The organism is Spiroplasma endosymbiont of Panorpa germanica (genome assembly GCF_964019765.1).
In the GTDB taxonomy this organism is placed as follows: domain Bacteria; phylum Bacillota_I; class Bacilli_A; order Mycoplasmatales; family Mycoplasmataceae; genus Spiroplasma_B.
Window position 1 is genome coordinate 980,413 of the sequence record NZ_OZ026461.1, and the last position, 57,671, is coordinate 1,038,083.

Consider the following 57,671-nt stretch of genomic DNA (forward strand, 5'->3'; position numbering starts at 1 on the left):
TTCCTAACTAAGCTATTAAAGTGGCTAATCAAAAAGTCTTCTTTGTTATCTAAAATATCGATATCTACATTACTTTTTTCCTGTTTTCCCTCTAATATAATTTCTTCGTGTGCAAGAGTTTCCTTGTTTAATTTATCTTTTTTCATATAAAAATATTATATGAACTTATCATATAATTCAAGATATTAGCGAAAATATATTTATAAAAAATCGTTTAATATTCATTTTTGGTCGGCGTAAATAAATTAAAATTTTAAGAAAGTTTCTGTATCCCCAAAATTACCATGTCTTTTATGGTTTCATTTACCAATGTCAAAATGAATGGCTTGAGTGTGACTCATATCTGGTGTGCCCCCATCAATTAGAGGTGTTCCAGAAGTTAAATTTCAACGCCCTTGGTTTATTAATACATCACTTTGATCATATAAAAATAAATATCCCTGATCATTTATTTTAAAGTAACTTGGCTCAAATACGAAATAGTATCCAGCAATATAATCACTAGCAGTTCAACCTTCTTTTTTAGTTTCTACGTTTACTTTTTCAAGAGTTTCTTCAAAGATCATATTAAATATTTCTTTGAAATTGTATTTCTCTCCTGGAACAAAGTCTTCTTCAAAACCGTTGGGTTTAGTTAGTTTAAAAATATCACCATAATCTTCTGTAGGAATATCACTTTGTTCTTTATTAAATCCAAACATTTCTTTTTCAAATAAAAGGTTGGCTCTTACATGTTGTTTAAATAAGTCCTTTGTATTAGAAAATGTTGTTAGTTGTCGATTAACAATAAATTGTTCTGGTAACTCTAATTCAATAGCGCTACCATATAAAGGTTTATAGGTAACTTTGATATTTTTAATATCTGTTCCAATGAATCCAATAGTTCGACGTTGGTTAGCAAGTTTTCCTTCATCAGTTGAATCCAGGTCAGTATCTAAATTAATGTTGTTATTGCTTACCTTTAATCTTAAAGTTTGACTTGTAAAGTCGTTTAAATAATTATCAAATAAAGTAAAGGCGTTGAGATGCTGTGATGAATCTGCATCCGTTTTTAAATAATTTAGTAAATTTTGGCTAGGTGATGTAAGCGCACTTTCATCTTCAGCTTGATCAACTGCTGCTTGTAAATATTCTTCATCCTTTGTGAAAGCGTCTTTCACTAATAGGGATCATTTTGAATAATTTCAAGTACCTCCAACAGATCCTACAGCTCTTGTTGGATCGATAAACCTTCTTCAGTCTCGACTACTTTCAAATTTGATATCACTACTATCAAAGATAAATTCCTCAGTACTGTCTAATTCCTCTAGGATGTCAGCTTTAATTTCACTATCAAAAATAGCGCTAAAATTTGATGAGTTCTTAATATTAGCAAAGGTCTCATCAAGGTTTGAGTTGTTACTTTCAAATTCATACCTATTAGAGTATTTATCAGATGTTATTTTTTCTTTGGTTATATCTGATAATTCATTAAAAGTATCTGAAACATCACGATCTGTAAAAATTGTCATTGATGAATCAAAGTAGACTGTTTGATACTCAACATCCTGGCGGGAGTTAAGATATTCTATTTTTGTTGAAAGTTTATAATTAATCGATAAAACTTTGTCTGAATCGTCTTGATCTGATTTTTGGATTAGTGTAACCTCTTCAAGATTTATCTTTCATGAAAAAGGGTTTCTACCATCATTTAAAATCGGTTTGTAATTGATATCTGAAACTATTTGTTTACTGGCTTCAGCTCTTAATTTATCATAGTTTGTTTCTCGAGTGAAAAAAGATTGTAAATTTGTGAATTCCTCAGAACTATTGCTAAGTTTAAGAGTATCCCCATTCTCTAGAGACACCAAGTCTCAAAGCGAATCAAAATCAATGTCCATGTTTTGTGCTTGGGTAGTATCTATAAAAAAGTATTCACCCAGATCATCACTCATTTGTTCTATAAAAATTAGTTCACATAACGACAAAAAATTACTGATTAGTTGGGTATAATCAAAATTATCTCTTAGATTTACTTTGCTTTTACAAGCCACCACGCTTAATGGTGCTGTAACAACAAGGCTGGTTGCCGCCAGCATACTTATTAATTTTTTCAAATTTATGGTCTCCTTTTTGTAATGTTTTTATTATATATAAGTTAACAATTAAATGCAAACTATTGGTGTTAATTATAAATAAGCTATTCTCTCTAAATGTTCATAAAATTTACTGTGAAAATAGACAAAAAAGTTTTATCTTAAAAAAACCTTATTTTTTCAATATTGATTATTCTTCTAAATCAAACTTCAAAGGGGTTTTTATACCGTCACCAAATTTCTTCACAGACATGTGAGATCATTCTCCAACAGAAAATCAACCTTGTCCAGAGAACCACTAGTTGCAAAACTTGTAGCAGGAGTTATGTAGTAATTTCTAATACCTTGAAAATTTATCAAATTAGTGTTTGAGCATAAGGAAACACAACCTTCTTTGTCAACCTTAAATTTTTTAACTGCATTGTTAAAAAGATAGCAACCTACCTATAGTAAATTAACTTACCAGGAATCCGATGTTGATGAAAATGTTCAATGTCAAATTAGTAGTTACTTGGATGCTTGTAGTGTTGAATTGAACCAATTAAACCCTATTGAACACCCCTTAAGATAATTACAAGTTTTATATTCATTATGATAATAAAATTAGCGATCATGGACCTCATTTTAGCATTGATAATAAAGTTTATTTTAAATTCTCCTTAAATGGGTCATACCCGTTAAAAATTTCCGACAGACATTGGGTCCCAATAAGATGATACGGAGCTTTTTTAGTTAATCTAACAATTAAAATTATCTAATAAAAAGAAGTATTTTCTAATAACTTAAAAAAGTTATTGTAAGGTTGAATTATTATTTTATTTTATATTTACGATTAAATCGTTGCTTCGGATTTATGGTATTTAAATGTTTTAGATCACAGCGCTATTTATGATTATTTATTATAAAAAATTCGGAAATTTATAAAAATATCATTTTTTTGGCTAACCGACATCATTAAAATCAGTACAAAAACATTACTTTCAAATTAATGTAATTGTTTAATCAAGATTGATAAAATAAGTAATCAAAAACCGGTAGTAAATGAAAGTCTTCGTTTTCAGATTAGTTGTATGATTTGAGTTGAAGTAGTCTAAACATCATTTTTCAATAATCCTAAAAAGATAGCTAAAAAAGATATTCATTAAATTGTTTAATAAATGCAATAAAAACCAGTTTAAAACAGGTTTTTATTTATGATGTTAATATATATTTATCAAATATTAAATTACAAAAGCACCAAATTAATAGTGCTTTTGTAATTTAATATTTTGTCTTTTTGAAAATCTTATTTTAGACATTTTATTTATTAATTAAGCTGGTACTTTATCGTAAAATGCCACTTTCGATAAACTGTAGTTTAATCAAGGTGTACTAACAGTATTATAACTCAATGATCATATGTCTACGTAAATAATTAGTTCAAGAGAACTGCTCAAAGTCATTGTCACATGAGCCCCCACCTCTTGCTTAGCTAATCCATTTTCAGTTCTTTCAAAAAAAATCTCGCGTTTTACACCTTCTTTCAGTGGTGACACTGCATATCTTAGACTCTCGTCGGTTCTAACTGAGCGGTCATTATCCATTAGGTGGGCATCAACCTTTTCACCTTCAAGCGCAAAACCTTCATATAATTTAAAAAAATCATCTAAATTATTGGCATATCCTTGCAGATCTTTGCTAGTATAAGTTTGGCGGTTAGTGTTTTCTCCATTTAATCCAGAAGAAACTCTTTGTTCAATATGAAAGGCAGCTCTAGTCGGGGTTGTTTGTCTACTTGATTCTTCATAATTTTTGATTTGATTATTATCTTTAGAATCTGTCTCGTGATTAATAATACTAATAGCCGGGGCTGTTGCTATGCTTAATATTCCTAATGTTTTTAAAAAATAATTCATGATTATCCCTTTCTTCATTTTTGTAACTTATAAGTTACAATTATATTTTACAACTTTTTTTGGAAAAATATCCAAATTTATGAAAAAAACAATATTTTTTTTTATAAATTAATCAATAAAGTTTATAGGTTCTGTTTTTTTATTTAAAATAGAGCATAAAAAAATTTTACAGGTATTTATTTAAATATAGGTAATTGTTTGATGATTTCACAGATATCTGGGATGTATGTCACACAGAATTTTTTCAATAAGTTTTAAATATTCACTGCTGTGATTAATTACATTAGATTAATGGGATCAAGGGTTATTTAGTGTTATTTTTTTAATATTTTAAAATGTTTGGGCGTAAAAGCTATTATCATGAAAAAAAACCATCAGGAACTATTTTGGCATATAAAAAGCCGACCATATTGGTCGGCATAAATAATTTTTAAGATAGTTATTATAAAATTAATAAATTATACTTATTTTTTTGAAAATGGGTTAATTGGAACTTCTTCATCATTTTTAATCCATTTTAAATTTTCAAAACTTTTTTACATCACCAAAATCATAGTGCTTCATGTGATCTAATTGACCAATTTGAAAGTAAAGCGATTCGTAATGTGAAACATCTGGGCCGCCGCCTTTAACGCTTGGTGTTCCCGAAGATAATACAAACCTTCCTTCATTTAGTAATTTGTCTCATTTATCATACAAAAACAAATATCCCTCATCATTTACTTTAAAATAATCTGGACGCGAAAAGAAAAAGTATCCCTTAATATAATCTCGAATTATTATCATATCTTTTTCAGATTCTTTGCTAACTTTTTCCATAGTTTCTTCAAAGATTAAATTAAATACTTCATTGAAATTATATTTATTACCCGGGATAAAATCTTCTTCAAACCCTTTGGGTTTAGTTAGTTCAAAAATGTTACCATAGTCCTCTGGGGCAATATCAATTTCTTCCTTGTTAAATCCAAACATTTCCTTTTCGAACAAAAGATTAGCTCTTATAAATTCTTTAAATAGGTCTTTAGTATTAGAAAATGTCGTCAACTGTCGATTAACAATAAATTGTTCTGGTAATTCTAATTCGATTGGATCACCCACTATTGGTTTATAAGTGGCTTTAATATTTTTTACATTTGTTCCAATAAAACCAATAGTTCGACGCTGATGAGAAAGTTTTTCTGGATCACTATAATCAAAACCAGTATCTAGATTAATTTTGTTGTATGACACTTTAAGCTTTAAAGTTCCATTAGGTCCTAAGCCTGTTAAATAATTATTATATAGCATAAAAGAATTAAGGTGCTGCGAGGATTCTTGGTCTGTTTCTAGATAGTTTAGCACATTTTGACTAGGTTTTGCCAACCGAGAAAATTCTTCTGCTTGATTGACTGCGGATTCCAAACCCTCTTCCCCTTTTGTGAAGGCAGCTCTTACTAATTCTGATCATTTTTTCGATTTTCAACTCGAAAGAGGCGATGATCCGCCATAATTGGTAAATTTTCTTCAATCTTCATGACTTTAAAATTCAATATGACTAGTATCAAAGGTAAATTTTTCAGATTGATCCAAATCTTTTATAATATCTTCTTTAATTTCTGAATCAAAAATTTCTTTAAATTTTGATAAGTCCTTGATATTGTCAAAGGTTTCATCAAGATCTGTGTTGTTACTCTCAAATTCATACCTATTAGAGTATTTATCAGATGTTATTTGATCTGCAGTTTTATTAGATAAATCTTTAAAAATAACCGATACATCAGGATTTGTAAAAATTGTTATTGATGAATTATATTTGACATCTTCATAAGCAGCTTCTTGGCGGGCATCACGATATTCTATACTTGTCGAAATTTTATATTCAATTAATAAAACTCGATCTTCATCTGTTTGTCCCTTTGATTTTTGAATTAATGTGACCTCATCAAGATTTATCTTTGATGAAAAAAGATTTTTACCATCATTTAAAATCGGTTTGTAATTAATGTTTGAAACTATCTGTTTATTTGCTTCAGCTTTTAATTTATCAAAATCAGTTTTTGATTGAAAAAAAGATTGTAAATTTTTAAATTCCTCAGAACTAGTGTCTATTGGGGGGTGGGGGCGATCCCGCTATCTGGTGATGCTAAGTTTCAAAGTGATTCAAAGTCAATTCCTTGTTCTTGTGCTTGGTCAGTATTTAAAAAATAAAATTCGCCTAAATCTTCACTCATTTGTTCTCTAAAAATTAGATTACACAAAGATAAAAAATCACTGATTAATTGGGTATAATCAAAATCATTATCTATTATTCTAAGAAGTTTATGAGAAAAATTTAAAAAATCTTATTAATAATTAATTAATAAAATGATAACTTTTTCGTAAGTAACCTTTGTGTTTTAATTATTAATTATTTTTTAATATTTTTAGCGTTTTTCTCACAAAAAGACAACCATGAACTATTTTCTCACAAAAAAGCCGACCATTTTTGGTCGGCTTTTTAAAACTAGTTCAAACTAATCAACTGTTTTAATTATAAATTAATCGTATATTTAGTCCATTTTAAATTTTCAATATCTTTTTCCATCGCCAGAAACATTATTATTCCGCATACTTCATTCACCAATTTCAAAATAAACTAATTGATTATGGGATGTAGTTGGCCCACCACCTTCAGTTAGTGGCGTTCCAGAAGTTAACATTCAATGTCCCGAATTTATTAATGTATCGTTTTTAGTATATAAAAATAAATATCCTTGATCGTTTATTTTAAAGTAACTTGGTTCAGGATTGAAATAGAATCTTTTAATATAATCGCTAGCAAATCAACCTTCTTTTTTAGTTTCTGCATTTGTTTTTTCAAGCGTTTCTTCAAAAATCATACTAAATACTTCGTCAAAATCATATTTTACATCAGGAATGAAATCCCCTTCAAACCCTTTAGGTTTAGTTAGTTCAAAAATATTACCATAGTCTTCTGGGGCAATATCGCTTTCTTCCTTATTGAATCCTAACATTTCTTTATCAAATAAAAGGTTAGCTCTTACGTGCTGTTTAAACAAACCCTTAGTATTAGAAAATGTTGTCAGCTGTCGATTGACAATAAATTGCTCTGGCAATTCTAATTCAATAGGTTGTCCCCCTATTGGTTTATAGGTGGCTTTAATATTTTTTATATTTGTTCCAATAAATCCAAGAGTTCGACGCTGATGAGAAAGTTTTTCTAGATCGCTATAATCAAAACCAGTATCTAGATTAATGTTGTTGGACGAAACCTTAAGCTTTAAAGTCCCATAAAGTCCCACGCCTGTTAAATAATTATCAAATAAGATAAAGGAATTAAGGTGCTGCGAGGATTCTTGGTCTGTTTCTAGATAATTTAGCAAATTTTGACTAGGTTTTGTCAACTTAGAAAATTCTTCTGCTTGATTAATCGCTTCTTCAAAGGCATCATTGTCCTTCGTGAAAGCATCTTTTACTGATAGCGATCATTCTGAATAGTTTCATATTTTACCATAATCTCTATTTGGGGAAATAAATCTTCTTCAATCTTCATGACTTTCAAATTCAATATTACTAGTATCGAAGCTAAATTCTCCGGGTTGTTTCAATTCATCGATAATATCTTTTTTAATTTCCGAATCAAAAACTTTACTGAATGTTGATAATTCATTAATATTTGCAAAGGTATCATAAAGATTTGAGTTATTACTCTCAAACTCATATCTATTAGAGTATTTATCAGATGTTATCTGTTTTTTGGCTTCATCAGATAAACCCCTAAAAATAGTCGACACGTCAGGATTTGTAAAAATTGTTATTGATGAATTATATTTGACATCTTCATAAGCAACTTCTTGGCGGGCATCACGATATTGTATACTTGTCGAAATTTTATATTCAATTAATAAAACTCGATCTTCATCTGTTTGTCCCTTTGATTTTTGAATTAATGTGACCTCATCAAGATTTATCTTTGATGAAAAAGGATTTTTACCATCATTTAAAATCGGTTTGTAATTAATGTTTGAAACTATCTGTTTATTTGCTTCAGCTTTTAATTTATCAAAATCAGTTTTTGATTGAAAAAAGATTGTAAATTTTTGAACTCCCCAGAGCTGGTGTCCAATCTATGTGTATCTCCATCCTGTGATGAAACTAAGTTTCAAAGTGGTTCAAAGTCAATTTCCATTTCTTGTACTTTTTCAATATCTAGAAAAAAGTATTCACCAAGGTCCTTACTCATTTGTTCACTAAAAATTAGTCTGGACAAGGCTAAAAAATCATTGATTAATTGGGTGTAGTCAAAATCATTTTTATCCTCTTTTTTGCTTTTACAAGCCACCACACTTAATGGCGCTGAAACTATTAGGCTAGTCGCTGCTAATATGCTCATTAACTTCTTCACTTCAATTGTCTCCTTTTATCTTATTTTTTAATTATATATAAATCTGCAATTAAATGCAAACTATAAGTGTTAGTAATAAATACGAATTTTTCTGAAAAAATAATAAAATTTATTGTAAATTAAATAAAAAAAATAAGACTTCTATTACAAAGACTTATTTTTATAGTGTTTATTATTCTTTTAAATTAAATTTCAAAGGAGTTTTTTGATCGTCTCCAAATTCCTTCACGGAAATGTGAGTTCATTCTCCGATATAAAAGGCAATCGAATCATTAGAACCATCAATTGCAAAACTTGTTATTGGCGTTCCATAATAGGTTCTTATCATCTGAGTTTCTATTAAAGAATTCCCTGAGTATATGAATACATAGCCTTGGGCATTTACCTTGAATTTTGTAGCTCTATTATAAAAATCAAAACTACTTAAATAATACTCTGGATGTCAATTTTCATCACCCTCACCCATTTTCGAATTCTTTAGATTTTTCAAAGATTCAGAATACATATTACTAAAAATTTCCCTAGTATCATAAAATTCATTCAGCTTTAAACTTTGATCAAAACTTTTAGGTTTAGTCAATTCAAAAATATCCCCTCAATCACTGGCAGACACACCGTTTTGCTCTTTATTAAATCCCAGAAACTCTCTATTAAAAAGTAAGTTAAATTTAATAAAATTGTCATATCAAATTTGGGTACTTTCAAAAGTAGTATATTGTCTATTTACTATAAATGCACTAGGAAAATCAAAATAAATCAGACCTTTGCTTGGGTGTTGGTAAACGATTTTAATGTTTTTAACTTTATTTCCAATTAAGGCAAATAATCTACGACTTTCTTCAGTTTCAACACTCTGGTCTAGTGCGATACCTTCTTTTTCGATGATGTTTTTAAAACCGCGTGATTCTTCATTATATATATCTCACAAATATGCAGTATTAAAATACCTTGCACTATCATCATAAAGTTCTAGAAAATCTTTAACTTTAGTATTTGGTACTGTAGGTATTAGGTCGTCATTATTTTTTGCCAAGTCATCTATAGCATCTCCGCCATCTATTAAAGCTCTTTAACTTTCTTAGATCACGCTGATTTATTTCACAAAGACCTTATTCCTGAATATCTACCTTTGCTTAATGCGGTTCAATTTAAACTTGATTCAAAATTTAACTCATCTGTGTTTAATGACCACTTACTTCCTAGTTCTGTAATATCTTGGCTAATATCGTTTTTAAGAATGCTTTCAAAATTTGATAACTTAGCTATGTTTTCTCTAACTCTTAAAAGGTTAGCGTCATTGTGAAATATTTTGTAACTTTTTGCGTATTTTTCAGAAACAATTGCTTTGCTGACTTGTTTTGATATCTTATTAACTTCATCTGCAAAATCTTTATCTTCAAAAAATGTCATTGAAGATTTATATGATAACTTTTGAGTTAATGGTTGAAAACTAGCATCTAAAATTTCTATATCAGTTGAAATTACATATTGTATTGCAAAAATTCTTTCCTTATCATTGCGTTCATTAATTTTATCAACAAGTGTTAATTCGGTTAAATTAATATCAGATTTACTAAATGGGTTTTTCCCGTCTTTTATTATGGGTTTATAATTAACATCTGATAAAATATCTTTATCAGCATTTTTCTTCAGTTTTGTTAAATTTGCATTTTGTTTCATGAAAGCATCAAAGATTTTAAATGTCTCTGAATCTTGCTTCACTTTATAACTACCTTCATCATCTTTGTTCTTTTCAAGTTCAGATCACAATGATTCTAGGTCGATTTCGCTATCAGTATTTTTAAAATCATCAAAACTCATTAAAAAATATTCTGAAAAATCTTCTTACATATTTTTTTCAAATATTTGTTGACATAATTCAACTAAATTATTAAGCAAAGTAGTGTAATCATATTCATCGTCAATTTTTGGAGGTTTTTTACCACACGCAGCAACACTTAAAGGTGCAGCAACAACAAGACTAGTTGCTGCTAAAATACTTATTAACTTCTTCACATTTCTGGTCGCTCTTTAATTGATATTTTTATTATATATTAAATAAAATTTGAATGCAAAATATTAGCATTAGTTATTAATAGATATTTTCTTAAAAAAACTAATTAAATTTACTTTAAAGGCACGGAAAACAAAATATAAGCTTTATCTTATAAATGCTTGTTTTAAGTACTTATAGCTATAAGTTTTATTATGTTTAAATTTATGTTGCTTATCAACCTAAATAATATAAGTTCAATTTGTTGGAATGTTTCAAGTAGATAATGCAGCAGACACAAGGTTGTTTTTAGAAGTTAATAAGATAAAATTATAGAAAGTTTTTTTGTTTCTAAAAAGCAGATCACAGTAAATGGGAAATTACATTAAAAAACCTCGCATTAAAATGCGAGGTTTTTTAATTATTTATACTTTTATCTTTTATTTATTTTTAACATAAATATTTGATTAGTCTTTCTCTACTTTAACGTTTGTTGCTTTTTTATAAATAGTTTCAATAGAATCTTTTTTAGGTATAAAAGACTTATTGTGCTTGGTTATCCCTTTTTCAATTATCACTAAGTGGTTAATGATTTCTTCTAGTTCATTTATCATGTGACTAGTGATTAAAATCCCCCACGCCTTCTCGGGCTAGTAGTTTTAGAATTTTGTGAAACTCAATTCTAGTTCCTACATCTAAGTTAGCCGTTGGTTCATCTAAAAATATGTAATCAGGTTGAGTTACTAAACATATTACTAGAAAAGCTCGTTTTTGCATTCCAGCACTTAGCTCAAAAAAAAGTTTTGTCTTTATACTCAATTAAATCAAATTTTTCTAAAAGCATTTCTAGTCGCTCTTGGGCTCCTTCCCCATTCATGCCACATAACTGTGCATCATAAATGGCGAATTTTGAAATCGAAATATCTTTTGGATAAACACTTTGGTCGGGGAAAAAACAAATTTTAGCTAAGTTATTATTTTGATTAATTGACTCATCATTTACTAAAACTTCACCAAAATATTTTTTGTATTCATTAAAAATACTTTTTAAAAGTGGTGACTTTCCTGAACCATTATCTCCAACCATTACTTTAACATTAATCATATAAATTCAAAGTTTAACAATGAATATTGGATATTGCATTCTATATAAAAATAATATTGGTTTAATATTTATAGTTGTACTTGGCTTATAAATTATCCTTGTTTGGTAAATTTTATATAAAGAATTTTGAAATGCTTTTCTACTTTTACCCAAATTGCATTTCAACAGTATCGTAGAGAACTTTTTTTCTTTACTAATAATTTTATTAAATAAAATTATAATAACATATAAAGATTGTGAATTATCAAAAGCGATCATTATATAATAATTAATTTAGTTACCACCTCTTTAACCACTTAATTGGTGTAAAAATTTTGTAATTTGAGCAGCATTTAAATATTTTTTCATTTTTTTATTAATTTTTTTAGAGCTAGTTTTTGAAACAAAAATTTTATTATCCTCTTGAAAAAAGATCAAGACTTTGTTTTCTACTATTTCAAAATTATTACTCAAAGATTTTTTGTGGCGTTTTTTTAAAATTGCTTTGGTTGTTCATGTATTAGTAAATCTCAAAGAAGCTACCAGGAAAAAGGCACAAAAAACAAATGAGAATCAAACATCTGAAACATAGTGAGTTCGAGCAATTACTAGGGTATTTATCATAATTATTTCACTAATAAGTCAAATTGTGAATAGAGTATTCGTTGCTTTAATACGTTTTTTATCATCTTTTATTAAAACACTTGCAAATAAAGCATAATAAATCCCGGTAAATCCTGAAATCGTATGTCCTGATGGAAAGTCCTGGTTATTTCATGCTGGTGGTTTTACATAATCTAGATCAAATTCGATAAATCATGTTAATATTTTTCCTCCATATCAAAATTGTAGGTTTTGAAATCAGTTTCCGTTAACTTCATATCATTTATAGTAACGATCTGCTTGAGTCCAATAGTTGCTGTTATTATAGCTATCCAAGATTCTTTCCTTTAAATCCGGAAATTCAGGCACTAATTTTTGTGCTTCTTGGGATAATTCAATATCAATAGCTCAACCATTTTGGTCTAACTCAACTTTGCCGATGTATCTTTCAAACTCAACATTCAGATAAAAAGGTCTTCCAAACGATTGCTTAAGCAACAATGTTAGAAGAAAAAAACTAACAACAATGAATATCAAGGCACTAACAGCCACAAATGAGGCTCGTTTTTCAATCAGAGCATTTGTTTTACTTACTTTTAGACGTAAAAATAAAATTGAACCGATTAAAATACCACTCTCAATGATAAAGATACTTATTCTTGAGATAATTTTATAGGTATTGTTTGTTAGATATTGGGGGTCAACACCAAGACCTCAACCAGTATCTTCGGTTGGCAAGCCGATTAGTCTGACCAGGTTGTAAACTAGAAATATTGTTATGGTTATTGCGTAGCAAGTGTATAAAATAATCTGTGATCTAGGATTATCGTTATTTTTGGCATGTCACGATTCTACAATTATAAAAATAGAAATTAGTAATATTAAAAATAAGCATGTAAATCCCATCTCATTATAGAAAATTACTCAAAACTTAATAAATTCCACTTTGACTCATTCACCCATTACATCAGAGAATCAGCGATCGATATTATCAAATGAAGTAGCAATAAAACCAATTAATAAAACCATAGCAAAAGCTAGGGTTGTCTTTATATATCATTGTTTGTAGATTGTCCTTGTCATAATTCATCCAACTTTTCAAAAAATATTTGTTAAAATCTATTTTGATAAATTAATAAGCTCTTAGGTTTGTACTTGAAACCATTTTTTAGCTAATATTATTATAACAACAAATCCTAATCTATCAAAATAGTTTAGGATTCAAGTTTAATATTCGCCAGAAAAACCTATTATTAACTTCTAATTTTTTTATAGTATCTAAAGTAATTTAAATTTATAATTCCGATGCTTATTACTGAATAAATTATGTAATGAATTTCTGGTCTTAAATTCAAAGACAAGTTTATGCCATTTCAAGGCCCTCATGGTGTTTCTTCAAAATTACTTAGAAAATTTAAATTAATAGGACTTTTGAAAAGGTTTTGATTACTTGAAAAATAATTATATTTAACAGGATTATTGTAGTTTACCCCTCAAAACATAAGAGACATTTGGTTCACAGGACTAAAAATATTTTTCAATTTGTCCTTCTGAATAACCTCTTTTGGTTTGGGACCTAGCGGCACTCCGGTGTTATCATAATTTTTTGCTTTAAAATCTTCATAACTTTTAGCTAAATAAATAGTATCTAGTAAATATCGATTGAATAGGTAATTATCAGGTGTTTGAAATTTGGTTTTGATAACCTTTATGTTCTCATCATAATCATATCCAAATGAGTTGTTATTAATAATGTTTTGTTTTTTTAAAAAACTATTATTATCATAGAGTTCCTTTAATTGCTCTAATGTTTCTTTATGTTGGTTGATTTCTTTAATATTGGCGAGTTTGTCATAAATCTGATTTATTTCATCCTCATCAAAATTTAATAAATCGCTTTTAAATCATTTTGAATATCGCTTACCATTATTTAAATAAACACTAATGTTTTTTTGAAGTTCTATATAATGCGGAGTAGTTTCATCCGTTTCTATAAATCCTAAAGCTATGTCTGAATAATCAATCTTTTGGCCTATTTCTTCATAGACCTCTTTTAATTTGTTATCCTGGTTTACAAGTTGGAAAGCTCTTTCTTGATAATTTGCTTTAAATAATTTATCATGCTTTCATTTATTTGGGGATTAAATAAAATACTTATTCCAGGGATTAAAACTAATAAAAATAAGACAATTGTGGATAAGGCTGTTGCCATTGATTCTGAAAAAAATCTTGAAAATAATATTCCCAATGCCATAATTGCCAGAATGACAATAATATATCATCCAAAAGCTGAGACATACATTCGATAAATAACAACATCATTGTTTTTAAATAAAATTCAAAAGATAACCAATGAAAGTAACAGATTTAACAGATAACCAATTAATTGAATTGAGACGATTATAAAAACTCTTGAAAAGTAAATTGAAAATACATTAAATCCGTATCTTATTTCAATTTTATTAATATTATTTTTCATTTGAATAGAAAAGCAGCAGGCGATTGTTAAAATCGCTAACAAACCAAAAAGAATCGAGTTTAAAGAAATGAATATATTAGAGTAAACTAATTTGCTAGCTCCATCTTTTTGAGAAATGATAAAGGCCATGCTTGATAAATTGATTAGACCAATCATGATTCAAATTACAATTATGGTTGAAAATAGTTCTTTTTTTCTTACTATTAAAGATATTTGGTTTTTTATTAAAGTCATTGTTGAAATGTAATTATTTCTCATCTAGGTATCTCTCAATCCCTTTTGAATTAACTGGATCTTTTTTTCTCAGTTTATCAACAATAACATCCAGATTTTCCAATTTATCATATGGGTTATCATAAATTATTTGACCTTGATTCATTATAAGAATATGATCTAGTATATTTTTAACTTCCTCGATCAAATGAGTTATTATAACAATAATTACATCAGGCTTTTTCATATTTTCAATAGTTTTAATTATCATATTTTTATTTTGAACATCCAAATTTGCGGTGGGTTCATCAAAAAAAATTATTTTTGGCTTTATTAAAAAGCAGATAAATAATGAGACGATTTTTTGCTGACCCGATGAAAGTGAAGAAATATTTTTATTTAGTAAATCATTGATATTCAAAAAACTTTGAATATCATTTTTTCTTGTATCAAATTTTTTGTTATCCATTTTTACTAAATTTTTTATTAATTTTAAATATGTTTTTACTTGAATATTTTTGGGCAACTCACTATTCTCTGAAAAAAAATACCATTCTTTGAAATCTACTTTTGAAATATCTAAATTATTATAGTTTATTTCTCCTGAGTCAAACGAGTATTCTTGAAATATAATTTTTGAAAGCGTAGTTTTGCCTGCTCCATTGTTTCCCAATAGTCCATAGATATTTCCCGGTTCTAAAATAAAAGAAACATTTTTAAGAATTTCCTTAGTTCCAAAACTTTTTTTAATTCGACTTACTTTTAGCACTTTACACTCCTTCTAATTTCCTATTAAAGATCAAATTGAAATATTTCCAACCATATTCATTTCAGGATACTTGTATTCAGGTCTAGTATTTTCTACTTGATTAAAGTTATTATTATAACCAGATTCATGCTAAACAAAGTGATATCTTTGTTATATTTTGTCCATTTTATTAATTCAATATCGCTAATATTGTAAAAAAACTGATGAAATTGGGGATGACGCATATACTCTGTAGATGTAGTAATGGTTTTCTCATTTTAAAACCTAATTGCTTCAATCTTTGTTTTCTCAAATTCAGAATTATTAACTTCTGTTTGAAAATTATTAATTTGCTCTTTTTTATTAAATTGATTAAAATGTGTCAAGCCCCCTAACAATACAGATAGGGAAATAAATTTCTTGAATTTTATCAAACTTTCTTTTTTAAAAAACTTAATTGTGTTTTATTAAAATAGACGCGATTTCTAAAATTCTCTCACGAAAAAATTATATCACTTTAATTTAGATATTTATAAAATAAAAATAATTCATAATTGCTGCCGTTAAAAAGATAGTAAGTGAAAAAATATTTATCTTGAAATTGATTTTTTGTCTACTCTGAAACTTCATGCTTTCCAAGAATAATTTCACTGAATTTTTTGAATAATATTAATCCACAAATTATTATTACAAATCGGTTTTTGATGTGACATTAAAAAACACCACAAAGTGGGCGCCAATTTTAAAAATAATAATTAGTAAATAATATCTTGGGATATTTATTATAAAAAACTACATCACTTGAATTTTGGTTTTCTTCAAGTCTTTTAGTTTTGAAAGGTCAATTTCCCAATTTTTAAATAGAAAATCCGATCACTTACCAACCAAATTCAAGATGATAACTATAAATATTAGGCAGTAAATAATTCAATTGAATTTTAGAAGCGACAAAATAACTAATGAGAAATCGATTTCCTGGTTTTGCGAAATCAAAAAAATCACAAAAACATTAAAGATTCCAAAGGGATTGAGGCTTTTTAGTAAGGATTCAGAACTCTCAAATAAAAAGTTCTGCCTGATAAAAGCACTATTTTCTGGGCCTTTTAATTCACTTGCAGTTGTTTTTGCTCCCCAAAACCTTAATTCTATTGCCAAAATTTTAAAAAATTCCTTGATAATCCCCCTATTTTCACTAATTTTTGCCTGATTAGAGCAGGTTTTTGACTTAAAAAAGGAAACTTTTTCCTCAATTATTACTATAAAAGCCCATAAAATAAGGGTTTTTAGCATATCATATATAGTTTTTATGAATAAAATTCAAAAATTCGTGTTTTCAAAGGTGTTTTTGATTCATAAATCAGAAAAAATAAAGTTTAATTCATTTTGGGAATTAATATCCCTGGTAAATCCCAAAATAAAGCTTGTCAATAACTGCGATGATACATAAAAAGCAATTATAAAAAGATATCCCTTTGAAAAACAACAGAACATCAGTAGCAAAATTAAAGGCAACAAATTGATTATTTTTTTATAAAAATCAAATTCCAATAAGTCTTGATAAATTTGTGGTTTTGAAAAAGGGAATATTCCATATAGTGGGAGACAAATTAAAATAATGACTATTGAAATACAAATTTTAAATTTACTTAAGTGCCTCTTTAAATTACTAGATTCAGTTTTATTGTTTTTAATAAAATATGATAAATAAGTGACACCCAAAATAGCCCCAATTAAAGTTAGATTATAACTTTCAATGTTGTTAATCAACGGATTAATAAACATGAATATAAATATTAAAGCCGAGATTTTATCTTGAAAAATATTAGTAATAAATCAACTGACAATTATCACAATAACAATTGTTCATTGTGGGGGAACAAATGAATTTAATAAAGATCAAAAAGAATAGAAAACCATAAAATTTAGAGAAAATGATGCAATCAAAGTTGCCGCAAAAATCTCATAAAGTCTTTTTTTTGTTTTGTTAATCTCAGAAGTATAAAAATCCAAATTTAAATTATCAGTTTTCTTGTTAATATAAGATAATATTACCTCAGTAAATATAATAATCATTGTTATTGATGTTCAAATTAAAATATTGTTATTAATCATTAAAATTGCAGTAAGACAAATGGAGAATACGGTTAGATAATAAGCGACAATGCTCGACTTATATATTAACTTTTTAGTTGACATACCCTAAAATTTTATTCGCTAACTCTTCAAGTTCTAAATCAGTTGAGTAAGTGTGGTTAACTTGCTTATCTCCTGGATTTTCAATATAAAGATAAACATTTACTGTTCTAGTTGTTACCACAGTTTGCCCAGTTGTATTACCCAATAAGGCGTTATATGCATCGTGGTGATTTAAGTAATAAACAGGTTTCCCGTTAATTAAGGTTTTATAGGTGGTGTACACCCCGTCGCTTATTATATTTTCGAAGCTAACAACTTTATCATTTCAACTTTCAATTTCATTAGAATGAACATAGCGAGCTTGAAGGTCAACTTTTTGCTGCAACTTACGGATTGCCTCATCTTCGTTATTTCCTGAAACTTCATAATTTCCATAAACATCGTAGGCGAAATATTTTTTACTTAAAATGCTTCTTTCAATTTGAAATAATTTCTCTTGCGCTTCAGCTTGAGTTGATGCTAATGATATTCCATCAATAGAAGAATGATTTCTCTCTCCTGTAAAAGTGTACATTAAACGAATGTCTTGTTTACCTTGCAGGTAAAAATATTTCTCTAGCTCTTCACTAGTTGCATCAAAATTATTGTTAACTTTGTATAGGTTGTTTCCGTTTTTATCTGTACCAACAAAATTTTTGTACAGTTGTGGTTTAACAAATTCATTGTAATAATCAAGTCCATCTGAAAGTGAGTAGTCAAATCCTTTACGCCCATTTATATCATAGAGATAATCTTTTTTAACGCCGTATTTATTAAACTCACCCCTTTCAATTCCTTTGAAATCTAGAAATTGGTCCTTCACAAAGTAAGGGAATCAAGCCCCGTATAAATTTAAAACGTCTTGACTTCTAATATCCCTTGCGCTATTAACTTTGTAATTCAAACCGTTAAGTTCATAAATTTTATACTGAGTTTTTTCCTTTTCTGTTAAATTAAGTTTTTCAAAATTTTTAGAGTATAAAGTCACTGTTGAATTATAATTATCTGCAAAAGCTAAGCGGTTGAAATCAACATCTGATGTGGATAAAGTAGCTTTTTTTGGTAAGATTTTTAGTTGCTTAGTTTCATCTTCGGTTTGAACATTCATTGTATAATACCTTTTCTTCAGACTACCAGTTTGTTCGATATGAGATGCATAATTTGTTCTTTTAGATAAGAAATCAGCGTTATATTCCTTAGAAACGTTTAAGGTTGCTGTATTTGGTACAATATTTCCATCAATTGCAATAAGAACATCGTTATATCCAACTATTGAAACGGTGTTTTTATATTTAATATCTATATAATCTTGATAATTTAAATCATCTTCTATTCCTTGGCTTGCTGGTTTACGATTTGGTGATGTTCATGAACTTCTAAATTTATTGTAAACAGAAGTCTCCACTTTTTGGTTATCACCAAAAACTTTTTCATTATTAGTAAAATTACTAGGTTTTAAATAGTAACCATCCAAAAAACTATTTTTTAACTCATCTTGATCTTTTTGATTAAATAAGTTATAGTAGCGATTATCAACTTGATAGTACAATGATTTTTCTAATCCTTGTTTGTAAACAAAATTGTCTTTTGCTTCGGTTGGAGAATCATATCAACCCAGGTAATCATAGCTATATTTTTGTCTTACCAATCCCTTATGTGTATAAGAGTTCAAAGACTTTTGTCTTGAAGTTCGGGCATTTCCAAAAGCATCACGGTATACAAGTTGAAAATCATCTAAATTTGTTCCATATATTTTGTCACCATCTAAAATATTATTTTGATGATCTTTAATAATTTTGTTAATATTTGAAGATGTCGAATATTCTTCGATTAAATTATTTTCAAAAATATATTTGTCCATTTCTTCTCTGCCATTAAATTCTTTGCCTTGAAATTTAAATATTTCATTAGTTGAAAGAACCTTAGACTTAGATTTTATTAAATTTTTCATTGATTCAACTTGGTATTCGCGGTCCTCTTGAGAAACACCAAAATTGGTCGCCAGAGTTGATGCTGAAGCTGTTGTTGATAGTGCCATTTGTGTGCTTAATAAAATTTTAAATAAACTCAAACTCATTTTAATGAACCTTTCCCTTTCCGCTAATTACTTTGGTATTTTCTATGACCCAATTCATAAATTCTTCTTCGGATTTAAAGGTTTCACCTTTATAAATTACTTGATAATTAATAACTTGTTCTATATTTAATTCAAAGTTGTTTTTTGCTAAAACAAATTGAAAAGCATCATCATAAGTTTTAAAATATCTTTGTCGTGCCCCATCAATTAGTGAATAGAACTTATGGTTTCCCCCCGATTGAGCTTCTAATTTATTAAAGTTTGTTTGACCAAATAAATCACTAGAAATAACTAACTTTTCTTCGATGTAGGTATTTTTAATATAGTTATTTTGGACATTGATCATTTCTTCGTAAGTATCATAATTTCTCTTGATGTTATCTTTATCTTTTCATTGGTATTTTTTAACAAAGTTTTTATTAGTAATATTTTCTCGCATACTACTTAAAGCATCCATTTTATTGTCAAATTTATTTCCAAATCCATCAGTAAAATATCTTTGTTTTGAATTTGCATAGTATTTTTGAAAAATTTTATCAATAAAGATATCTAATTGCTCTTCAACAGATAATTTGTCGTCTTTATTGATCACCATATTTTCATTGCGATCCATTATACTTATATTGAATTGTTGTATTTCAGTATATTCATTGGGATCGCGAATCATTAATGTCTTTAAGTAGTTTATGGCATCAATTTGATTATTAAAAAAACTTCCACGAACTCGATAACCTTCGTCATCTTGGCTTCCTACTCCTTTGTACAATTGTGAAGTTGTTAAAAAACCGGCTATATCTTGGGGGTTAAATTCTCATCCTAGAATTCCAATAGACAAATAAGTATATAAAAGTTCTTGACCATCACCAAAATCCAGAGCCATAGTTTTGTATTTAAATGGTGATAATTTGTTTCCCATTTCCCAAATTTGTTGAACTGTATTTAATTTTGATGTTAAATCTCCTAGCAAAGAACTACTTGCCTCTTCTTTGATAGTAACAATTTTGCGATCATTTGTTATTGTAATATCTTCATAGCGTTTATTATTTTCTAATTTAACTTCTTCTTTAGAATAGAATTTACCGTCTGCTAACTTTATTTTTTTACTATTCTCGAATTTATTTTCAATAACTAAATTTTGTTGATGGACAATAGTTTTTTGATCTTCAACGGTAATTACTTTTCCATTTGATTTACCATTTTTGTCAAAATACTTATCAACTATACCATCTAGCTCTTTCATTGGGTTCATTATGGCATCCCCAATTTCATTAGCTTTTTTTATAACATTAGCAAAAGCCAATCTAGTATCATCTTTTTTGTATTGAAAACTAGCGGGATTTAAAAACAGGTCAATAACATCTCCAATAAAAATTTTTGGATTATTGTTTTCGAACAATTCATCATAAACCCCATTTAATCTTTCGTCCTCTGTTGTGATGACGTTTTTTAATGTATTTTTACACAAGTCATCAAACTCTTGCATTTTTCCGTTTTTGCCATCCCCGTCTAAATTATTTTTCATTAAAGACAAGTTTGAAAGTTTTCTAAAAAATACCAAAGTTTTTGTTCTTGAATCCATATTTTTAGCCTTAGTTTCCATTTGGTCTTCAAAAGTTTTAATATATAAACTTCCTTCAGATTCATTTAGATCAATACCAGTTAAAGATGCGACATCCTTTATAAAACCAGTTCTCAAAATTTCATCCCCATTAAAAACATCCTTTAGAAATTCCCATTTTTCTGACTCGGGTTCATTTTCTCTAGAAAGCGAATCTAAACCGTTGCTCATTTCAGACAATAAAAGTATCGGGCTTAATAGGGCATTTATTTTAGACTCTTCTTTAAGGGTCCAACCTGTTTGAATTTTTTCATCAAAAGTGGTTTTGCCAATATTTGTTTCAATATATTGACTACCGCTAAAAGACCCCTTTCCTGTGTTATTAATATCTATTCAGTAACCATCTTTATTACCTTCAAAGTCAAAAATGTTATCTTGATAAACCTTGTCTTCACTTGTAACATCTATTCTATTAATATTTGCTGGAGCAAAATTACTTCACTCATAGTCTTTGTATCGATACTTATAAGTCGAACTACTTTTTAGTCATTGCTTAACTGATCCTTCATCTTGACATGAACCAGATACCAAATAACAATCACTTTCCTCTCCGCTTTCAAGAGATGCTTTTTTCATATTTTCTAAATATTGAATAGCCTCACTTTCATTATAAAACTCTAAAGAATTATTAGAATTTTTATTTAAATTTTCTATTAAAATAACCTCATCATAATCTTGAAAAGTTTTAACAGCTTCATCTAAATCAATATAAGAAAATCCGTTTCTTCCCTTGTAGACTTTTTGTAATTTATCATTAGATAGCTTTTTTACATTACTTGATAATTCTCCCGATTGAGAAACAACAAAATCATTTACGTTGCGGTATGTTTCTTCTTCTTTTATTTCAGCATCCTGCAACATTTTATCGATCACTTCATCGTGTTCCTGCAATGAATAAACCTTATTTTTATATTTGTAATAATAATTTGTATCTTCGACCTGATTTTTTAAACCTCTTGATGAGGCATAATTCATAACATCGGCCTGGCTATTAAAGTTGATATTATCAAAGTTATATATTTTATTAAGATTTTTAGGGATTAATAATAAAGTTCCTGATAACAACGCCGAAGTCATTAGTCCGGCAAAAATAATATTTTTATTAGTTTTTATTTTTCAATTGCTATTTTTTTGTTTTACCTTATTTCTGTACATTTTATTCTCCTTTCGTACATAAGTATTATAATCACAAAATGGAAATATTTCTAAAATATTTTAAAATATTTAAAAAATATTGCTATAATAAAAATGTGATATTACTATAACCAGAGAAAGAGGAAAAAATATGAAAAAAATATTATCAGTATTTGCATCAATAGGTTTGGGGTTAACGCCAATTACAACTGTAGTGAGTTGCTTTAACAAACCTGAGGTTAAGGAAAAACAGGAATTAACAGCTGAAACATTTGGTGAGTGAATGGCTAATCAGAATTTTGGGTATGAGGGAGATTTTTATTTTTTAGAGAATAGAGATCCCAAGGAACAGTCAAATTCATCAATACGAACCATATTGGGATATAAATTTGAGAATATTATTGCGAAGGAAATTTACAATAATTTTTCAAGTAAAAATGATGACGTTTGATATATTTATGTTAACTTAGATTATGATAATTTCGGAGAACAAATAAATGATGAAAATCCCTTTGAAAGTATGAAAGACTATGAATTTAATTATCAATTAACTATTAAAAATAAAAATCCTAACAATAAAATAGAATTAAAATATGAAGATCAAAAATTTAGATTTAAGCAAACAAATAGGGCTGAAATTAATAATTTTAATAATGAAATGTTGCACCATGTTTTATTGAATTATGATGACTTTGAAAATGATATCAATAATCCCTTCAATTGTTGATTGAAGAATTCCTATTTGCTTGGTGACGCAAAAGATGAAATTATTAGTGGTGAGACTGTTAGGGCAAAAGACAGTATATCAGATTACCTTAATAAAACTTCAACAGGTCATAGTACTTCATTTAAGCTACCATACGAGGAATTATATTTTACAACAATAATTGATGAAATTCATCAGTATGAAAAAGTTGGAGAATCAGATTTTATTCGATTTAAAATATCTGCAACTTCAACTTTTGCAGAATTAAAAGATAAACCTGAAGTTAAATGGGAAGCTATCTATATAATTTAAAAGCTTTGAATTTTTCAAAAGTATAATTTTTTACCATTAATACTTGTCATGGTTGGATTGCTTTTTAAAATTAAGGGAATTAATTTTCCCTTAATTTTTTTTAATTAAATATTTTTTCAATAACAATTACATAATGCCATAGGATCTTGAATTAATAATTTGCTAACTGCAAAAATGTTATGACAAAGTTTAGTTAAACTGTCAAATTAGCACGAAAAGTATTTCAGTCCAAAATAATAATTTTCTCTACAAAATTTATAGAAAACATCAACCCTTGGTGGGCCAACAAAAGATAAATGAAATTAAATAAAAAGATTGCAAATTACTGGTTTGTCAATATAATCTTAATGATAAGTAAGATTATCAGCAAAGGAGCAAATTTAAGTGAAGAACAGGGCAATTCCGGGCATCATTTTGTCTTTGGAAATAGGCATACTAATAATTATAGCAACAGTAATTTTTACAAATTCAATAGCTGAAGATCAAAAATTAGTAGCATACAGTATTCTGGGGTTTGAGTTTACTATTATTGGCTGTCTGATTATTTTATACTTCCTTAGAAACTTTTTAAACACTTGTCCAAAATGAATTAATAGGTTTTATAATGTTTTTTTTATAAACGTTGGTAATTTTTATATTAATAAATCTTATTTTTTAATTGGAGTATTTGTTCTTGGTGGAATAATAATTTTGACTGCTAATTTAATTTCTTTAAACACTACTATATTGCTAATCTCTAATTTAAAATCAAATTTGTCAAACCCTCTAGTACTTATGGGCTTGGCATATATAGTTGTCTTAGTAGCTTATTTAATAGCTGTTATTTCAATTTTAATATTGCTAAAATTTTCAAAAGATTTTTATCGATGAGCTAGATATTTTTGTTTATTACTACCACTACTTGGATGAGCGTATTTTTTCACATTTCAAAAAACAAAACGTGATGAAGGGTAGTTAATTAGGTTATTTTAAAAATATTCTTACAATTAAACATTTGAAAATAAAAACCAACCTAACCGGGTTGGTTTTTATTTTCATAATAAGTATTTTTATTTTCTAATTATTTTTAAATGAATTCTTTTTTTGAGATCTGCTTGTAATAATATGTAGATATTAAACCATATATTCAAATAAAAGGGTTAATAACAACGAATCCTATTAAAGAAATTATAAAAACTTGTTTTACCAAATTTAGGTCAATTTTTCTATCAACATTTATTTTTAGAGTAGTAATAGTGTATTAAATTATCAGCCCAAGGTTAAGCAATAAAGCAATCATTAAAAGTCACCAAAGATTGAATGGTTGAGTAACAGAAATAAATATAAACCCGATTAGACAAGAAACTCAAAATATGAAGCTGACTATAACCCTTTGCCAAAAACCAGAGTAAGGACCGTTTGCTACTAAACTAATAAAAGATGGTGTAATTAAAAATAGGAAAGCTGAGAAGAATAATTTTAAGGACCATTGTATTTTTTTGCAAGATGATGAAATCCAAAATAATGTGGAAGCTCAAAAATCTTTTGAATCACCGACAAAGTTCTAGTCAGCCTAAAATGAAGACAAAAAAGCGCATCAAGAATACTTATTAAAAAACAATTCACAAGAAGATGACATTTTAATTTATCTAGATTCAATTGAAATAAAAGTTTCATCGGCTAATCCCAAAAGAATTTCAATACAAATTCCTAGAATGGTTGTTATTGCAGATCGCGGTTTTAACATCTAGATAAATGATAATTCTAGTATTACTCAGCAAGGTTTCGTAAAAATTAAACCTTAGCAATCGAAAAGAAACGAAATTGAAAACAAGTTTAAAAAAAGGATTAGTTAAGGCAAGGATTTGAGGTTATGCAATACCTGCATTTAATTTTGATAATTTGGAAATGGCGAAAGGCATAATTGAGAACGCCCAAGAAACTAACTGAATTGTAATTCTTATGGTTACTGAATCTGTGGCAAGTATAAAGATAATTACATTCTTAAACCAACAGAGTGGTCGGCTTTGGTGGCCTAGATTAAGGTTAATCTTCTTTGGTTTACTTCTTAAAAATTAAATAAAAAAATCCTTCCACTGCAAGCAGGAAAGGATGTTGATTATTTGTTGTTATTAATTTTTAAAAACTATTCTCATCTTAGATTCTTTGTCACTTGCGATTTGAGCAATATCTTCGGAGTCAAAGCTTGGTCCATTTGGGTCATCATAATGTCCAAAAAACACTCAAGGATTTGGTTTGGTAGATGTTGTTTGATTTGGGAAAATCGATGTAATTAGTCCCACTTTATTTAAGGCTAATCCCTTTTTATCAGAACCAATCACTCATGTAAATATTTGTCCATCATCTCTTACATATATATATTTAGGGGAACTAAAATAAAATAAACTAGAAGCGTAGACAAATTCCGCCTTAGCATTGAACTTGCTATTTCATTTATTGGCCTCCTCGTTAGCAAACATTAATTCATCAAAAGGAAAATCTGCTCACTTAAATGTTTTATTAACAAAATCCCGTGAACTTCATGTTGTGGGTGCTGTTAAATTAAAAATATCATTACCTTTTTCGCTTTCACCAATTGATAAAAACGCTTTATTGAATTCAAATCCCGACTTAATAAAATCATTGTAATAAGAAAGGGTGTCTTCATATGTGATTACTTGTTTAACAAACAAGTTTTGGACAGGTAAGTCAAAATGTTTTTCGTTAAATTTAAATTGTAAACCTTTTATTTCAGCTGGAAAAACAACAATTGCTTTTTTATCATTTTCTAAATTAATTTCAAAAGAAGATTTACTAGTTCCAATTAATCTGTCTAAAATACCGTTATTTCTAATATTGTATTTTAATCCTCAATGGTTTAAAGCCCTAGCGGCTGGTTCACCATTTTTTATAGCTTCTTCTGCTAAAGCTAGTTCGTCGAATAGAAAACTTTCAGTTCGCCTTCACTCAGCATCATTTCCTTGGATATTTTTCATCAAGGTTTCTGTTGCTTCTTCTTCCCCTTTTAGTGCTTTAATGAAAGTTTGGTAAGCTAAGTTGTTTGTTTTTACTGAAAAAGAGTCGTTTCACGACATTGCTGTACCACCGTGTTGATATAAATTTTTTACTGTTTCCAATTTCATATCAGTGTCGATTAATTCAATTTCTGTGTTAGAAAATTTTATACTTTTTTTAACAAAATCCATAATTTTTGAACTTTGGTCAATTTCATACTGATTTTTATCTAAGTCCCCCGAATCAGATTCAAACTCAATTTTGTTAGCAATTTTGTTATTAATAATATCTGTGTATTCAGTTTGCGCTTCTTTAGCTTTATCCGCTAATGCTTTTTCATCAAAAATATTCACTATTGAATTAGTAGAAATGGTTTCAACTCTGGTTTCTTCGTTTTCCATTTTCATAGTTACACCTGCTATAATTTCAATATCAAATGTAAGAGCAAATTCCTTGTCTATTACATTGATAGAATTAACTTGAATACCATTTTTTAAAGAAGTGCCCTTATCAACCAGGATAGGATTATAGTTTACATCTGAGTTCAGATCTTCAATTATTGCTTTATTAATTTTATCAGTGGGAATAACGCTCTTTACTCAGCTTAAAAATTCTTCATAAACCGGACCGCTTTTTTCCTTAAATTGATCTTGATTAACCTGAATTTGTTCAAAAGTAATTGATTTAGGTAAATCCTCATCACTAACAAATTGGTATCCTTCAAAAGCCGCGGCAATTTCGCTACTAAAAATACTGTTGACAGCTGCTAAATATTCATTTATTAAACGGTTGTAGTCAAACTGGTCTTTTTCAGGAATAATTTTTTTTCCACATGCGATTACACTTAATGGTGCTGAAATAACAAAAGTTGTTGTTGCTAATATAGCTAATAATTTTTTCATTTTATTACCTCCCTTTATATTGTATTATTATACACCAGTAAGTTTATAAACACAATTGCTTAATAATCTTTTCTAATTAGCTTATAAAGTATATTAATATCTTGTTATCAAGATTATTAATTGTAAAAAGCTAAAGTCAACTACTTAAGTCGATTTTAGCTTTTTTTAATATTTTATTTTCTAATAACCCACCATTTTTCAAGGTGTTTTTTCACTGCTATATTCAGTATTTATTGTATCAACTTGAAAACCTGAGTTAAAATACAGAGAAAAACGGTCTAAACTATCGAACGCATTGCGACCATTTCCTCAAGAAAATAAGAAATCTAGCTGATTTGAGAATTTTTTATCTCTGTCGTATAGAAATAAATAACCCGCTCTATTAATCTTGAAATAATTTATACCAGGAGAAAATGCATAGCCATTTATATAATCTGAAAACTTTATCTCGGGATAACGAGCTGTTGCCTTTTCTATAGCTTCTTGGATTGCTAATTCAATAAATTCTATAAAAGGGTATAATTTACCTGGCTCTATTTCTTGTGTATAACTTTTTGGTCTTTTAATTTGAAGAGTGTAGTCAAGATCTCTTGTCGAAGAAATCGTATCTTTTCGAGCATATCCGTAAAGTTCCCTTTGAAAGAGCAAGTTAGCTTTGACATATTCCTTGTGCATCTCTAAAGTTCCAGATTTTGTTGTTAGTTGCTTGTTCATGAAGAAGGTTCTAGGAAGGTTAAATTCTAAATCTTCATTAGTTTGAGCAAAATGATAATTTATTTTAATGTTATTAACATATGTTGGGAGTATTTTTATTACCCTTCTTTGCTCAATTGTGTCAAGATTAGTTTTGAAATTAATACCTTTTGTTTTCAGGGTATCTCTCAGATTTTGCTTACTTTGACCATTATTCAAAGTATCAAAAATATTTCAACTATTTATATAAGCGGATGAGTCGGGGTACTGCTTTAAAAAACTTTTAGGTGTTCTGTCTATATATTGACTATGATAACTGCTATCAAAATTTTCGCCAGCCATCTGTTCTACTAAATCATCTAATTTTTGGCCCCCTTCCTTCAGGGCTGCTTTAATATTTTTAACTCGATAATCTGATTCCTTATCTCACGAAAAGGTTCTGCTTGTTCAGACTGTTTCCGTTTCAAATGAAACGACATCAGAGGCACTATACTTTGCATCTTTTGTACTTATCTTGTAGCGTTCCGGGTTATTAATTCCCTTTAGTAATTCTGGGCTAACTTCTTTTTCAAAGATAGTTTCAAACCCAAGAAAATTACTTTTATTTTTTGTATAATTATTTTCTTCACCATCATTATTTTCAAAAGTAAAGCGGCTTGAATATTTATCATCAGCTAAAATATTTTGATATTTGTGAGTAATTTCATTTAAAGCGTCTGCAACTTCGTCTGTTTCGAAGATGGTTGAAGAAGCTGTGTAGGTAATTCTTTCATAATAAACACTTCCTGTGGCATCCACAAGTTCTAGATTTGTTGCTAGTGTATATTCGATGGCAACAACTCTGTCGTCTTGAGTTCTACTTTTGCTCACAATTTCAACTTTTTCCAAAATCAAAGGACTACTAAAAGGGTTCTTGTTTTGATTCAACAAAACCTTGAAATTGACGTTACCAATAATTTGGGTTTCGGCTTCTTGCTTAATTTTGTTAATAGTCTTTTTTTCTTGAATAAAGTTATCAATTTGCTTCAAAAACTCTGAATCTTTATCTGATTTCAATACGTATCTATCTTGTGTTGCAACATAACCACATAATTTTTCAAAATCAAAGGCTTTTCCTCAGATTTCTTCAGCTTTATCCAAGGTTAAGAAATAAAGATAATCAAATTCTGTTTGCAAACTCGATGCAAAAATGTTATTAGCTACCTCCATTAATTCATTAAATATTTTTTCATAGTCATATTCATCTTTTATGTCAGGACGTTTTGTTCCTCCACATGCAACTAAGTTAACCGGGGCAGAAATTATAAGACTGGCAGATGCTAAGATAGAAAGTAGCTTTTTCATTTTAATTTCTCCTTTATTTTATATAATATTACACGGATTATGACTTAAATGAAACAGGGGCAGTGCTACTTTGTTTAAATTAAATTATAAATTATTTGCTACATATTTAAAGTGCTTTATTATATCAATACTACTTTTAAATTAAAAAAATCACAAAAATTAACTAATCTTGGGTTTATACTAATTGAAAGGCGGAAAATTAAATGTTAAAAATAAATGAAGATGAAATAAAAATTATTATAAGTGACTTCGATGGGACACTAAGGGCTGACAAAAACGCGGCAATAAATCCAGAAGATGTTGAACAAATTAAAAAATCAATTCAAGACGGGGTTAAATTTATCATTAATACTGGTAACGTTCCTTTTGAAATGATTGAAACAATTCAAATGATTGCTCCAATTTCTCAAACTAACAAATACATTATTTGTTCCAATGGAAATGCAATTAAAAATTACCATACTAACAATTTAGAGGTATCAACTTATTTTGATAACCAAACTACTAGAAAAATTATCAATAAAATTAAGACTATGGATCTGGACTATGATGTAACTTCATATGATATGGAAAAGATTTACTATTCAAATTTAAACACCATGAACGAAATGATAGCTATGGGGTTAAGTCGATTTGATAAAATCAATCGTCTCCCAGTTAGCGATGAAATTATCAACTCAATGAGTAAATGTCCAAAGATAACTTTAAAAAATGTTAAACCTCAAGATAAAGTTAAACTTGTGGAAATGATTGAAAAGGAATTTAGCGAGATCCAAATTTATGCTACTTGATTTACAACAGATGGAGTTGACTTAGGGGTCAAGGGACCAAATAAATTTACGGGAATAGTTTCGGTTCTTGATATCATTAATAAAGAAGAGAATTTAAATATCAAGTTAGATAACGTGGTTTATTTTGGAGATCAACACAACGACTTAGAGGTTTTCAAAAACTTAAAATATGCAGTTGCTGTTGGTAATGCCTCACAAGAGATTAAGGATCTAGCTTTTGAAATCACAGATAGCGCTGAAAATGCTGGAGTTTCCAAGTATTTGAAGAAAATTTCATCATAATAAAAATCTAAAAAATGAAAAAACCCTTAGATATCAAAGGGTTTTTTACTTATACATTAATTAGTTCTTAATAAATAAGCATTTTTCAAGGCGTTTTTTCGCCGCTATAATCAGTATTTATCGCATTAAATTGATAGCCTATATCAAAATAGACTGATCTATAATCAAAAATTCCCCCAGCACTCGGATTTTGTTTCGGTCAAGAAAGAATTAACTCGTTTTCAAGAATAAATTCATTATTATCGTTATATAAAAGCATGTGTCCAGATCTATTAATTTTAAAACAGCTCGCACTATTCATATAATCATAACCATTTATATAATCTGAAAAATTAATTACCTGATAACAACTTGTTTGATTTTTTATAGCCTCTTCAATTGCTAAATCAATAATTTCTGGAAATGAACATATTTCCCCATACTCTGGTTCTTGTGTATAATTTTTTGGTTTCTTAATTTGAAGAGTGTAGTTAAGTTCTCTTAAAAAGTGTGTTAGCCTTTATGTATTCCTCGTGAACTTCTTTTGTATTTGCAAATGTTGTCCGTTGTTTATTCAGAAAGAAATTACTAGGAAGATCTAAAATTAAATCTTTACCTTGTTCAAATCGATAAGTCACCTTAATATCGCTTACATATGTGGGATAGATTTTAATAACCCTTCTTTTGATTTGATTCTTACAGATTAATAATGAAGTGTATGTTCTTTTCGTTCGCTTTATCTCTGATGGGTGTAGACGTTGAATCGTTTTTGAATTTATCAATAAAATTTGCTAATAACTACAAAATTTGCGAATAATAATTGAATTGTTAAAGAGGTGTTATATAAAATGGTTATTAAAGAAATTGAAAATGGTTCAGATATTGATGTCAATCCTGAAAGTTATTGCTTATTATTAAATCAATATAAAAATATATTCACTTTTTTAGAAGTGATTTATCAAGAGCTTTATTTATACGAGACACAAATTTTAATTTTAAAAGTAAGGGGTTAATATATATAATAAAACTCATGTGTAAAATGTCTTAGCACTTTACACATGAGTTTTTTCATTTTTAAAGATGTGATTTTATTTTACAATAATTTTAAGATAATTTTATTTAATATTTCCACAAACTTGGTGATGTGGGTCCTGACATTTCATTTTTGAATTATCAGAAGAGCAACAACAATCTTGGCAGGTACAGTTTTTAGAATTTAAACAGTTATCCATAATCTCATCTCCTTTCTGACTCATTATACTATGAGTAGACTGATAAAACTTAGTTATTTGTGTTTTCTTAATATAAATTTACGTTATTATTATTTATTGATTTTTTTACAATAAAATTTGATTTTATTAATAGTGTAAAATTCTTATATCGCCGGAAAAAAATATTTAATTATCAACCATTTACTGTTGCTTATTTATGCTTTGCTTGTATAATGATGGCATACTATTGAATTAGTAAGAAAGGGGAAAATTTATATGAGGAAAATACTATTAGTATTATCTTCCATATCTATTTTAATAGCAACACCATTAACAGTTGTTGCCTGTAAAGACAAAGCTGTAACAGATAATAAAGAGTATGATTATTTTGGAGCAAGAGCACAAATGCTAAGCGAAATAACCAATATTGTAAACACTGGTTTGGAACAGGATTTAAATAAGTACTATTTCATGTCAAAACAAAGTCAAGATCTTGAGAAATTCCAGTATATCAACTTCAATAAAATAATTGATAAAATTAATAATCAAGATGGAGAACTAGAAATAGCGTCGAGTGATCCAGATTTTAGTAGCTTTAGTGATGAGCTAAAAACTTTAGTTCGATGAGAAACCATCACAAATAGCGTTCAAAAAAATGTCGCAAACAACATAAATTATCGTCCAATGATTGTTTCGGGAAGAAATCTACTTACAAGTAATTATTCATTTAAAAGTATTTCAATATCTTCTACTAATTCTGGTAGTATTGCTGGGTTAAATTTTGAAATTAACTGACCTGTGAATATTTTGGACGTCAATGGCAAGAATAGTTTTCATGATATAAATTATGTTTCTAGAATATCTATTTTCAGTGATGAAAACGAGTATGTGAGCATTTCAAATCTAAATGAATCTATTACAAGCGCAGTTAAGAGTTCACAAGTGGGAAACAATTTCAGTTTTATCTCAAACTCCGGTGACTTATTTGAAAATATTAGGAGACTTAAAAATAACGAGGTAGGAACAAAATTAAATAAGTTTTTTCAAGACTCAGTTTTGGAATCAGCAAGCAATCTGAAAGACGTAAAGTTTAATTACAATTCCTTTAATTTAAATTCAGATATTTTTTCGGTGGTTAATGCTGCACCACATTTTTTGAGATCGGGTAGTCAGTGATATAGCCAAAGTAATGCAAATGATGCGGCCTTAATTAAACCTGCCTTGATCAATGGGGGGGCTGATTTACAAAAATTAGCTGACGCCACCATCAGGTATGACTCTAAATTTAATTCAATTATTGGTCCACGAAGTAATGCGCCCGCTAACATATTAAATAAATTGAGTGAAAATGATTTTTGAGGATTCAATAATCTATATCTTAAAAATAACATTGAAACATCTTACAACAAATTATTTGATAATTTGATAAAAGCTTCAGGATCTGATTTTAGTATTTCAGAGGATAACCTAATTGATGGCAAAGCATTGGCAGTTTATCCCGTGCATGTCAGAAATGCAGTCGTATCTTATGAAAGTGTTTCTACTGAGAAAATAAACATTACTTTACCTCCATTTATAATCTTTGCAAAACAATTTCACAACAAAGATTCGAGCAAGAAATTTGTTTCTGACTGAGTTAGTGCGAACATAGAATTATACAGAGAACTATTTGGATTCATTGATAAAACAAATAATCAAACTAATAATATTTCCGTAAGATTTAGTGATGAGTTTTTCAAAGAATTAAAATTTAACCAAGTATACTTCGCTGTAGAAATTTTTGAAAATATCTACGACTATGGTAAGGAAAGAGTTATGAAGAGATTACCCAATTTAGATCCAGATTTAATATCTGGCATGGTAATAAGACCGTTTTATGATTTTAGTGCACGAGTTCAAATTTCAGATCTTAATAATAATTTATATTTTATGAACTCAAGAGGGAGTAGAGTTCTTTTCTATCAGGATTTGGATCCTACTTTTTCATTTTTTACAAAGCCAGCATTTAATGCAATAATCAGAAGGGGTATAGCCGATCTTTCGCTATCAATCGGTGGACAAAGCTCTTCAAGGGAGCCTGAATATGGTAAAGTAACCTCAGGAATACTAGTTGCTAACTTAATAAAAACATAATTTAAAAATGAAAAAACCAGCTATAAGCTGGTTTTTTAAATCTATATGTTATCCAATGTCTTTAATATATTCACATATAATAAAAGTTTCGTTTTGTTTCAAGTATTTTTTTCAATCTTTTTCTTTAATTTTAACTTCACCGTTTTTTCTGCTCCCTTTTTGTTGGACTCAATAACTTAATTTTGACGGATTAGTTACTCCAGATGAAAAGAAATAGGTTTTTAAACAAATATCATTAATTTTAGTTTTTCCTCCATTGTGAATAAAAAGTGTTCTGACAGCATCTTTTTCTGAGGGACCTCAATAATTTTTTTTCGTGTCGCCATAATTGTAGTACATCGGACTACCTTTTTCGTTAGAATTTATAAGAACCGGCGTTAATTCTAGTTCTTCCAAGTAATTATTAGCATTTTCGTTGACCCTTACCAAATATTTAAATTTATCCCTGGCGTTCAAATACATCGTACTAGTACCAGTATAATTTTCCTCTCTATATTTCTCCTCAATTTTTATATAAAAGTTTTTATTCCCAAGATTTTCAACACTTTCTTTATTTCTCAATCCTAAAAATTGAGATTGAAATTCAAACGAATCTTCGATAAATTTCTCATAAAGTTCTTTTGTGTTATTAAATGTTGTTCTCTGGCGGTAAAATATTGTTTGATCTAGAAAATCGTAAGTGTCTCCGTCTAATTTAAATGTCACTCCCTTAAATGTCAAACCAAACATAGCGATTGTGTTGGCATCTTTTACCATATCCAATTTTAGATCAGAATCTTGCGCACTGACAAAATTTTGTATTGTGGTGCTGTTATCAAAATTGTAGGCGAGATTATATTGGTTGATTGATCTGGAAATATTGTTTTTTGCTTGAATTTCATATTCCATGTCCTCGATATATTGGTCATTAATACCCTCAGCTATAATTGGGACAAGTCAGTTACTACCACTTGTATCACTTTTTACTTGATCTAAATAATCTATTCACGGGTCTTCTAATCCCTTGTGAGCAAGAAGAGCATTATTAAGTCTACCTTTGTAATTATACAAGTTAGATGCTGTTGCAAAACGGGACGCATCAATAATTGTGCTTGTGTCAACACTTCATTTCAATCCCATATTGTTTATTTCTGCTTTTGGGTTTGCATCACTTAGTTCGACTAAATACTTTTTAATATCAGCATTAACAGGGTATTTACCCTCATTAAGTTTAGCTGTGGTATTTTCTAAATTACCCTTGCTGCTATTGAATACAAAATCATTGACATGAAGTTTATTAAAGCTTTTATTAAATTCTTCACTAATGTCAATTGCCTTTTCAACAACCTCTGGTTTTTTAAAAATATTTATTGAAACCATGGTTGTGACAGGTCTATAACCCTTTTGACCGGTGCTGTCTTTGTATGTGATTTGGGTTGCAATAGAAATACCAACGGTTAAGTTATCTCCTTTTTCATAAAGTTCTATTTTCTCAATATCAATTCCTGATTTTAAAGGTGTTGAGTTGTCAACAATAACAGAATTATAGTTAATATTATTAACAGTCGATCTAACTATTTCATTATTAATATCTTTAGTTGGAATAATTTTAAAAATTTCGGCTGAAACATTTTTATAGTAATCACTGTTGTGGTCATTTAATGCTTCTCTATTATTTATCAACTCTTCAATAGTAATATTAGCAGGAAGATTTTCCTCTTCCATTCAAGCATAAGGATAGAAAGCTTCATATATGGCAGTTTTAAATATTGATGTTACCTCTGAGAGAAATTCGTTTAAAGTTTTTTCAAAATCAAAGTCATTTGGTATAATTTCTTCTTGAGTTTTACAAGCAACTACGGCTAAAGTAGTTGTCCCAACAAGTGATGAACTAGCTAAAATGCTTAAAAGTTTTTTCATCTACAATACTTCCTCCTATTCATTTAATTTCCCACAAAGCATCACCTTTGTTTATAGTGGAATCGTGGATTCAACGTTCATCACTACCCGCGACGTCTTTTCTCCTTGTTTCAGGCTGGTCAAAATAGTAGCACAATTTATTTTTGTCTGTTAACCCAGAGGAAAAGAAATAAGTTTTTAAAGAAGTTTGATTCAACCCTTTTTCAAATCCTTCGGTGAATCAAATGTTTTGTTCGTTTTCTGAATTCACATAATAGTATGTAGGTATTTTATCAGTTTCGTTTTGAACTAACTTGTGAGACATTTTAAATTTATCGTTTTGATTTTCTTGGTGAAAAGGTTCAAAAATCTCTTCTGACAAGAATCGATAGTGAGTTAATCTATCCCTTGAGTTTGACATAATTGGCATGTAACTTGAAGAAATGGGTATAAAATAAGTTTGACTATTTATATCAGGATCGGGTTCACTACCTTTTAATCCCATAAATTCTTGTTGAAAACGAAATGCCGCCTCCATAAAGTCTTTATAAAGCGAACTTGTGTCCAAGTATTTTGTTTTTTGTCGATAAAAAATTGTTTGTGTAGGCAAGTCGTATAATTGATTAGATAGTTCAAATTTAACTTTATTAATTTTAACTCCAAAAACAGCTATAACTAATTTATCTCTTTCTAAATCAATTGCAAATTCAGAAGACTGCGAGCTTAATATTGATTGAAATACATTATTATTTTCAATATTTTGTGATAAATTGTATTGGTTAATCGCTTTTGACATTTTTGGGTCGGTGACAGCGGCCTCTAACATCTTGTCGTTTCATTCACCACTACCTATTATTTGTTTCATTCAGTCTAAATTCTCATCTTGAATCATTCTTAAAAATTTATCTTCATCAATTTTGTGACCACTTAGGGCACTATTTAGTAAGATACCCCTTTGACTGTCTATCCCTAAATTTGATTCTGATTTAAATGAGCTAGAATCAGTTGTGGCACTTGAGTTGGATTGGAGGGTCACACCTGATGTTACCATTTTAGGATTGAATCTGAAGTCAACCGAACTGATATCCATGTTATCAATTTCATCTTTTATGCTTTGGAGTTTTTTGTTATCTTTGTTAATTTCAGATTCTGTCAAAGATAAGTTCCCACTGTCGCTTAAAAATTCGTATTGATTTGAGTTCTCACCATTAAATGTTTTAAAGAAAATATCGCTAACTTTTTTTGCGGCCTTTGCTTCGTCAGGTTTAGCAAAAACATTAATTGAAACCATTGTAAAAATTTGTTGATAACTACGGTTACCAAAAGGATCTTTATAAAAAACATCAGAAGTTAATTTAACTGCTAAAGTTAAATTATCACCTTTTTCGTGAAGTGTCATTGACTCAATATTGATTCCATTTTTTAGCGGAGTGTCAGTGTCAACTAGAATTGGTGAGTAATTTACATTGTTAGTAACAGTGCTCGCTAATTTTCGGTTTACCTGATTTACTGGCATTATATTATAGATTTCTTTAGATATTTTTAAATAGAGATTACTCTTAGGGTTTTTTAAATCATCTTGATTCTGAATTAATTCATTTAACGAAATACCTGTTGATTCCAACTCTTCAGTAGTAATTCATGAATATTTTAAAAAGCTTTCAAAAATTTCGTTCTCATATACTGTTGAAACATCAGCTATGTATTGATTAAATAATTTGGCAAAATCAAATTCATCAATCACTAAATCTTTTTCCTCTTTTTTACAAGAAATTACATTTAATGGGGCCACTACCATCATTGATGATGCAGCCAAAACACTTAGAAGTTTTTTCATATTTTTTTCCTCCTTTATAATCTATTAAAAGCCTTTAAATTTTCAAGCTGATTTTTTATCACTGAAGAATTCTTTTCATTTACTTCCCGGAATATCAGGAACAGAGAAGGAATCTCTACTTGACCTTTTATTAAAAGTAAAACTTACTGTATTTCATTCTTTCTTCGATGATGAGTAAAAGTAAGTTCTAAGAGCGCTTTCGTTGGTTCTATGCCCTGGACCATCATAGGTGATTAAATAACCCCTATCATTTACATACATATATGTCTCAGTTTTTTTTGTCTGGTTTGACTTGAATAATGAAGTCATTTTTAGTTTTTGGTTTATTTTATTAGCATCTTCATTAGCTTCCAAAATATTATCAGCTCTATCTCCCTCTAGGAAAAATTGAGTTTCTGATGACCCACTTTTGTCTCAGTGTTTTGGTCACTCAATAGAAAAAGTTTCGAAAGGGTTATCAACTAGCTTAGTATTTTCTAATCCAACTATTTTTGATTGGAACTTAAATGCTGATGTCATAAATTCATTATATAGTGCTAAAGTGTTACTAAAAGATGTTTTTTGTCTAAAAACAATAACTTGATCTGGAAAATCGAATGCAGCTCCGTCTAATTTATATTGAACACCTTTCAATTTAAGGCCCATTAAGGCAATAGTGGTTGTGTCGGCTACCATATCTATTTTAAATTCTGAACTTTGAACCTTTAAAACGGTTTTTAAAAAGCTATTTTTTTCAAAGTTAGCTTGCAAGTTGTATTGATTAATAGCTTCTGAAATTGTGGGATCTTTTTCTATGGCCAGGTTCATTTGTTTGCTATATTCATCATCAATAATTTCGTTTACAATTCACTTATTATTGTTTCCTGTAATACCACTTAAAAAATTTTTAACTGAGTCGGTCTTTTCATTTCTTAAAGCCGCCATTAATGCCCGACGCCCTTCACTATCATCTACTTCATTAATTGGTGATGAGGATGCAAAACGACTTGCTTCAATAAAGGTATTTGCGTTAACTTCTAAATTTAATTCGTTAGAGTCGATGATTGCTGAAGTTTGACCACTTAATTCTAATAATTTAGTTTTTAAGTCGTTTTTAATATCTGTGCTATTTCTAATAGCTAATGAATTTATATCTAAATTACCACTATCACTTTCATAATAAAATTGGTTAGCATATTTAACATTCAATAAATCATAATATTTTTGCTCAATCGCCTTGGCTGTTTGGGCGACATCCTCTTTTCCAAAAATATTAACTTGTTGCAAGGTTGAAACCGGACGAGTTGCTTTTTCCTTATTTCTTTCTTTATAGACGATATCTGTTGTGATTGTAATGATGACAGTTATGTTAGCGCCCTTTTCTACTAAACTTATTCTAGAAACTTTAATACCATTTTTTAAAGGAGTGCTTTTATCAACCAGTACTGGATTATAGTTTGGATTTGAAGCAACAGTTCTTTGTAATTCCTCATTGATATCTTGGACTGGAATAATTTTCATGATCATTTCGGCAGTGTCTTTAAAAAACTTACTTTGTGGTCTATTTAGATCATCTTTACCATTAATTAAAGTTTTTATTGTATATCCAGTTTCTTTTTCCAACTGGTTTTCATCCATTATTAAATATGGTTTAAAGGCTTTAGTAATTTGTGATTGAAAAACATTTGTGACCTCAGCTATGAAGCTGTTCAATACTTGATCATAATCATAACTATTGCTTGCTTCATCATCTTTACAAGAAATAACAGTAAGCGGTGCTGATACAACTAATGTAGCAGAAACTAATATACTCAAAAGTTTTTTCATACAGATTTCTCCTTTTATTATTTTTTTCTTTAATGATTATATACTAAAAAGGCTTTCAAGACAAGGGGACCACCACTAATAAGTTTTGAATTATTCTAATAATTATAAATAAAAATAGTCTTTTGAATAAAAATTAAAATTTAATCAAACTGGAAATAATGGTTTATAATATTGACAGGATTAAGATAAAGGGGCTTATCTTATCTTTAAGACGCTGGTCGTCGTTCATTTCAAAAATGCTGAATCTGTTTTAATTAGATAATTAAGAGTTAAAACCAGCATTTAAATTTATTAAAAGGAGATTTTGAAAATGGGTAATTTATCGAGTAAATTACGCAAGTTTTTATTTGCGGGAATTTCAACTTTTATTGCCATCACTTTTCTCTTAGGGATATTGCTTTCTGTTCCAGGAATGGGATTAGAATCTTTAAAATTCATCAACAGTGTTAAAAGTACTGTAAATAAAAATTTCCCTAAGGGAAAGTTTGTTATAGATGGAAAAGGAAAATTCTACGAGTATGCAATGGAAAAATCAATTAAATCATCTTACACAGCTGATTGTTTTTCCGCTACAAACTGGTATGAGGATTCTTCGCTCAATGAAGAGCATCGTAAAGAATATTTAATTTTTGTTGACGAGTGATTCGAAAATCGCTGAGGAGATGTTATCAGAAACAAAGAAGACGTTGATTTAAACGATGTTTCAATGGATCTGATTGAATTTGATCAAGCTTTTGCACAAGAATTTCATAATTTTGGTTATGTAAATCCAGGAATTACTTGAATATGAAAAAAAGGAGTGATAGCGGATTTGTTATCACCCAATCTAAAAAAATCACATCTTTATTTAGATGGTTTAGAAAAACAAACTATTATTGACCAAGATGTATATGACGCTAACGTAGATTTTACAGGACCCGGATTAGGTGGAATTAATGTAAAAAGTTCTTTAGGGGCATACTTGGTAAATAACAAAGTTTGGTTTATAAATATGCAAAGAAAAAATGTAAGTTATGCCATGACTGCAGCTCTAGGTTCAAGTGTCTTCAAAGACAAAACCTTAGGCGAGGAAGACTTGCCAAAAACAATTACAGCTAAAGATTTGTATCATTCCAATTTTACAGCTGCAATTTATACAACAGCAGCGGGGGTAGGATTTTTATTAATAATTTTCCCTTTAATTGCTATTTCGGGAGCAGCTGCTATGGTTTACATTTATGTTGCAAACAAAAAATAAATGGGGGATTTAAATGAAAAAACTTTTACAGGTTTTAGGAACCTTAAGCTTACTGACAAGCACAACTACAACAATCGTTAGTTGTACAATTCCTCAAAAGAAAGATTTTTCAGTTGATGAATTGATAGGTAAAAATATCGATACTAGCAATCAAGTAGATGACTCCAACCATGAAGGCATGTTTACCAATTTTTATACAGTTGGAGATAGTCTATCAGATACAGGTGCTTTAATCGGGGCGTTAAATGCAAAATTTAAAGCTAACGCGAAAATTGAACAGCCAAGTTATAGTAACTCATTTACAAATGGTGATACAGCCGCCAAATTATTAGCCGAAAAACTTGGATTCGAAAAGAATTGAGAGTATGGATTTAATTTTATGGGCGAAAACCATCATGGTAATAACTACGCAGTTGGGGGCGCAACTGCTAGTAATGTTGAAGGCGTTTCAGGAATGCTTTTAAACAATTTTAAAATTTATGAACAAACCGTTGCCTTAATTAAGCAACACAGAGTTAAGCCAACTGATTTGGTGTTCTTTGAAATCGGAGGAAATGATTTATTTCAAATGATAAACACTCCTGAAAAATTCCAAGAACAAAAAATGGATGAGGCAATTGCTAATATAGAAAAAGCATTACTTGTATTATTAAACAATGGGATCGAAAATATTATAGTCATGAATGCACCTGATGTAAGTAAAATCCCGACTTATAATACAAGCAATGAGAAAACAATCAAAAGTGCTGCAAATTTAAGTCGCGAGTTCAACGAACGATTTGATTTAGTTTTTGACAAGCTTGATGCTAAACACCCTGGAGTTTTGAAAAAATTTGACTTGTATACAGAATTTAACGAAATGTTGGTTCTTTTTGAAGAAGAAGTCGAGGGTGGAAACTCTAAAAAATCTTGTACAGTTATGGAACCAGATACAAAAAACATTACTACTGGATTAACAATCAAAGTTAATTACGAGAATGGTTGTTCGGCTCAAGAAATAGATAAATTCTTCTTCTTTGATGCAGTTCACCCAACTCAGTGAGGTCACGATTATGTAGCTAATCGTTTGTTTGAAATTGCTCAACAAATGGGAGGAACTAAAAATGCGTAAACTTTTAAGTATTTTAGCTTCCGTTTCCCTGACAGCTTCAGTTGCAACAACGACTGTTTCTTGTACAAGTAATAAAATGAATTTGGAAGTTGCCAGACAAGCCAATGATATAAATAACTTAAAAATCGGAGTAGCACAAGCAGCTAAAAGTCTGGTTTTAAATCATGAAAATGATTTGAGCATCGATTATACAATGGATAACTTCTTCTCTCCTTCTGTGATAGAAGATAATTTTTCAGGATTTAATAAAAATGATTTCCAAGGTGTTTCACGAACTAGATTCACAGCCATGTTCAAGAAATACTTTAATTCAAAAAATCCAATTAAAAAAGATTCATTAAACTCAAGTTTAGAAATTAAAGATGGACGTAAACCACAAAGTGGTGGGTCAATTTTAACAAGTTTAGCTGGGTTCTCTGGATTAATTAAAACAATCACTAGTGGGAATTTCCTAGAACTAATCATCGGGATGGCAGATTCTTCAGGACTGGTTGAGGAGATGTTAGATCCATTATTAGGAAAAACTGTTGCCGGTCTACTAGACGAACAAACTTTGAATGCTTTAGGTCAAGCTTTTGATTTATCTTGTTATAACGGGATGGCATATCAAGACGTTTTACAAAACGGGATGAATAGTTTATCAAATGGTCTAGTCAGATTATCAAACAACCCAAACAATTTAACATATGCCAAAATCGGGGTTCCTTCTGACAAAAATAACGATAATTTAGCGAGTGAAAACTTGCAAAAAACTTTGCCAAAGATAAAATCAATTTTAGCAAATTTAGACATTGTTGAAAACCTACAGGCAGTGGGTGATATTCTTCACTTTGCAATTATCACTCTGACTTACCTTAATCAGTTTGATAAATTTAGAAGTTTTACTCCCTCAGATTCAGAACACTTGTTTGTTAGTGGTGAAAAAAATATAACTACTTTGAATAAAATAAGAGATCAAAATTTTAATGTTACAGATTCAGAGCCTGATATAAAAAAATTAGTAGCTAGTCTAAAATTCTATTTAAGCGTTGACGAAAAAGATGTTGAGGGTAGAAACTTTCAAAGACTGATTTCGATTCTTTTCGAATCGAAATCAATAATGAAACCCCTTGCGGGACCGAGTTTTTCTGTTGGGGGAATAAACTGATTATTTAAACCAATAGTTGGAATCATTGCTGAAATGAATGATATGAATAACTTTACTGCAGGAATTTTTGAAGGTATTTTAGGTATTTTTGCTAACAATTTAGCCAATCAAGATTCACTAAAGGTTTTAATTAAATATTTAAAGGGTCCAGTAGTTTGAAGATTTCTTCCTGAAGAAATGAAGGAAATGGTAAAAATGATCGAGAATAGTGAGGAATATTATAATAATCCTTACAAGGCATTTTACTCAGGTTCTGGATTAGGTCCAATAATTAACATGATGAGCTCGACTTCAAGTAATGATAGTTTAAACATTAAATCATTTTTGGGGTCGGTTTCTCCAACAATTGATGCTATGGCAGATAAATTAAATGTTGATCGTTATGAAAATGTTAACTCAAGCAGTACGATAAAAATTCAAGAACTGGGTAAATTTTTTACAGCAGTTGGTGAGAAAGAAGAATGAACAGATAGTTCAGGTAAAAAGAAAACAACAACTGTTCTTGAACACGCACTAACTGATTCTAAGAACATGTTTGAGAATCTTGGATATGACAAAAAAACTAAAAGTTTTGTTAGCAATAAACCATTAAGTATTTTGAAAAACTTTTTAAGTCAGAGTGCTGATGGTTTATCCGACATTGATGATATCTTATCAATGGTTGGTGAAAAAAAACATATTGAAAACCAAGCTTTCAATGAAGAAGTTAATAAATTAACTTCTCAAACAAGCGACTGAGAAATAATAGATTTCAATGAAGATTACATTTTTGAAGATATTATTAATCACTTAGCAATTGAATTGAGTCATAATTTTGATGAAGTGAAAAACACTTACACAATAACAGCTCAAAGAAATAAAAACGGATATTTTACAATTTCTAGTTTTGAAATTAAAAAATAAAAAATCAACCCTAATGAGACCTGAGACAATCTCAGAAGGGGTTGATTTTTTTGTTTTAATCCATTAGTCCAGCTTCATAAAGTTTTTTGAAGTGTCCTGGTTGTTTTTTTAAGGTTTCAAAAGTTCCGGTTTGAACAATTCCTGCACCATCTGCTCCTAGAACAATAATTTCATCAGCATTTTTTATTGTGCTTAGTCTGTGAGCGATTGAGACAGTGGTTCTTCCTACCATTAGTAATTCAAGTTTTTCTTGAATTTCTTTTTCAACAATATTATCTAGAGCACTTGTGGCTTCATCTAGAATTAATATTTGGGGATCTTTTAAGAACATTCTAGCAATAATCATTCTTTGTTTTTGTCCACCAGATAGCATAAATCCACGTTCACCTAAAATAGTGTTATAGCCATCAGGTCATGTCATTATTAAATCGTGAAGTTCAGCTTTTTTACAGGCTTCCATAACTTCTTCATTAGTTGCACCAAATCTTCCATAAGAAACGTTGTCATAAACATTACCATAAATTATTTGGGGATCTTGTTCAACGTATCCAATATTAAATAAGTAACTTGATAAATTTACATCTTTTAGGTTGATATTTTTGTTTATTAGGATTTCTCCTTCAGTTGGGTCATAGTATCTTAATAGTAGTCGTGATATTGTTGATTTCCCACTTCCGGTTTCTCCAACAAAAGCATAACTTCGACCTTTTTTAAAGGTAAAGTCGAATTTTGGTAAAATAGTTTTTGTTGGTTTTTCGGGATAGGCAAATGAAACACCTTTGAAAACAATGTCTCCTTGAATTGAATCAATATCAACACCATCTTTATAGTGAGGATCCATAATTGAATTTGATTTAATAGTTGAATCAACTCTGGTTGAAGCAACCGAGGCTTGGGCGATTCCCACCGAAGCCATTACCACTTGAAATAGTGGTCCAGTCATAATTCCTTGTGCCATTGTAAATGATGCAAATGTTACAGTGAAGAAGGCAACTCCCTCTGCTCCTGCGTTTCCATATTTTAGCATGGCAACTCCGATTGATATAAATTGAATAAAGCTGATTCCTGAAAATAATATTGTAATCATTAATGCTTGAACTTTACCCATTTTTACAGATTCTTTATAATACTTTTTATGTAACTCATAAAATCTTTCAGTTTCATAATTTTCTGTTCCCGAAGCTTTTATTAAGCGAATTGCTCCGATTCGGTCAGTAACATCTCCATTGATGTCAGTAACTACTTCTCTAACTTTTGTATAACGTTTTTTTGTAAAGGCAAAAGAAATTGCCATTGCTAATAATATTAAGAAGAACATTCCCAATACACTAGCTGCTAGGGTTGCTTCAAAGATGAACATCATAATTGATGCCCCAATCATTGTTAGAAAAGCATTTATCAAAGTAACTGGTACTTGAACTGCTTGATCTCCCACGATTTGAGTATCAGAAATTACTTTAGTAATGATTTCTCCAATTTTTTTGTCTGAATAATATGAGATATCTTGACGCACTAAAGCTTCTAGTGATAAGTTTCTCAAATCAATTTCAATTTTTTTACCCATTAGAACCGAAAAGTACTGTGATCCATAACTGATTAAAGCACTTCCTAACACTATTCCAAGGGCGATTGAAAGAGTTGTTTGTCAATGAAGCCCCCAAAAGTCATCCGCTCCTAGGGCTGGGTTATATCTTATCATAATATCAGTTGTCATTTGCTTCACTAAAAGTGGAATTGCAATTGAACAAAGCACAGATATTATTGATAAAACGATAATAATTGTTGCCAAAAAGGCTTCTTTTTTGAAATAACGTATTACCATCGGAAAAAAAGCGCCTTGAGGACGACTTAATTGCAGATCTTTTTTAATTAACTTAGCGATTTTATCAGTATGTTCTTTATCAGTAATTACATTATTTTCTAGTTTTTCGTTTAAAATATCAAATTCTTGACGAATTTCTGGTGTTTTAAACTCATGTTTTTGTTTCTTACTCATTTTATTACTCCTTCTAGATATTATTGTATATTAAAAATATCAATTTAATTGATATTTTTAAAACTATAAGTGTTAAACTTAATTAAGTAAATTATTAAATTTATATTTATGAAGTAAATTAATTAAAAACTTTCCCGAATTTAATTTGTTGGGAAAGTCTCTTTTTGAATATGTATTATTCTTTAATAGTTCAGTATGAGTGTTCGTATTCTAAAAAATCAGCTGGGAAACCAGGTCGAACAAGATATGTGGCAACTTTTTTAGGATACATTTCATTGTGGTGAAGACTTAATTTTTTAGGATCTTTTATTCCAGATGAAAAAAAGTAAGTTCTTAAAACCACGTCGTTAATATAATATACCGGTTTACTGCTAGGGCAGAAAAAAAACATTTCATTATTTTCATTAATGTAAAGATAGTCCAATTGTTGGTGGAAGGATTTATCAGCACTTGTATTCATAAATGCAGATGTAAGGTCAAAGCGTTTTGAGTATTCATTTGCTCGAGGATTTGCTGTTACTAAATCGTGTTCCACGGAAATAAAATCCAGATTATCTCCCTTAAGATCTGCTAAATCTCAAGATTCGGGTTTATCTAAGGAAAACAAATAGCTAAGATAGTCTGACCCAGTTTCTTGTTTATCCTTTAAATTCGAAAACTCTTTTTGAAAATTAAAGGCGTCCATAACAAATTCATCATATAAGGTTAAGGTATCTTTAAAAGTACTTTTTTGTTTGATGGCAATCATCTGGCTTGTGAAATCATAACTATCTCCATTTATTTTAAAGGAAGCACCTTTAACCATTGCCCCAAAAATAGCTAACGTCATTTTGTCATCTGTGTGGTTTATTTTGAATTTCGAATTTTGACTATTTAAAACGCCGATAATACTTAAGTTGCCAATTAGATTGTACTCTAAATTATATGAATTGATTGCTTCTGAAATATTCGGATCTTTTTGAATAGCTTGTCGCAATGTGAATGTAGGACCATCATTTGGCATTAGTTGATTTAGTCAGAGACTGCCATTTCCCTTTATATTGCTTAATGTTATATCAAGTAGTTGCTCATTTTCTAAATATGCTCACAATCAAGTACTAAAACTTCTAGGATCATTTTGTTTTGAAACAATGCTTGTGGTTTCATAGCGGCTAGCATCAACTGTCGAGTAATCAGTAATTGATAGATTCAATTTTTCAACATCAATTTGAATTTTTTCAGTACTTAATGTGTTAATTTTATTTTTTAGATCGACCATTACTGGTTCAGTTTTATTTGTAATATAGCTCGTTGTGTTTTCTAAATTTCCTTTGTCACTTTGAAAGACAAAATCATTTGCATAAGTTTTATTCATCATTTCTGAAAAACTTTCATCCATGTTTTTAGCATTAAGAGAATCATCTTTATGTAAAAAGATATTCATAGCTGAATATGTAGAAATTTTTTGAGAAGAAACTTCACCGTTTTCTCTTTTGTGTGAAACCAGTGTTGCTATTTCAATGCCTAAAGTCAGGTTCTCGCCTTTTTCTAAAAAATTAATGCTTTCAATAGAAATGCCATTTTTAAGCGGGCTGGTCTTGTCAACTAATATTGGGTTATAATTTATGTTATTAACAACTTCTTCTTGAAGTTCTGATTTAATTAAATCGTCAGGGATATTTTCGTAAAGAAAGCCTGCGAGTGTTTTATAAAAGTCACTATTGGGATTTGAAACATCTTTTTTGTGTTCTGTTAATTCTTTAATTGTTAAAAATCACGGTAAGTCAAAATCCGAAACTCAAGAATATTTTGAAAAAGATTCGTTAATATTTTTTTGGAAAATAATAGCTACATCAGCGATGAAGCGATTTAGTAATTCCTGATAGTCAAATTGGTCATCAGAGTTTTTTTGTGTTTTACACGCAATAACTGTTAGGGGTGACGCTGCGGCAATGCTAGCTGATGCTAAAATAATTAATAATTTTCTCATATAAAAACTCCTTTTTCATATTATAAGTGTTTTTTTTAATAAAATCAACTTTTTGAAAAAGATTATGTTTTCTTTAAAATAAATTAAAATTTTTTTGTTGTTAAATTATTAAAAAATTGCTTAAATTAAAAGCAATTTTTGTATTCAGGAACTTTTTTTAACTCATGGATTTGAGATTCAGCTTGTTGAATTTGCTCTTCACTAAATATGTAGTGAGCCTCGTTACGACTGTTAAAAACTTCGAAAAAGTCCACTTTGCCAACTTCTGGGAAAATGTCTAAAATTAGAATTTCATAAAGTTTTAACTGCAAGATTTCCTTCTCTGGATTCAATTTTGATGTAGTTTTAAAGTCAACTAGGTGTCATTTTTTGTTTACATCTATGTAAAGAAGGTCAAAAGTACCGTTAAATTTACCATTAGAAAGGGATAATTCACTAAAAACATCGATTTCTTTTATTTTATTAAGCTTATTTTTAATTCAATTGTACTCATTAACGTGGGTTCTAATAGCATTTCCTTGTAAAGAATGGTAGCAATAGTGCTGTTCAATGCCCTTTAAGTATTGACTTAGATTATTATGGACACAAACTCCTTTGCTAATAGCTGCTTGCAAGATTTCTTGATCCACCAATTCTGCATTAAATGGGTAAAAATAGTTGATTAATTCACTTACACTAGGTAAATTGATAACTTCATTAGTTTTTGTATTTAAGTATTGGTGGTTTTCTTCAAGCAAAATCACTTGAGGATTTAAATAGTATTCTTTTAATTTCATAATTTTATCCTTTTTTAATATTATATAGTATTTTGATAGTTTAACCATTTTCCTGATGTTTTTAAAATCAGAAATATTAAAAACTCAAAAACTTGCCTTAGCCTATGTAATTTTGATAAAATGATTTTGTAAACTAATAAGTTTACCAATATGATATCCATAAAAAGATAGAAAGTCTAAGGGATAGTAACATGAACAAATTTTTATTAGGTGGAATGGGCGCTTTACTAGTGGGTAGTGCCGCCCTTTCCAACATTACAACCATTACCCAAAATAGTAAAAAAAATAATATTTATCAAGCAATGGAAGATTACGACATTAGCGATATTAATACTGATATTAATAGTCCAGAATTTTGAGAAGACATTAAAATTATGGCTCGCGAACAGGTTGAAATTGCGATCACTCAAGGAATTGAAGAAGAAGAAGGTTTTTTGGGCAGCCGTTCAAAACGCGAAGTTGAAAATTATACTTTTGACATAAGTGATGACTTTATAGATGAAATGCAGATAACCGACTTCAATGAGGATTTAGGAATGCTTTCCTTCTATGATTTAATAGTTGACGAAAGCCAAAAATATACCGAAGAAATTCAAGAAGTTTTTGATGAAGAGATTGGGGGTTGAATTGGCGATTTAACCGGACTTAATTCTCAAGTCACAAATCCTGATTCTAGAATATTTTGTATCGATCCAGAAACATCACATAACTGATGTACTGAAGAGAAAGAACCTGAAATTCAAATTCCTGATGGCTATACAAAAAAAGATGTGGAAGAAACACTTAAATTTGACAAGATGATTCGCGATATTAACTTTGCTAACGCAATAATAATCCCTTTTGCAATTGGGGCTGCTGCAGCATCAATAGCTCTTTGAGCAATGGCGTGATTTTTTGGATTTAGTGTCCCAGCGGCAATCGCTTGTTCAGTTTTAGCAGCCGCATTATCAGTAACTTCTGCGGCTCTAACCGTAGCTACTTTGCCTCATGGTCAAATTAATTATCGACCTGTTGATGTTTATTATTTAGCAGCAGCTGTAGCAGACTTTACTTTAGCCATTGCAGATATTATATTACTTATAGTTGGTGGTCTAACTGTTACAGTGGCAGCAACTGAGTGAGCATTTCCTGTCATTTTTCTTGCATTAGGTGCAATTGGAATGTTGGTTACTTACTGCGACTTGTTTGGTCAAATAAAATAATAATTAAAGGAGTAATTATGAAGAAAATTTTAGCTATTTTAGCAACCATTGGTTTAACAAGCCCGTTAGCAACAGTAACTGCGTGCTCAAAAGACCCCGTTGTTGAAAAACCCGATATCCCTGTGGTATCAGAATTTGATTATGGCAACATCCAAGAGCTATTTAAAGTGGTAGACTTAGGAGATATTTTAGTGACCCCAGAACTAACTCGACCTAATGTTTCATTAGAGACAGTTGTTAAACTTGTTCAAAAAATAAATAACATCAAAATTGACTGAAATAATTTAGATGTTATAATTAGTAAGAACAGTGCACAAATATCAACTAATCCTAACCAAACAAAGTATCTTGGAGAAGCAGTTACTTTGAACTATAAAGTTGTGGTTGAAGTTAGCGAAGCTATTACATCACCCAATATTGGTAGTGTTACCAATTGGACTGCAAGCAATGATGTTGTTTTACTTTATAACTCATTGACAGTCTTGGAAAAGGAAAATATTTTATTCCATCCAGATGTCAATAATAACGGCTCTGATCATTTTGAAATAAAAGATAATAATCAATTGGATAGTTTTATTTTAGTGGCAAATAATGCTGGAGACTACATCGGGGAAATTAAAATTTTTTATGAATTAACAAAATAGAATTAACTGTTATATTTAAATAAAAAATAATCATACAGTTTTTTCGGTATGATTATTTTTTATTTAAATAACCAAGGAAGGAAATAAGCAAATGAGCCACGATTTGAGCAAACTAAAGGAAATGATAAATAAAGACGTAAAAAAAAGTCTTCAAGATAGTCTCATCTCTCATAAAAAACCCGGTAAGTGGGTGTTTAATTTAGGTATATGTTTTGCTGCAGCAGCTCTATGTTCGATAATTATGACTTTCTTTGTAGAAAGGGTTTTGTGAGTATCAGTTTCAGTAGGACTATGTCTTATTTTCACAATCATTGCGAACATACTTTTTGCTGTTCACTTTAATAAAGCATCAAAAAAGTTAAAAGAGTTTCATGAAAGGTTAGATTTCCCCAAATACTACAAAAAAGGATTGGAAATGGTGACTAACAAAAAAGTTAAACGATGCTTAATTCAAAATCAGATGATTCATAAAGAATTTTACATTGATAAATATTCTTATATTAATAGTTTTATCATAGATGAAGAAAGGAGTGCTTTTTTGAACTTTCAAATTGGTGATAACCAAGTTTCTTATGGAACGCTTGCTTATAATGGAAGAAGTAAGTCAATGGATTATAACGACTACTTTCACATTTCAAAAATAAGTTCTGGGAGCCTTCATGATTTTGAAATGTATTTCAAACTCAAGCCATTTAAACTACCAGATAATCACGAAGAAGTTGATTTAGAGTCTGTTGAATTTAATCAATGTGCTAATGTTTATAGTGGTAACCAAGTGATGACAAGAAAGCTTTTTGAACCTTCTACTATTAAAAAAGTTATAGAAAGCGTTGGTAAAAAAGATCAGGCTAAATTTATATATTTATTTGTGGAAGGTGATGGATGTTTTGGTGAAATCAAAAACTACAACGTTAATCGCTTCAAAGATGGCAGTCTAAAAGATTTTTTAATCGATAAAGATTTAGATATTCAAGTGGATAACATCTATAATAAAGTTGTTCGCGAGCTGAAAGATATATCTCAAATTCTAGATTTTGTAGGTATTTTAGGACTTTATGAATAGGAATGGGTAATTTTACCTAAATAAAAAACCACCAATATTTAATTGGTGGTTTTTTTAAAAGTAAAATAAATCTTCTGTTTGAGGCATTTCTTTTTTATCAACAGTAGCTACATTTTAACTTCTTCGCTATCCTCTTGTGGAGGCATAATAAATAACGTTGAGCCTGTACCTGTTAATTGAGCTCCGGGGAACATTTTAAAAGCTTCCTCCATTTCTGGATAGACACTTAAGCAAGCTTCTTTTAAACTATTTCTTAAATCAAGCATATAAGGATCATATATTTCATCATATCTTTCATAAACTTCTCTTGAACTACAATTGATATGACGGTTAAGAATTAAATCTTTTCTTCCAATTTTTTCAATGACCTTAGCTTTTCTGACTCTGCTACCATAAAGCCCTACTTTGGCTGTTTTATATCCTGATGCAAAAAAGTAGCAGTCATAGCCGACTTTTTTTGAAACAATTTTTATTAATTTTTTCGAGCGTTTAAACTGAAACATTTGAGTCAAACATTCAATTGTAGAAATAGCATTTGAGCTACCTCCTCCAAGCCCTGAACCGATTGGAATTCTCTTAGTTAACTTGATTTCTAGCCCCACATCAATTTGATAAAATTCTAGAAAAGCTAGTGCTGCGATAATTACCGAATTATTATCGTTTAATATTTCAGGGTAGTTGCAAATTAGTTTTATTTTTCTTTCAGGTATTTCTGTGATTTTTATGGTATCATAAAAATCCTCAATCAAAGTGACTGTTGATCTGATTCTGTGATATTTTTCAAAGAAAAATCTTTTTCACACTTTTAATGAAGTATTTACCTTACAAAAAGAATTGACTGTCATAATTTACCTCCTGATATTTTCAAAAATCCTCACGTATTCATCGCTTGAAATAACTTCTGGACGTTTTTGTGGATCAATTTCTAAATTCTGTAAAATTTTTAAAGCTTTTGGCTTATCTCCCAAATAAGTTCCTAGATTGTTGTAAATCGTTTTGCGACGGTTATTGAAAAGTTGACGAGTCATCTCGTTAATCACCTTCTTATCGCTAATCGGCATTTTAAATTTCTGGTTTTGAAAATCTAAGGAAATAATAGCCGAATCAACCTTAGGAATTGGGTTAAACATTTGTTTTTTCACTGTAAATTCGTACTTTTTCGTACTAAAAAGTTCTGCAGCAACCGATAAGTTATTGTAGTTGTTTTCACCAACAAGAGCTGTAATTCTTTGTGCAACTTCTTTTTGAGTCATGAAAATAGCCTTTTCTAACTTATCACAATTATAAAATGTTTTAAAAATTATTTCACTAGTAATATAATACGGCAAATTGGAGATAATTGAAACCCTATTATAACTATTTTTTATATTATTTAAAAAACTTGTTAGGTCAAAATCAAGGACATCCCCCATTATTAATTCAAAGTTGTCACTGTTAAATTTGGTTTTTAGGATTTCTTCTAAGTCCTTGTCAATTTCGATGGCAACAACTTTTTGATATTTTTCAATCAAAAGTCTGGTTAATGCTCCTTGACCTGGTCCAATTTCAATAATCAATTGGTTTTTGTCTTCACCTAAAAGACTAACAATTTTAGCAATTAGGTTTTTATCAGTTATAAAGTTTTGTCCAAACTGTTTTTTTGCTAACATGGTGTTTACTCCTTATTTTCATCTACGATTTTTTTTATAGCTGTTGGTGTCAACCCAGTTCAATTAATCCACTTAAATAAAGTTTTTGATGATATTTTTAATGATCAGTTGAATTTTTTGGCTATTAACTGGCGGTTTTCTGGCAAGTATCAATCATTTTGCAAATATTCTTGCCAGCTAATTTTGACATTATTATCTACTTTAAATAGCATTAAGTCTTTGAGAGCCTTTTGAATTTCCTCATCACTTGCCTCTGCCACACCGATTTTGGCTCTAGTTTTGACTAGCGGTCGAGAAATAAATGCATTCAGGACATCTTTTTTGATGCCTGTGTTAATTTGTTCGCGAATTTTTTGACCTGGACCATCAGGATCAGTAAGAATTATAATGCCACGATTTTTGTTCACATCTTCTAACAGATTCAGAAGCTGAGCATTCACATTTAAACCATTGGTTTCAATTGTGTCGATTTCAGGACCATAAATTTTCTTTAGCTTTTGGGTATCGGTTTTACCCTCAACTACAATGACTTGGTCAAATTTCACAATATCACCTCTTTATTTATATAATAGTAGCATTTTATCAAGAAATATTATATAATTTATGCGAAGGGTTTTCTATAGAGGAGGATATAATGGCAGATTGAAATAGTAAAAAAGAATTCGTGGCCCTTGACTTAGGAACAGCAAATATAATTGCTTATTTAGGAGGACAAGGTATTATTTATAACGAGCCTTCAACAATGGCATACAGCACTAAGACAAACGAAGTTTTATATGTAGGAGAAGAAGCTTATGAAATGGTAGGTAAAACAAACGATGATATTCGTATGGTTGTACCACTAGTTGATGGGGTTATCTCAGATATGGACGCTGCAAAGGATTTAATTAAAATTATTTTCCAAAGAATTAAAGTGGGAGAAGTTTTAAAAAACGCTTTAGTAGTATTAGCATGTCCAAGTGGAGTTACTGAATTAGAAAGAAGTGCTTTGAGACAAGTTGTTGCCGACATGGGAGCAAAACACGTTTTAATTGAGGAAGAAGTTAAATTATCAGCGATCGGAGCGGGAATCAATATTGAATTACCAAACGGTCACTTGATTTTAGATATTGGTGGAGGAACTACTGATGTGGCGATTATCGCTTCAGGAGATATTGTTTTATCAAGATCGCTTAAATCAGCTGGTAACGCATTTGACGAAGAAATTCGTAAATACATTCGTTCAGAATATAACGTTTTAATCGGAGATAAAACTGCTGAAACAATTAAAAAAGATATTGGTTCATTAGCAAAATTAGACAATTCAAGAACTTTCAGAGCTTTCGGGCGTGATGTAATTTCTGGTTTACCAAGAGAAGTAATTGTTACTCCTGAGGAAATTAGAAACGCATTGCTAGCACCGTTCTCAAAAATCACTGATTTAGTTGTTGAAGTAATGGAAAATACACCCGAAGAATTAGCTGGAGACATCATTAAAAATGGTATTACCATTTGTGGTGGTGGAGCTTTATTAAGAGGAATTGATACTTACTTCGCTTCTATTTTCCAATTGCCAGTATTTTGTGCAAAAGATCCATTACTTACTGTAATTGATGGTGCAAAAGAATACGAAAAAACAATCGAACATTGATTTGAAGTAGCTGCAGCAAGAGATAAAAAAGAACACAAAATTTAAGAAAAATATCAATATTTAAAAGAGTTAACCTTGCGGTTAACTCTTTTTTTCACCTTAAAAGTGTAAAATATCCATTTTATTTATTATTATTTGTTTTAAAAAAGTGCTTTTTTGCTTTAAATTATGTATAATATTTACGAGTCAATTATTTTCTTAAGAATTGTCTTAATGGAAGGAACAAAATATGGCGAAGCAAAAAAAAGAAAGAAAATTTATTGCTATGGATTTTGGTTCTCATTCAACAAGAATCTACATTGAAGGTCTAGGAATTGTTTTTGATGAAGCAACTGTTATGGCTTTAAATACAAAAACAAAAAAAATTGTAGCAATTGGTAATGAGGCATCTAAATTAGTTGGTAAAATCAATCACTCAACTATGCTAGAATATCCATTCAAAAATGGAGTAATCGCAAGTATTGACATTTTAAAAGAATTTTTAAATGCAGCGTTAGGTAAATATCAAGATGACTTGGTAGGAGCTATTATGTTGATCGCTTGTCCACTTAGTGTGACAAATTTAGAAAGAAAAGCTTTAGTCGAGCTAGTTAAAAAATTGGGAGCATATTATGTGCAGACCGAAGATGATGTTAAAATGGCAGCACTTGGAGCTGGTTATGACATTTTTGAGCCTAGTGGAATTTTATCACTTGATATTGGTGCTGGAAAAGCAACTGCCGGAGCAATTTCAGCAGATGGAGTTATTTCATACAAGTGAACTAAAGTTGCTGGTAATGCGCTAGATGAAGAAATCGTTAAATACATTAGAGCTCGTTATAACATGGAAGTTGGAGCCGTAACTGGAGAGAAAGTTAAAATCAACATCGGTACTTTAATTAAAACTAAAAACCCTTTAAAAATTAAAGTATTTGGTCGAGAAGTTGTCTCAGGAATGCCAAAAGAAATTGTTTTAACTGATTCAGAAATTAGCAAATTGGTTCAAGTAGCTTTTGGTAACCTAACAACTCTAATTACTGGTGTTTTAGAAGATACGCCAAACGAATTAGCTGGTGATATCATCAGAAATGGTATTATTGTAACTGGAGCTATGAGTGGTATTCAAGGAGTGAAAGACTTCTTCGAAGACTTCTTTGAAATTCCTGTTAAAGTTGCCAAGAATTCAGCAACAGCAGTAATTGATGGAGCGGTGCTTTATAAAAAAAGGCTATACCAACAAATGGAAGAAAAGATAGAAAATAAAGAAAGTCTATATAACTAAAATTAAACAAAAAATCATTAAAAAATAAGCCACTGGCTTATTTTTTTTTATTAAAACGGCTGCTTTTGAGAATAAAAAAAACCGACTTTAAGGTCGGCTTTCTAAATTTATTTATTAACTAAATCGATTGTCAAATCGGTTCTTATATGTTAAAGTTAGTTTTGCTGAAAATAAAGTTTCCCAGGTAAGCAGATCCACATCCCAAAGAAAGCAATATTATTGGAGATGATATTTCTCACCCAAGATTGTTTTTAGCAAGTGGGTAATATGTCACAGTAGCTGTTATTGAATCTGATATCACATTTTCAACTTCTTTTAAATTATTTTCATCATATTTAAAACTCAACGGCGATACAATTAGTGATTGTATCGAGAAGTATTTAAAATTAGACATTCATTTTGGTGGTGCATATGACATTTCTGCAATCAAATTAATCATAGTAGTTGCAATAATATATCCTGAAATTAGCGATATTATGATTAAAGCTAAGACCGGTTTATCTGAAAATACGATAAATAACAGAGTATAAAGACCAACCATTGCGCATATAAATATAAAGAATATCAAAGCATATAAAATAACTAATCCCATAAAGGCGCTTGCATCATATGCCATTGCTGAGAAGATAATTACAACAAATAATGATGGTGCAAATATTGCAAAACAAACGAATAATATAAATAATAGTTTTGATACAAATATTTGTGTTCTAGAAAGTGACAAAGTCATTCAAATTCCAATTTGACTTTGACCTATTTCCTTTGTAAAACTTAGGTGAGCAAAAGTCATGATCACAATTGTGAAGAAGATAATTGCTGGAGTGCCAAATACCGCAGAATTCAACATTTGACTAATCGACATGGGAAGACTTCAACCCATGCCACTTCCTTGTGTATAACTAATTTCTACTTTTTGAATAAACGGCCTATCATAACCAAGAAATGTATTCGGAAATGCTGTAGGAAGCATTATTGCAACTGTGAATAAAGTTCAAAAAATTGCAAAGAATAGAACTAATTTTCAGTGAATCTTTAAGTGTGTGAAAACCACTCTATTATTTTGAAAAAGAATATTTTTTTGCATTATAAGACACTCTCCTTTGTATAAAGTTTTTTGAAGCGTTCATTGATTTGATTAATGTCGTTATTTTTAACTTCAAACTCCTCAATCAAACGGCCATCTTTTATAAATCCAACTTTATTACACAATTTAGCGACTTCTTCAAAAATATGAGAACAAATCAAAACAGTTGTTCCATGATCCTTTTGGAGTTTGCGAATTAAGTCGTTAAACTGTTCTTGCATGATAGGATCTAGTCCCGAGGTTGGTTCATCTAGAACCAGAAACTTAGGTTTATTCATTGTTGCACAAATTAAAGCTATTTTCTGTTTCATCCCTTTTGACATTTTTTTTATTTTTTGTGATGCATTAATATCGAAATGCTTTAGTAAGAGTTCAACAAACTCTCAGTCAGCATCCTTTTTTAAACTATGAACAAGTTTCAAATACTTAGTACCTGTCATGTTACCATAAAGAGCAACCTCTCCAGATACATATCCTGTAAATTCCATTAATGCCTTTGCGTTAATAACGGGGTTAATATCATTGATATTAATTTCACCACTATCTGGTTTAACAAAACCTAGAATTTGGCGAATCATGGTGCTTTTACCCGCGCCGTTTGGCCCAATAATTCCATAAGTTTGTCCGTCTAGAATGGTCAAATTAATATCAAA

The 57,671-nt window shown here is 29.5% G+C and carries 46 protein-coding genes (2 of these 46 only partly in view); 13 read left to right on the forward strand and 33 right to left on the reverse strand.

Annotated elements, in window-relative coordinates:
• The 20 genes from AACK87_RS04485 to AACK87_RS04580 form a co-directional block, all read right to left on the reverse strand.
• Positions 1–146, reverse strand: the 5' portion of a protein-coding gene (locus AACK87_RS04485) for a DEAD/DEAH box helicase family protein (protein ID WP_338972101.1). The gene continues 2,845 nt to the left of window position 1, outside the view; only the first 146 of its 2,991 coding nucleotides appear in the window; its start codon is at positions 144–146; its stop codon lies off the left edge, out of view.
• A gap of 99 nt (positions 147–245) precedes the next feature.
• Entirely contained in the window at positions 246–2,096 is a 1,851-nt protein-coding gene (locus AACK87_RS04490; protein WP_338972103.1) for a hypothetical protein, read from the reverse strand.
• Positions 2,097–3,385: 1,289 nt separating this feature from the next.
• Positions 3,386–3,988, reverse strand: coding sequence for a hypothetical protein (locus AACK87_RS04495; protein WP_338972105.1), 603 nt, complete (start codon positions 3,986–3,988; stop codon positions 3,386–3,388).
• A 489-nt stretch (positions 3,989–4,477) separates the two neighbouring features.
• The gene (locus AACK87_RS04500) at positions 4,478–5,371 is read right to left on the reverse strand and encodes a hypothetical protein (RefSeq protein ID WP_338972108.1); all 894 of its coding nucleotides are present in this window, start codon (positions 5,369–5,371) and stop codon (positions 4,478–4,480) included.
• Between the two features lie 683 nt (positions 5,372–6,054).
• A complete protein-coding gene (locus AACK87_RS04505; protein WP_338972111.1) occupies positions 6,055–6,180 on the reverse strand; it encodes a hypothetical protein in 126 nt (41 codons plus the stop codon).
• A gap of 318 nt (positions 6,181–6,498) precedes the next feature.
• On the reverse strand, positions 6,499–7,743 hold the full coding sequence (locus AACK87_RS04510) for a hypothetical protein (protein ID WP_338972114.1): 1,245 nt from the start codon (positions 7,741–7,743) through the stop codon (positions 6,499–6,501).
• Positions 7,744–8,003: 260 nt separating this feature from the next.
• Positions 8,004–8,354 carry a lipoprotein gene (locus AACK87_RS04515; RefSeq protein WP_338972117.1) on the reverse strand — a complete coding sequence of 117 codons (351 nt, stop codon included), beginning with the start codon at positions 8,352–8,354 and terminating at the stop codon, positions 8,004–8,006.
• Positions 8,355–8,526: 172 nt separating this feature from the next.
• Positions 8,527–9,387: a hypothetical protein gene (locus AACK87_RS04520; protein ID WP_338972120.1), complete on the reverse strand. Its 861-nt coding sequence runs from the start codon at positions 9,385–9,387 to the stop codon at positions 8,527–8,529.
• A gap of 26 nt (positions 9,388–9,413) precedes the next feature.
• Positions 9,414–10,175: a hypothetical protein gene (locus AACK87_RS04525; RefSeq protein WP_338972123.1), complete on the reverse strand. Its 762-nt coding sequence runs from the start codon at positions 10,173–10,175 to the stop codon at positions 9,414–9,416.
• 24 nt (positions 10,176–10,199) lie between these two features.
• Positions 10,200–10,370 carry a hypothetical protein gene (locus tag AACK87_RS04530; RefSeq protein WP_338972126.1) on the reverse strand — a complete coding sequence of 57 codons (171 nt, stop codon included), beginning with the start codon at positions 10,368–10,370 and terminating at the stop codon, positions 10,200–10,202.
• A 444-nt stretch (positions 10,371–10,814) separates the two neighbouring features.
• The gene (locus tag AACK87_RS04535) at positions 10,815–10,961 is read right to left on the reverse strand and encodes a hypothetical protein (RefSeq protein ID WP_338972129.1); all 147 of its coding nucleotides are present in this window, start codon (positions 10,959–10,961) and stop codon (positions 10,815–10,817) included.
• Positions 10,962–10,965: 4 nt separating this feature from the next.
• Positions 10,966–11,124 (reverse strand): hypothetical protein, encoded by a 159-nt coding sequence (locus tag AACK87_RS04540; protein WP_338972131.1) that lies wholly within the window; start codon positions 11,122–11,124, stop codon positions 10,966–10,968.
• Positions 11,048–11,491 carry an ATP-binding cassette domain-containing protein gene (locus tag AACK87_RS04545; protein WP_338972134.1) on the reverse strand — a complete coding sequence of 148 codons (444 nt, stop codon included), beginning with the start codon at positions 11,489–11,491 and terminating at the stop codon, positions 11,048–11,050. The genes AACK87_RS04540 and AACK87_RS04545 overlap by 77 nt, the downstream gene beginning before the upstream one ends.
• A gap of 249 nt (positions 11,492–11,740) precedes the next feature.
• Positions 11,741–13,117, reverse strand: a complete 1,377-nt coding sequence (locus AACK87_RS04550) for a phosphatase PAP2 family protein (protein ID WP_338972136.1) — start codon at positions 13,115–13,117, stop codon at positions 11,741–11,743.
• 170 nt (positions 13,118–13,287) lie between these two features.
• Complete coding sequence (locus AACK87_RS04555) at positions 13,288–13,575, reverse strand: hypothetical protein (RefSeq protein ID WP_338972138.1); 288 nt, start codon at positions 13,573–13,575, stop codon at positions 13,288–13,290.
• A 530-nt stretch (positions 13,576–14,105) separates the two neighbouring features.
• Positions 14,106–14,771 carry a hypothetical protein gene (locus tag AACK87_RS04560; protein ID WP_338972140.1) on the reverse strand — a complete coding sequence of 222 codons (666 nt, stop codon included), beginning with the start codon at positions 14,769–14,771 and terminating at the stop codon, positions 14,106–14,108.
• Positions 14,761–15,495 carry an ABC transporter ATP-binding protein gene (locus AACK87_RS04565; protein ID WP_338972143.1) on the reverse strand — a complete coding sequence of 245 codons (735 nt, stop codon included), beginning with the start codon at positions 15,493–15,495 and terminating at the stop codon, positions 14,761–14,763. The genes AACK87_RS04560 and AACK87_RS04565 overlap by 11 nt, the downstream gene beginning before the upstream one ends.
• Positions 15,496–16,266: 771 nt before the next feature.
• A complete protein-coding gene (locus AACK87_RS04570) occupies positions 16,267–17,586 on the reverse strand; it encodes a hypothetical protein (RefSeq protein ID WP_338972145.1) in 1,320 nt (439 codons plus the stop codon).
• A gap of 73 nt (positions 17,587–17,659) precedes the next feature.
• A complete protein-coding gene (locus tag AACK87_RS04575) occupies positions 17,660–19,726 on the reverse strand; it encodes a hypothetical protein (RefSeq protein ID WP_338972148.1) in 2,067 nt (688 codons plus the stop codon).
• 1 nt (position 19,727) lies between these two features.
• On the reverse strand, positions 19,728–22,499 hold the full coding sequence (locus AACK87_RS04580; RefSeq protein WP_338972151.1) for a hypothetical protein: 2,772 nt from the start codon (positions 22,497–22,499) through the stop codon (positions 19,728–19,730).
• Positions 22,500–22,629: 130 nt separating this feature from the next.
• Here AACK87_RS04580 and AACK87_RS04585 point away from each other — a divergent pair, with 130 nt between their 5' ends.
• Together AACK87_RS04585 and AACK87_RS04590 are read left to right on the forward strand one after the other, a co-directional pair.
• Positions 22,630–23,496, forward strand: a complete 867-nt coding sequence (locus AACK87_RS04585; RefSeq protein WP_338972154.1) for a hypothetical protein — start codon at positions 22,630–22,632, stop codon at positions 23,494–23,496.
• A 384-nt stretch (positions 23,497–23,880) separates the two neighbouring features.
• A complete protein-coding gene (locus AACK87_RS04590; protein ID WP_338972157.1) occupies positions 23,881–24,450 on the forward strand; it encodes a hypothetical protein in 570 nt (189 codons plus the stop codon).
• Between the two features lie 1,157 nt (positions 24,451–25,607).
• Here AACK87_RS04590 and AACK87_RS04595 read toward each other — a convergent pair.
• Positions 25,608–27,392, reverse strand: coding sequence for a hypothetical protein (locus tag AACK87_RS04595; protein ID WP_338972160.1), 1,785 nt, complete (start codon positions 27,390–27,392; stop codon positions 25,608–25,610).
• A 180-nt stretch (positions 27,393–27,572) separates the two neighbouring features.
• Complete coding sequence (locus tag AACK87_RS04600) at positions 27,573–29,429, reverse strand: lipoprotein (RefSeq protein ID WP_338972163.1); 1,857 nt, start codon at positions 29,427–29,429, stop codon at positions 27,573–27,575.
• Positions 29,430–29,632: 203 nt separating this feature from the next.
• Between AACK87_RS04600 and AACK87_RS04605 the strand changes: the two genes are divergently transcribed.
• The 3 genes from AACK87_RS04605 (at position 29,633) to AACK87_RS04615 (ending at position 33,825) form a co-directional block, all read left to right on the forward strand.
• Positions 29,633–30,502, forward strand: coding sequence for an HAD family hydrolase (locus AACK87_RS04605; RefSeq protein ID WP_338972166.1), 870 nt, complete (start codon positions 29,633–29,635; stop codon positions 30,500–30,502).
• A gap of 827 nt (positions 30,503–31,329) precedes the next feature.
• Positions 31,330–31,494, forward strand: coding sequence for a hypothetical protein (locus AACK87_RS04610; RefSeq protein ID WP_338972169.1), 165 nt, complete (start codon positions 31,330–31,332; stop codon positions 31,492–31,494).
• Between the two features lie 474 nt (positions 31,495–31,968).
• Complete coding sequence (locus tag AACK87_RS04615; RefSeq protein WP_338972172.1) at positions 31,969–33,825, forward strand: hypothetical protein; 1,857 nt, start codon at positions 31,969–31,971, stop codon at positions 33,823–33,825.
• A gap of 48 nt (positions 33,826–33,873) precedes the next feature.
• Here AACK87_RS04615 and AACK87_RS04620 read toward each other — a convergent pair whose 3' ends face one another.
• From AACK87_RS04620 to AACK87_RS04630, 3 genes are read right to left on the reverse strand one after another with little or no spacing between them, the layout of a single operon-like run.
• The gene (locus tag AACK87_RS04620; RefSeq protein WP_338972174.1) at positions 33,874–35,724 is read right to left on the reverse strand and encodes a lipoprotein; all 1,851 of its coding nucleotides are present in this window, start codon (positions 35,722–35,724) and stop codon (positions 33,874–33,876) included.
• Positions 35,696–37,540: a hypothetical protein gene (locus AACK87_RS04625; protein ID WP_338972176.1), complete on the reverse strand. Its 1,845-nt coding sequence runs from the start codon at positions 37,538–37,540 to the stop codon at positions 35,696–35,698. Before AACK87_RS04625 ends, AACK87_RS04620 begins: the two co-directional genes overlap by 29 nt.
• A 24-nt stretch (positions 37,541–37,564) precedes the next feature.
• Entirely contained in the window at positions 37,565–39,346 is a 1,782-nt protein-coding gene (locus tag AACK87_RS04630; protein WP_338972179.1) for a hypothetical protein, read from the reverse strand.
• 310 nt (positions 39,347–39,656) lie between these two features.
• On the opposite strand from AACK87_RS04630, the gene AACK87_RS04635 reads away from it, so the two are divergent.
• The 3 genes from AACK87_RS04635 to AACK87_RS04645 are packed head-to-tail and all read left to right on the forward strand — an operon-like array spanning position 39,657 to position 43,744.
• Positions 39,657–40,583 (forward strand): hypothetical protein, encoded by a 927-nt coding sequence (locus tag AACK87_RS04635; RefSeq protein WP_338972181.1) that lies wholly within the window; start codon positions 39,657–39,659, stop codon positions 40,581–40,583.
• 13 nt (positions 40,584–40,596) lie between these two features.
• Positions 40,597–41,694, forward strand: a complete 1,098-nt coding sequence (locus tag AACK87_RS04640) for an SGNH/GDSL hydrolase family protein (protein ID WP_338972182.1) — start codon at positions 40,597–40,599, stop codon at positions 41,692–41,694.
• Positions 41,687–43,744 (forward strand): MOLPALP family lipoprotein, encoded by a 2,058-nt coding sequence (locus tag AACK87_RS04645; protein ID WP_338972185.1) that lies wholly within the window; start codon positions 41,687–41,689, stop codon positions 43,742–43,744. Before AACK87_RS04640 ends, AACK87_RS04645 begins: the two co-directional genes overlap by 8 nt.
• A 55-nt stretch (positions 43,745–43,799) precedes the next feature.
• Here the strand turns inward: AACK87_RS04645 and AACK87_RS04650 are convergent, their stop codons facing one another.
• The 3 genes from AACK87_RS04650 to AACK87_RS04660 form a co-directional block, all read right to left on the reverse strand.
• Complete coding sequence (locus AACK87_RS04650) at positions 43,800–45,740, reverse strand: ABC transporter ATP-binding protein (protein WP_338972188.1); 1,941 nt, start codon at positions 45,738–45,740, stop codon at positions 43,800–43,802.
• Between the two features lie 175 nt (positions 45,741–45,915).
• Positions 45,916–47,709 carry a hypothetical protein gene (locus AACK87_RS04655; RefSeq protein ID WP_338972191.1) on the reverse strand — a complete coding sequence of 598 codons (1,794 nt, stop codon included), beginning with the start codon at positions 47,707–47,709 and terminating at the stop codon, positions 45,916–45,918.
• Between the two features lie 125 nt (positions 47,710–47,834).
• Positions 47,835–48,485, reverse strand: a complete 651-nt coding sequence (locus AACK87_RS04660) for a PD-(D/E)XK nuclease family protein (protein ID WP_338972193.1) — start codon at positions 48,483–48,485, stop codon at positions 47,835–47,837.
• A gap of 191 nt (positions 48,486–48,676) precedes the next feature.
• Here AACK87_RS04660 and AACK87_RS04665 point away from each other — a divergent pair, with 191 nt between their 5' ends.
• From AACK87_RS04665 to AACK87_RS04675, 3 genes are all read left to right on the forward strand, one after another.
• Positions 48,677–49,687 (forward strand): hypothetical protein, encoded by a 1,011-nt coding sequence (locus AACK87_RS04665; RefSeq protein WP_338972196.1) that lies wholly within the window; start codon positions 48,677–48,679, stop codon positions 49,685–49,687.
• 17 nt (positions 49,688–49,704) lie between these two features.
• Positions 49,705–50,331 (forward strand): hypothetical protein, encoded by a 627-nt coding sequence (locus tag AACK87_RS04670; protein ID WP_338972199.1) that lies wholly within the window; start codon positions 49,705–49,707, stop codon positions 50,329–50,331.
• 91 nt (positions 50,332–50,422) lie between these two features.
• Positions 50,423–51,394, forward strand: a complete 972-nt coding sequence (locus AACK87_RS04675) for a hypothetical protein (protein WP_338972202.1) — start codon at positions 50,423–50,425, stop codon at positions 51,392–51,394.
• Between the two features lie 107 nt (positions 51,395–51,501).
• Here the strand turns inward: AACK87_RS04675 and AACK87_RS04680 are convergent, their stop codons facing one another.
• From AACK87_RS04680 to rnmV, 3 genes are read right to left on the reverse strand one after another with little or no spacing between them, the layout of a single operon-like run.
• Positions 51,502–52,239 carry a hypothetical protein gene (locus AACK87_RS04680; RefSeq protein WP_338972205.1) on the reverse strand — a complete coding sequence of 246 codons (738 nt, stop codon included), beginning with the start codon at positions 52,237–52,239 and terminating at the stop codon, positions 51,502–51,504.
• 3 nt (positions 52,240–52,242) lie between these two features.
• Positions 52,243–53,043 carry a 16S rRNA (adenine(1518)-N(6)/adenine(1519)-N(6))-dimethyltransferase RsmA gene (gene rsmA, locus AACK87_RS04685; RefSeq protein ID WP_338972208.1) on the reverse strand — a complete coding sequence of 267 codons (801 nt, stop codon included), beginning with the start codon at positions 53,041–53,043 and terminating at the stop codon, positions 52,243–52,245.
• 5 nt (positions 53,044–53,048) lie between these two features.
• On the reverse strand, positions 53,049–53,591 hold the full coding sequence (gene rnmV, locus AACK87_RS04690) for a ribonuclease M5 (RefSeq protein WP_422397211.1): 543 nt from the start codon (positions 53,589–53,591) through the stop codon (positions 53,049–53,051).
• 86 nt (positions 53,592–53,677) lie between these two features.
• On the opposite strand from rnmV, the gene AACK87_RS04695 reads away from it, so the two are divergent.
• Together AACK87_RS04695 and AACK87_RS04700 are read left to right on the forward strand one after the other, a co-directional pair.
• A complete protein-coding gene (locus tag AACK87_RS04695) occupies positions 53,678–54,718 on the forward strand; it encodes a rod shape-determining protein (protein WP_338972211.1) in 1,041 nt (346 codons plus the stop codon).
• A 184-nt stretch (positions 54,719–54,902) separates the two neighbouring features.
• Positions 54,903–55,934, forward strand: a complete 1,032-nt coding sequence (locus AACK87_RS04700; RefSeq protein ID WP_338972214.1) for a rod shape-determining protein — start codon at positions 54,903–54,905, stop codon at positions 55,932–55,934.
• Between the two features lie 142 nt (positions 55,935–56,076).
• Here the strand turns inward: AACK87_RS04700 and AACK87_RS04705 are convergent, their stop codons facing one another.
• Both AACK87_RS04705 and AACK87_RS04710 read right to left on the reverse strand, forming a co-directional pair.
• Positions 56,077–57,018 carry a hypothetical protein gene (locus tag AACK87_RS04705; RefSeq protein ID WP_338972217.1) on the reverse strand — a complete coding sequence of 314 codons (942 nt, stop codon included), beginning with the start codon at positions 57,016–57,018 and terminating at the stop codon, positions 56,077–56,079.
• On the reverse strand, positions 57,018–57,671 hold the 3' portion of the coding sequence (locus AACK87_RS04710; RefSeq protein WP_338972220.1) for an ATP-binding cassette domain-containing protein. The gene runs 51 nt beyond the window's last position; the window shows 654 of its 705 coding nt (coding positions 52–705); the start codon falls outside the window, past its right edge; it ends in the stop codon at positions 57,018–57,020. The genes AACK87_RS04705 and AACK87_RS04710 overlap by 1 nt, the downstream gene beginning before the upstream one ends.